This window comes from Nesterenkonia aerolata (assembly GCF_031470965.1).
GTDB classification, from domain to species: domain Bacteria; phylum Actinomycetota; class Actinomycetes; order Actinomycetales; family Micrococcaceae; genus Nesterenkonia; species Nesterenkonia aerolata.
The window spans coordinates 1-46527 of sequence record NZ_JAVKGR010000018.1 but is presented as its reverse complement, the minus strand read 5'-3'; the positions used below and the strand labels follow the sequence as shown (position 1 = coordinate 46527).

42 protein-coding genes, 1 tRNA gene, 1 other RNA gene and 1 pseudogene are annotated in these 46527 nt (G+C 65.6%); 27 read left to right on the top strand and 18 right to left on the bottom strand.

The window, feature by feature from the left end:
* Positions 1 to 544: 544 nt before the first annotated feature.
* A complete protein-coding gene (locus tag RIL96_RS11665; RefSeq protein ID WP_310549195.1) occupies positions 545 to 895 on the top strand; it encodes a hypothetical protein in 351 nt (116 codons plus the stop codon).
* 12 nt (positions 896 to 907) lie between these two features.
* Here RIL96_RS11665 and RIL96_RS11660 read toward each other — a convergent pair whose 3' ends face one another.
* Positions 908 to 1330 carry a hypothetical protein gene (locus tag RIL96_RS11660; RefSeq protein WP_310549194.1) on the bottom strand — a complete coding sequence of 141 codons (423 nt, stop codon included), beginning with the start codon at positions 1328 to 1330 and terminating at the stop codon, positions 908 to 910.
* 148 nt (positions 1331 to 1478) lie between these two features.
* Here RIL96_RS11660 and RIL96_RS11655 point away from each other — a divergent pair, with 148 nt between their 5' ends.
* From RIL96_RS11655 to ftsX, 12 genes and pseudogenes are all read left to right on the top strand, one after another.
* The gene (locus RIL96_RS11655) at positions 1479 to 2876 is read left to right on the top strand and encodes a hypothetical protein (RefSeq protein WP_310549193.1); all 1398 of its coding nucleotides are present in this window, start codon (positions 1479 to 1481) and stop codon (positions 2874 to 2876) included.
* The gene (locus RIL96_RS11650) at positions 2873 to 4723 is read left to right on the top strand and encodes a hypothetical protein (RefSeq protein ID WP_310549192.1); all 1851 of its coding nucleotides are present in this window, start codon (positions 2873 to 2875) and stop codon (positions 4721 to 4723) included. Before RIL96_RS11655 ends, RIL96_RS11650 begins: the two co-directional genes overlap by 4 nt.
* Before the next feature lie 230 nt (positions 4724 to 4953).
* A pseudogene (locus RIL96_RS11645) lies at positions 4954 to 5247 on the top strand (CpaF family protein); the annotation flags it as partial.
* The gene (locus RIL96_RS11640) at positions 5244 to 6098 is read left to right on the top strand and encodes a type II secretion system F family protein (RefSeq protein WP_310549191.1); all 855 of its coding nucleotides are present in this window, start codon (positions 5244 to 5246) and stop codon (positions 6096 to 6098) included. The pseudogene RIL96_RS11645 and the gene RIL96_RS11640, both read left to right, overlap by 4 nt.
* Positions 6095 to 7036, top strand: a complete 942-nt coding sequence (locus tag RIL96_RS11635) for a type II secretion system F family protein (RefSeq protein WP_310549190.1) — start codon at positions 6095 to 6097, stop codon at positions 7034 to 7036. Before RIL96_RS11640 ends, RIL96_RS11635 begins: the two co-directional genes overlap by 4 nt.
* 135 nt (positions 7037 to 7171) lie before the next feature.
* On the top strand, positions 7172 to 7381 hold the full coding sequence (locus RIL96_RS11630; RefSeq protein ID WP_310549197.1) for a hypothetical protein: 210 nt from the start codon (positions 7172 to 7174) through the stop codon (positions 7379 to 7381).
* Positions 7378 to 7854 carry a TadE family protein gene (locus RIL96_RS11625; protein WP_310549189.1) on the top strand — a complete coding sequence of 159 codons (477 nt, stop codon included), beginning with the start codon at positions 7378 to 7380 and terminating at the stop codon, positions 7852 to 7854. The genes RIL96_RS11630 and RIL96_RS11625 overlap by 4 nt, the downstream gene beginning before the upstream one ends.
* On the top strand, positions 7841 to 8299 hold the full coding sequence (locus tag RIL96_RS11620; RefSeq protein ID WP_310549188.1) for a hypothetical protein: 459 nt from the start codon (positions 7841 to 7843) through the stop codon (positions 8297 to 8299). Before RIL96_RS11625 ends, RIL96_RS11620 begins: the two co-directional genes overlap by 14 nt.
* Positions 8296 to 8757, top strand: a complete 462-nt coding sequence (locus RIL96_RS11615; protein WP_310549187.1) for a hypothetical protein — start codon at positions 8296 to 8298, stop codon at positions 8755 to 8757. Before RIL96_RS11620 ends, RIL96_RS11615 begins: the two co-directional genes overlap by 4 nt.
* 141 nt (positions 8758 to 8898) lie before the next feature.
* Positions 8899 to 10008, top strand: a complete 1110-nt coding sequence (gene prfB / locus RIL96_RS11610) for a peptide chain release factor 2 (RefSeq protein WP_310549186.1) — start codon at positions 8899 to 8901, stop codon at positions 10006 to 10008.
* Positions 10009 to 10028: 20 nt separating this feature from the next.
* On the top strand, positions 10029 to 11123 hold the full coding sequence (gene ftsE, locus RIL96_RS11605) for a cell division ATP-binding protein FtsE (RefSeq protein ID WP_310549185.1): 1095 nt from the start codon (positions 10029 to 10031) through the stop codon (positions 11121 to 11123).
* Positions 11123 to 12040: a permease-like cell division protein FtsX gene (ftsX, locus tag RIL96_RS11600; RefSeq protein ID WP_310549184.1), complete on the top strand. Its 918-nt coding sequence runs from the start codon at positions 11123 to 11125 to the stop codon at positions 12038 to 12040. The genes ftsE and ftsX overlap by 1 nt, the downstream gene beginning before the upstream one ends.
* Positions 12041 to 12152: 112 nt before the next feature.
* Here ftsX and RIL96_RS11595 read toward each other — a convergent pair whose 3' ends face one another.
* Positions 12153 to 13412, bottom strand: a complete 1260-nt coding sequence (locus RIL96_RS11595; RefSeq protein WP_310549183.1) for an integrase catalytic domain-containing protein — start codon at positions 13410 to 13412, stop codon at positions 12153 to 12155.
* A 194-nt stretch (positions 13413 to 13606) separates the two neighbouring features.
* Here RIL96_RS11595 and ssrA point away from each other — a divergent pair.
* Positions 13607 to 13986: a transfer-messenger RNA gene (gene ssrA, locus RIL96_RS11590) on the top strand.
* 197 nt (positions 13987 to 14183) lie between these two features.
* Positions 14184 to 14987, top strand: a complete 804-nt coding sequence (locus RIL96_RS11585) for a M15 family metallopeptidase (RefSeq protein WP_310549182.1) — start codon at positions 14184 to 14186, stop codon at positions 14985 to 14987.
* A gap of 30 nt (positions 14988 to 15017) precedes the next feature.
* On the opposite strand, the gene smpB is transcribed toward RIL96_RS11585, so the two are convergent.
* From smpB to RIL96_RS11550, 7 genes are all read right to left on the bottom strand, one after another.
* Positions 15018 to 15521, bottom strand: a complete 504-nt coding sequence (gene smpB, locus RIL96_RS11580) for an SsrA-binding protein SmpB (RefSeq protein ID WP_310549181.1) — start codon at positions 15519 to 15521, stop codon at positions 15018 to 15020.
* Positions 15522 to 15681: 160 nt separating this feature from the next.
* Complete coding sequence (locus tag RIL96_RS11575) at positions 15682 to 16083, bottom strand: fluoride efflux transporter FluC (protein ID WP_310549180.1); 402 nt, start codon at positions 16081 to 16083, stop codon at positions 15682 to 15684.
* The gene (locus tag RIL96_RS11570) at positions 16083 to 16616 is read right to left on the bottom strand and encodes a fluoride efflux transporter FluC (RefSeq protein WP_310549179.1); all 534 of its coding nucleotides are present in this window, start codon (positions 16614 to 16616) and stop codon (positions 16083 to 16085) included. The genes RIL96_RS11575 and RIL96_RS11570 overlap by 1 nt, the downstream gene beginning before the upstream one ends.
* 12 nt (positions 16617 to 16628) lie before the next feature.
* Positions 16629 to 17360 carry a metal-dependent transcriptional regulator gene (locus RIL96_RS11565; RefSeq protein ID WP_310549178.1) on the bottom strand — a complete coding sequence of 244 codons (732 nt, stop codon included), beginning with the start codon at positions 17358 to 17360 and terminating at the stop codon, positions 16629 to 16631.
* Complete coding sequence (locus RIL96_RS11560; RefSeq protein ID WP_310549177.1) at positions 17360 to 18265, bottom strand: metal ABC transporter permease; 906 nt, start codon at positions 18263 to 18265, stop codon at positions 17360 to 17362. Before RIL96_RS11560 ends, RIL96_RS11565 begins: the two co-directional genes overlap by 1 nt.
* A complete protein-coding gene (locus RIL96_RS11555) occupies positions 18265 to 19026 on the bottom strand; it encodes a metal ABC transporter ATP-binding protein (RefSeq protein ID WP_310549176.1) in 762 nt (253 codons plus the stop codon). The genes RIL96_RS11560 and RIL96_RS11555 overlap by 1 nt, the downstream gene beginning before the upstream one ends.
* Complete coding sequence (locus RIL96_RS11550) at positions 19023 to 20096, bottom strand: metal ABC transporter solute-binding protein, Zn/Mn family (protein WP_310549175.1); 1074 nt, start codon at positions 20094 to 20096, stop codon at positions 19023 to 19025. The genes RIL96_RS11555 and RIL96_RS11550 overlap by 4 nt, the downstream gene beginning before the upstream one ends.
* A 6-nt stretch (positions 20097 to 20102) precedes the next feature.
* Between RIL96_RS11550 and RIL96_RS11545 the strand changes: the two genes are divergently transcribed.
* Positions 20103 to 20477, top strand: a complete 375-nt coding sequence (locus tag RIL96_RS11545) for a CPBP family intramembrane glutamic endopeptidase (RefSeq protein ID WP_310549196.1) — start codon at positions 20103 to 20105, stop codon at positions 20475 to 20477.
* Between the two features lie 53 nt (positions 20478 to 20530).
* Here RIL96_RS11545 and hisN read toward each other — a convergent pair whose 3' ends face one another.
* From hisN to RIL96_RS11525, 4 genes are read right to left on the bottom strand one after another with little or no spacing between them, the layout of a single operon-like run.
* Positions 20531 to 21370 carry a histidinol-phosphatase gene (hisN, locus tag RIL96_RS11540; protein WP_310549174.1) on the bottom strand — a complete coding sequence of 280 codons (840 nt, stop codon included), beginning with the start codon at positions 21368 to 21370 and terminating at the stop codon, positions 20531 to 20533.
* The gene (gene rsgA / locus RIL96_RS11535; RefSeq protein WP_310549173.1) at positions 21367 to 22563 is read right to left on the bottom strand and encodes a ribosome small subunit-dependent GTPase A; all 1197 of its coding nucleotides are present in this window, start codon (positions 22561 to 22563) and stop codon (positions 21367 to 21369) included. Before rsgA ends, hisN begins: the two co-directional genes overlap by 4 nt.
* Positions 22563 to 23978 carry a 3-phosphoshikimate 1-carboxyvinyltransferase gene (gene aroA, locus RIL96_RS11530; RefSeq protein ID WP_310549172.1) on the bottom strand — a complete coding sequence of 472 codons (1416 nt, stop codon included), beginning with the start codon at positions 23976 to 23978 and terminating at the stop codon, positions 22563 to 22565. Before aroA ends, rsgA begins: the two co-directional genes overlap by 1 nt.
* A gap of 8 nt (positions 23979 to 23986) precedes the next feature.
* The gene (locus tag RIL96_RS11525) at positions 23987 to 24622 is read right to left on the bottom strand and encodes a DoxX family protein (RefSeq protein WP_310549171.1); all 636 of its coding nucleotides are present in this window, start codon (positions 24620 to 24622) and stop codon (positions 23987 to 23989) included.
* A 254-nt stretch (positions 24623 to 24876) separates the two neighbouring features.
* Between RIL96_RS11525 and RIL96_RS11520 the strand changes: the two genes are divergently transcribed.
* Both RIL96_RS11520 and rsrA read left to right on the top strand, forming a co-directional pair.
* A complete protein-coding gene (locus RIL96_RS11520; protein WP_310549170.1) occupies positions 24877 to 25527 on the top strand; it encodes a sigma-70 family RNA polymerase sigma factor in 651 nt (216 codons plus the stop codon).
* On the top strand, positions 25524 to 25835 hold the full coding sequence (gene rsrA, locus RIL96_RS11515) for a mycothiol system anti-sigma-R factor (RefSeq protein ID WP_310549169.1): 312 nt from the start codon (positions 25524 to 25526) through the stop codon (positions 25833 to 25835). The genes RIL96_RS11520 and rsrA overlap by 4 nt, the downstream gene beginning before the upstream one ends.
* Before the next feature lie 173 nt (positions 25836 to 26008).
* Here the strand turns inward: rsrA and RIL96_RS13380 are convergent, their stop codons facing one another.
* The 3 genes from RIL96_RS13380 to RIL96_RS11505 form a co-directional block, all read right to left on the bottom strand.
* Positions 26009 to 26083: a 50S ribosomal protein bL37 gene (locus RIL96_RS13380; protein WP_374761887.1), complete on the bottom strand. Its 75-nt coding sequence runs from the start codon at positions 26081 to 26083 to the stop codon at positions 26009 to 26011.
* A 102-nt stretch (positions 26084 to 26185) separates the two neighbouring features.
* Entirely contained in the window at positions 26186 to 26785 is a 600-nt protein-coding gene (locus RIL96_RS11510; protein WP_310549168.1) for a GDSL-type esterase/lipase family protein, read from the bottom strand.
* Positions 26786 to 26923: 138 nt separating this feature from the next.
* Entirely contained in the window at positions 26924 to 30868 is a 3945-nt protein-coding gene (locus RIL96_RS11505) for a multifunctional oxoglutarate decarboxylase/oxoglutarate dehydrogenase thiamine pyrophosphate-binding subunit/dihydrolipoyllysine-residue succinyltransferase subunit (RefSeq protein WP_310549167.1), read from the bottom strand.
* Positions 30869 to 31190: 322 nt separating this feature from the next.
* Between RIL96_RS11505 and guaB1 the strand changes: the two genes are divergently transcribed.
* The 6 genes from guaB1 (at position 31191) to RIL96_RS11475 (ending at position 38399) form a co-directional block, all read left to right on the top strand.
* Complete coding sequence (gene guaB1, locus RIL96_RS11500) at positions 31191 to 32684, top strand: GMP reductase (RefSeq protein WP_310549166.1); 1494 nt, start codon at positions 31191 to 31193, stop codon at positions 32682 to 32684.
* A 188-nt stretch (positions 32685 to 32872) separates the two neighbouring features.
* Positions 32873 to 34264: a hemolysin family protein gene (locus RIL96_RS11495; RefSeq protein WP_310549165.1), complete on the top strand. Its 1392-nt coding sequence runs from the start codon at positions 32873 to 32875 to the stop codon at positions 34262 to 34264.
* Complete coding sequence (locus tag RIL96_RS11490; protein ID WP_310549164.1) at positions 34264 to 35370, top strand: hemolysin family protein; 1107 nt, start codon at positions 34264 to 34266, stop codon at positions 35368 to 35370. Before RIL96_RS11495 ends, RIL96_RS11490 begins: the two co-directional genes overlap by 1 nt.
* Before the next feature lie 215 nt (positions 35371 to 35585).
* A complete protein-coding gene (locus RIL96_RS11485) occupies positions 35586 to 36611 on the top strand; it encodes a metal ABC transporter solute-binding protein, Zn/Mn family (protein WP_310549163.1) in 1026 nt (341 codons plus the stop codon).
* Entirely contained in the window at positions 36604 to 37506 is a 903-nt protein-coding gene (locus RIL96_RS11480; protein ID WP_310549162.1) for a metal ABC transporter ATP-binding protein, read from the top strand. The genes RIL96_RS11485 and RIL96_RS11480 overlap by 8 nt, the downstream gene beginning before the upstream one ends.
* Positions 37503 to 38399 (top strand): metal ABC transporter permease, encoded by an 897-nt coding sequence (locus RIL96_RS11475; protein WP_310549161.1) that lies wholly within the window; start codon positions 37503 to 37505, stop codon positions 38397 to 38399. The genes RIL96_RS11480 and RIL96_RS11475 overlap by 4 nt, the downstream gene beginning before the upstream one ends.
* Positions 38400 to 38416: 17 nt before the next feature.
* Here the strand turns inward: RIL96_RS11475 and RIL96_RS11470 are convergent, their stop codons facing one another.
* Positions 38417 to 38848 (bottom strand): Fur family transcriptional regulator, encoded by a 432-nt coding sequence (locus RIL96_RS11470; RefSeq protein ID WP_310549160.1) that lies wholly within the window; start codon positions 38846 to 38848, stop codon positions 38417 to 38419.
* Positions 38849 to 39006: 158 nt separating this feature from the next.
* Here RIL96_RS11470 and RIL96_RS11465 point away from each other — a divergent pair, with 158 nt between their 5' ends.
* Entirely contained in the window at positions 39007 to 39438 is a 432-nt protein-coding gene (locus RIL96_RS11465) for an HIT family protein (protein ID WP_310549159.1), read from the top strand.
* A gap of 64 nt (positions 39439 to 39502) precedes the next feature.
* On the opposite strand, the gene hrpA is transcribed toward RIL96_RS11465, so the two are convergent.
* The gene (gene hrpA, locus RIL96_RS11460; protein WP_310549158.1) at positions 39503 to 43597 is read right to left on the bottom strand and encodes an ATP-dependent RNA helicase HrpA; all 4095 of its coding nucleotides are present in this window, start codon (positions 43595 to 43597) and stop codon (positions 39503 to 39505) included.
* A gap of 165 nt (positions 43598 to 43762) precedes the next feature.
* Between hrpA and RIL96_RS11455 the strand changes: the two genes are divergently transcribed.
* Together RIL96_RS11455 and RIL96_RS11450 are read left to right on the top strand one after the other, a co-directional pair.
* Entirely contained in the window at positions 43763 to 44803 is a 1041-nt protein-coding gene (locus RIL96_RS11455; RefSeq protein WP_310549157.1) for an ABC transporter substrate-binding protein, read from the top strand.
* Positions 44804 to 44909: 106 nt separating this feature from the next.
* A tRNA-Leu gene (locus RIL96_RS11450) sits at positions 44910 to 44993 on the top strand.
* Positions 44994 to 46527: the final 1534 nt, after the last annotated feature.

The window sequence follows — 46527 nt, the reverse complement described above, 5'->3', positions numbered from 1 at the left end:
GTAGTCCTCTGCGCCATCATCGCCTGCCTACGCACATAGGAGACACGCCCTAGATCGTCTGCACGGGAGCCCCAAGCTCTGTGTAAGCCGCGATGTCTACAATGCACCCCCTCCTTAGCCCCTTGCCTGTCTAGGGACTGAGCAGTCCTCAGAAGAACCCACCGTCGCTGTGAAGCGAAGTCCTCGCTGTCTTGACACAGAACTGTCCATGATGCCCCGATACACACACTGGGGCTGATGTCCTGATACATCCGCAGGCCCCCCTTGTTTCCTTCTCCTTCGATGTTCCTGCACCTCTATTCCATAGGCCAGCCGGGAAGAGCACATCTAACCAGGGTTAGCAGTCGTGGCTTGGGCCGCGACCGTTGAACACCGCGCCTCAATCTGTAGGCGGGGCGGGAGAGAGTGCCGACCGTCCTGTAAATCCGGACGACGCTCATGGCACTGAAGAGTCGAACTGTGCGGTGAGACCCCAGACAACGAGTTGTTAGGCACCAGTTGACGGGCGTACCGCCGTGGCTGTCATCCCGGACACTCCCTGGGCATGGATAGCTACGACACCACGCTCAATGTCTCAGAATCGGCTTATCCCTGCGTTGCGGAGGGGTGTCAGGAGTGTTCTCCGTGCCGGCCTCCTGCCCCGAAGTATCGGGCGGTCGCTCCGCTGCGCGAGGTTGCTCAGCGGCTCAATGCCCTGCTGGAGGTTCATGATGATGAGTTCGAGAACCTGGACTTGATGGAACTCTACTGTGAGCTCGCGAAGGTCCGGCAGGTGCTCGATGCCGCGCAGGTCGACTTGACCAAAGAAGTGGTCGAGGAGGGGCGGATCCTCAAGACGTTCGCTGAGCAGTCAGGCATCGCCTATGGCACGGTGCAACGGTGGGCGCGGCAGTAACAAGCGGAAGGCTTATTGGCCCTGCGGGTTGCGCTGGTGGGGTTGGAGGATCGCCCCCGGCTCTCTGAAAAGGGCATCCTGTGCTCTGCGGTACCCGGCAAGGTCTTTGCCTCGGTATTCATAGATCCTGGCCAGGTCGGTGCCCAGCACGTAGGAAAGTCCAACCACGTCTGCGAGCTTGATCCAGGTCTGGCCGGTCAGCAGGCGGTAGAGCCTCTTGTAATCCATGCCGGCAGAGGCCGCCACTGCGTTGAGGTTCCGCCCGTCGATCTTCACCCGGGACTTCACCGTGTAAGCAATCACCGACTGAAGCTCCGCGGCCACAGCATCGTGCCGGTGAGCAGATCCTTCAGCCTTGAGGTCCTTCTTCACTGACGCATTGGGGTCAGCGAAGAGCTCAGGCTCGTCGAGATAATCGCGGGGCTGCATAGGCACCCCTCCAGCATATGTGCCATGGCGCCCACGCGGGCAGATGACACTGACTGCCATGCAAAACGGACGCATTTGTCCGTTCATCGCATTCGAAGGTATGTTCGACCCATGATTTGGGCCGGCCATTGCGCTCTCCGGATACTCCCCGGGCATGAATGCGCCAGAACTGAGTTCCTCGGAGACCGCCGAACTGCGATGCGGCCTGCCGGGTCCGTGGTCCGACCTGTTGCCGCTGATGCTGGGACCGGTCGCTCAGCGGTACGTCCATTGGCAGCATCGGCCGTTTCCTGCCGAGCTCGCCGAGGGTCCACCTGCCGGGTTCGCCCCTGCACGAGCACGTCGTGCCGACACCGGAGTCCGGAAGCGGGCCGATGCGGACCTTCTGCCTCAGGTCGAGACGTCCCGGCGCAGGGAGTACCGGTCTCATGCAACACCGCGAGGTCATGGGTCGTACGTCACCTACGGAGTGGCCGAGAGGGGGACGAATCTCTTGGCTGAGCCGCGTGAACTGACTGAGACCGAGATCGCCGATGTCCACGCCTACCGGCCCATCGCGGACGGGGTGGGGGAGAACTACGGGCCCATCCGCGACTATGTCATCCGAGTGGTGCTCAACGTCGGGCGATACAGCGCCGGTCACCCGAAGCCGACCCAATCGGTCGTAGCCCGATACGTGGACTGGGCGTACCGGATCATGGGCACAGATCTCGATGACGCGGAGATCTTCGACCGGGACCTGATTGCCTACTACGCCATCAACGTCGTCAAGGACCGCGCCCCGAAGTCCTATGGCGCAGTCCGCGGACGTCTGCTGGCGGTGGCGAATCGCCTGCTGCCTGCTGATAAACGGCTGGTAAAGCTCCAGTCTGTGCCTCACCAGGCATACCAGGCCCCGTACAGCGCTGAGGAGATCGAGTCTTTGAAGCTCTGGGCCTCCTCCTCGTCCACGCCCTATATGCGGCACTGCTGCTGGGTGCTGCTGACCTACTGTCTCGGTGCGGGCCTGACCCCAGCGGATCTGGGTACTCTGCGTGGCCGCAACATTGTGGAGACCCCCGAAGGCGTGATCATCCACGTCGGCGGAAAGAACCCCCGGCAGGTGGCCGTACTCGCGGAGTGGGAAGACTGCGCGATCGTCCTGGCCGAGGCCGTAGAGCCCGATGCCTATCTCTTCCGCCCCGAGAGTCACGGCGGCAAGCACGCGATCACTACCGACATCATCAACCGGACCCGCACCCAGGCACAACGATTCGGGACGCGGGTCAACACCAAGCGGATGCGGATCACCTGGTATGTGCGTCTGCTGAACTCCGGGGTCGGGCTGAACACCTTCATCGCTGCTGCCGGTCTGAAGACACCCAGTTCTCTGGATCGGGTCATCCCGTACCTGGATGAGGAGCCCTATGAGGCTGCTGTGGCAGCACTTCGCGCCTATGACGCAGAGAGGAAGGCCCAATACCGGGAGGCCAACCGTGAGACCTGCAATCAGATCCGTCGGGAGCGTAATGCCCTGAAGAAGCAGATGGGTATCGAAGGGGCGCAGGCATGAGTGCCCAGGCTTCTTTCGACGAGGACTATGTCCTGGACGAGACCCGTCAGTGGCGAGGGGTCTATTCCAAGCGCATCAACGCCAGTGACGAGGATGTGGTGCGCACGCTCGGGCACATCAAGCGCACCGGGATCAGCGCAGAGCTCTACCGATGGATGGAAGAGGACCGGATCGCTGCTGGTAAGCAGGCTGGCCCGAAGCCTGCCATGGATTTCGCCGCAGTGCTCGCGCTGTACCTGACGCTGGCCTGCGCCGGGCAGGCGATGACCACCCGCAATGCCGCCAACCTCGCCCGATACGGGCTAAGTGACCACACCCGGCGGCGGCTGGGTATCGAGCTCGACGAGAAGGCGACTGCCGATGCGGTCTATGACCGGATTGATCGGGCCTTCCACCGCCTGCTTGCCGTGGTAGACCCCGAGCCCGGGCCGCGACGGCAGAAGATGAGCCGCGAAGCCCGCCAGAACCACCTGGCGTCTCTGGACGAGGACGCCGTGCGAATGCGCCGTGAACGGTTGCACCAGATCTGCAACGCCCTGATCGTCCAGTCCTATAAGGACCTGCCCCGTGAGGTGCGGCGCCGCTGGAAGGGCAACGCCGTAGTCGATGGGACCGTGGTTCCCGTCCACTCCCGTGGCCACAGCAAGACCAGCCAGTGGATCAGCACTGAGTACGAAGCAGGCTGGTACCAGCGAAAGGGCGACCACTTCCTCGACGATGATGCTCCAACCCAGCAGCTCAAGAACAAGGGCATCTTCGGATACGACGCCGCGATCGTCTCCATGGCCACCAACGACCCCAGCCGGGTGACGACTTTCCCGCAACTCGCAGTCGGGATGAGCTTCGACAAGCCCGCGGTGGAGCCCGGACAGAACGCCATCATCGCTCTGGAACAGATGAACCGAGCAGGCCTGCCCGCCCGGCTCATCATCGGAGACCGTGCCTACGGCAACAGCCCCCTGGCCGAAAACTTCCAGATCCCCGCCCGCGAGCTGGGCTATCAGCTGCTCTTCGACATGAAGGTCGACGATCTGGGTAAGCCCTACGACGAGGGACACTTCATTGTCCTGGAAGGAAACCTCTACAGCCCCGCTCTGCGAGGCAAAGAGAACCTCATCAAAGCTACTGTCCACTACCGGGTCGATAAGAGCATCGACTACGACACCTGGCAGAAGCGCCTCGAACAGCGTGCCAAGTACATGCTCCAGCCCCATGAGGCTGCGACTCGTGAGGGCGGTGGTCAGCAGATGCGCTGCCCAGCCGCCGGACCGAACCCCACCGTGGCCTGCCCCCTACGGCCCAGGGACATCGAAGCCGAGACGGGCAAGCACCTGGCGCTGCTTCCGATCATGCCCAAGAACGTCCCGGCAGAGCACACCCGCGGCAAACTCTGCACCAACGCAGGCGGAACCTCCATCATTCGTGGCCCGGTCTATGACCGCCAGGCAATGGATCCCCGTATCCAGTTCGGCACACCTGAGTGGTACACCTGGTACTCCACCACCCGTAACACCATCGAGTCCGTCAATGCCTCAGCCAAGAACGGCGCCGGAGCAGCTCTGGCGATCGCTGACCGCCGCCGTATCCGCGGTTACGCAGCCAACTACATCTTCACCGCCCTGCTGCTAGTGGCCACCAACATGCACAAGACCGAGGTCTTCATGGCCAAGAACATCCAGGTCGATTCCCGCGGTCGTGGCCCAGAGAAGAAGAACACACCCCGGCTGCGTGATGTCACCTGGGGCAAGGAACTGCCCAAGCCCTGGAACGCCCCGCCGAAGAAACGACGGCAACGAGAACGCGGACCAGACTGGAGCCCTCCCACCAGAGGCGAATCCGCGATCTAAACAACAACAGCTCCGACCCAACCCCGTCATGCCCTGATTAGGGCCAGGCGGGGCTTTTTCATGCCCGAAAACAGCAGAAGAACCACCTGAAGCGTCTCCGTGGGCTCTGAGGCCTCTCGACAGCGGCGACGCAGCGAGAAATGGCCCCGGACACTGACCTCTCAATAGGTCTCGTAACATTCCAAGACCAGTTCCGAGAACAACTTTCGACAGCTTCCGAGAACAACCCGATCTGCACGTTGCCGCTCCTGGCGGGTGAGAACATCAGTCGCGGGTTCATTGTGCCGACGGTGGCATCCTGCGTGGACCTCGTCGTCCACTGTGCGCGTGATGCCGAGGGCCACCGGCATGTCGACGAGATCCTCGCCGTGGGTGGGCGTGTGGAAGGTGAAGCCATCGAGACCACGACCCTCTTCGAGCGCCGCGACGGGGAGCTTCAGCTGAACCCCTCGGCCGTGCTGGACAGCAAGAAGCTCAGCGCCGAGGCGAAGGCCCGGATCGGACGTGCAGGAGTGCTGCTGTGAGTGTGGCACTAGGGTTGATGCTCGGCGTCGGGCTGCTGCTGATCTGGTGGTCGTTCTGGCCGATGCCGCCGCGACGGCCCAAGGGGCCTCGGCGGGGGCGGCTCCAGCAGCTCTTGGCAGAGGCCGGTCATCGGCGCGTCGGTATCTCCGGAGTGATCACCGCGATGCTCGGATGTGCGCTGATCAGCGGTCTGGCCGTGCTGGTGATGACCACGGCGGTGCCCCTGGCACTGTGCTTCGCGGCATTCGGCTCCGCCGTGCCCATCGTGGTGCTGCGCTGGCAGACGAAGAAACGGCGTGCGGTGCTGCGTGAGATCTGGCCCGATGCCGTCGATCACCTGCGCTCAGCAGTGCGCGCGGGGATGTCACTGCCGGAGGCCTTGATGCAGTTGGGCACCTCCGGCCCCGAACCATTGCGTGAGCCATTCGAGGAGTTCGCCAAGGACTACCGTTCCGGTCAGAGCGTCGATACCGCCCTGGCCGGGTTGAAGCAGCGGTTGGCCGACCCGGTCGGTGATCGCATCGTCATCTCTCTGACCATTACCCGGGAGGTCGGCGGTTCTGACCTGGGCCGGCTGCTGGGCACGCTGGCAGAGTTCCTGCGTGATTCGGCGCGCACCCGCAGCGAGCTCGAGGCGCGCCAGTCGTGGACGGTGAACGCCGCGAAGCTCGCCGTGGCGGCCCCGTGGATCGTGGTGCTGCTGATCTCGACTCAGCCTGAAGCCGCCCAGGCCTATCAGAGCGTCACCGGTCTGATGGTGTTGGCCGTCGGACTGGGCGTCTCAGTGATCTGCTACCGGCTGATGCTGCGCATCGGTGCTCTGCCCACGGAAGCGAGGGTGCTGCTGTGACCACCTCGATCGCCTGGGCACTGGTGGCCGGACTGGGTCTCGGCCTCGGAACGCTCATCGTCATCTTCTCCCTGCCGGTGCTCAACGAACCTCGGCTGGTTGACCGGGTCACCCCGCACCTGCGGTCTTCGGCGACTGCCACAGATCTGTTCAGCACGTCCCGTCCCCGTGCGGTGCCCATCGGAGCCGCCGGGCGTCTCTTCCTCCCCGTGGTGGAGGCGCTGCGCGAACATGTGGAGCGGTTCGCCGTGGACTCCGAGCAGCTCCACGCACGATTGGAACAGGCCGATTCACCGCTCGGCGTCGCCGACTATCGCCTCCAGCAGCTGGTCATGGCGGTCTCGGCCGGTGCGCTTGCCATCGGTGCACAGGTCATGGCGTTCTTCGCTGATGCCTTCCACCCGCTGTTGGCCGTGGTCAGCGTGCTCGCCGCCGGTGTGCTCGGCTATGGGGCCAGAGACACGATGCTGACCGCACGCATCCGCCGGCGGCACACACGGATGCTCTCGGAATTCCCGACGGTGGCGGAGATGATCGCGCTGGCGGTCAGTGCCGGTGAGAGCGCTCCGGGGGCGTTCGAACGTGTCAGCCGTGTCTCCCGCGGGGAACTGCATGTGGAGTTCCTGCGAGTCCAGCGTCAGATGCAGGCTGGTGCCAGTTTCTCCGAAGCATTGAAGCGCATGTCTGCCAGGGTCCGCTCGGCGCCGATCACTCGGTTCCTCGAGGGCATCATCGTCGCGATGGAGCGAGGGACGCCCTTGGCGGAGGTGATGCGGGCCCAGGCTCAGGACGTCCGGGATCTGTCCAAACGCGAATTGATGGAGACGGCGGGGAAGAAGGAGATCTCCATGATGGTCCCGTTGGTCTTCGGGGTCCTGCCGCTGACTGTGGTCTTCGCGGTCTATCCCGGGGTGGAACTGCTCTCGATCGGCGTCTGATATAGGCGTCTGCTCGGGGCGTCCGAAGGAATACACCTGACTGATAACGACAAGAACCTATAACTGGATATCGCTGAAGAGAACGAAAAAGAACACCGAGATCACCAGATCACGACAAGACTGAGAGGACTACTGATGCACCGCACCACTGATGAGACCGTTCCTGCTTCTCACCTCGACCTCTTCCGCCGACTGATGGCCCGCCTTCAGGATGAGCAGGGCGATGTGCCCGGGTGGGTCATGATCACCTTGATGAGCGCCGTCTTGGTGGCAGGGCTGCTGGCCATCGCTCAGCCAGCGCTGGAGGGCCTGTTCAACGACGCGATCAGCAACGTCTCCCAGTGAGACGGCGCCCAGCGCGGTTCAGCCGCGATGGCGCCGGCGGCACCGGGCAGAGCGACGAGGTCGGTGAGACTGAGGGGACTGCTGAGACCGAGGTGACTGCTGAGACCGGGGAAACCGGTGCGGCGACGGCGGAGTTCACGATGGTCGCCGCCGTGCTGGTGCTGCTGACGGTGACGATCATTCAGCTGGCAGTGTTCGTCCACGTCCGCAACACTCTGATTGACGCCGCCTCCACCGGCGCCCGGTTCGGCGCACTGCAGGACCGTGGCCCCGAGGACGGAGTCCAGCGCACTAGGGATCTGATCAGTCAGAGCCTGGCCGATGAGCACGCTGAAGAAGTCAGCTATGAGTACCTGGGCGATGAGGGCGAACGGACGCTGCGGGTTACTGTGCGCTCGCAGGTGCCCGTCCTCGGCATCGGGCCGGGCGTCGGCAGCGTGGAGGTGACCGGCAGTGCCTATGAGTTCGAGTGAGCTGAGCGCGGCGCTGCGTCGTCGACCGGGACATGCCGGGGATGAGGAGGGCTCCTCGATCATCGAGTTCGTGGTGCTCACCGCTGTGCTGTTGGTGCCAGTGGTGTATCTCATCGTGGCTGTGTCGAGCCTCCAAGTCGCCTCGTATGCTTCAGTGGGTGCTGCCGATCAGGCTGCGAAGATGCATGCCACGGCCGAGAACCCGGAAGATTCTGCTTCTCGGGCTGAAGCCGCCGTGTCCGCAGCCTTGGCGGATTACGACATTGACGCCTCCCAGGCAGAGATCAGCATCGACTGTCCTGCCGGCAGCTGTGAGGATGACGGGGATCTCGTCTCGGTCACTGTGGATGTGACCGTGCCGGTTCCGCTGCTCTCGTCGCTGGGGTCATGGGATCCGACGTTGGCGACTGTCTCTTCGAACTCTGTGCAGGTGAGGGCACAGTGAATGGAACAACGAAGGGCACAATGCGCCGGAGAGTCGTCGCCCTTCGCGGGGAGGAGGGGCAGAGCACGGTGCTGTTCCTCGGCATGATGCTGCTGGTGCTCTCGGTGACCGCAGTGGTCATCGGGGCGACGGCAGTCAATCTTGAGGCTCGTCGTCTGTTGGCCGCCGCTGATGGGGCAGCTTCAGCGGCCTCACTCAGCGCGACGGCCTCTGGCGACGTCCGGCCGACGGTGTCTGAAGGTCAGGCGCTCGCCGCTGCGGAAGAGTATCTGCATACTTCCGGCGCCCAGGAGCGCTTCGACGGCGTGGAGATCACCGCAGTGCAGGTCACCGATGGAGGCCGCACTGCCCATATCGAGTTGTCGACGACTGCCGAGCTGCCTCTGATCTCCCAGATGCTGCCGGCCGAGGTGCCTGTGTCCGCGGAGTCCCACGCTCGGGTCATTCTGCGTCGCTGACTCTGCGCATCAGTTCCCAGCCGGTGGTGTGCTGTTTTCAAGCAAGCTGGTTGAGCTTCGCACGGCGATTCGCCTCCGGCCGCAGAGCCGCCGCCCAGCCTCCGCTTTGGCCGGAGCAGTAACCGGTAGTGTGGACTCGTTATGGCAGAGACTGATTTCCCCGCTGAGCTGCGCAGCCTGCGCGCCACTATGGACCGCATCGCCCAGGTCACCGACGTCGAGAAGCTGCGGGCCGAGGTGGATGAGCTCTCTGAGCAGGCCGCGGCCCCGGATCTCTGGGATGACCAGGACAATGCTCAGAAGGTCACCTCTAAGCTCTCGCACCGGCAGGGTGAGCTTCGTCGGATCACGGATCTCGCCCAACGTATCGATGATGTTGAGGTCATGGTTGAGATGGCTGAGGAGGAGGGTGATGAGGATACCCGCCGGGAGGCCGTCACTGAGGTGGCCGCGATCTCCAAGGCCCTGGAGTCCCTTGAGGTCGTGACTCTGCTCTCCGGTGAGTACGACGAGCGTGAGGCCGTGGTCACCATCCGTTCCGGTGCCGGGGGAGTCGACGCCGCAGACTTCGCCGAGATGTTGCTGCGCATGTACACCCGCTGGGCCGAGACTCGTGAGTGGAGCGTGCAGGTGCTCGATACCTCCTACGCCGAGGAGGCCGGGCTGAAGTCCGCCACCTTCGAGGTCAAAGCCCCCTATGCCTTCGGCACGCTCTCCGTGGAAGCCGGCACTCACCGTCTGGTGCGGATCAGCCCCTTTGACAACCAGGGCCGCCGCCAGACCAGCTTCGCCGCCGTCGAGGTCATCCCGCTCATCGAGGGAACCGACCACATCGAGATCGACGAGAACGACCTGAAGATCGACGTCTTCCGCTCCTCCGGGCCCGGCGGGCAGTCGGTCAACACCACTGACTCTGCAGTGCGCATCACCCACCTGCCCACCGGCACAGTGGTGTCCATGCAGAATGAGAAATCCCAGATCCAGAACCGTGCGGCCGCGATGCGCGTGCTCGAATCCCGCCTGCTGCTGCTCAAACAGGAGGAGGAGAGCGCGGAGAAGAAGGCCCTCGCCGGAGACATCAAAGCCTCTTGGGGAGATCAGATCCGGTCCTACGTGCTGCACCCCTACCAGATGGTCAAGGACCTGCGCACCGAACACGAGACCGGTCAGGCCCAGGCCGTGCTCGACGGTGACCTCGACGGCTTCATCGACGCCGGTATCCGGTGGCGGGCCCAGGGCGACGAGGCCTGATCCCCGGGAGGTCCTGACCGATGATCCGCTTCGAGCACGTCACCCGGCGCTATGAGCGCGACGGCCGACCCGCCCTCGACGACGTCAGCGTCGAATTCGACCGCGGTGACTTCGTCTTCCTCATCGGTGCCTCCGGCTCCGGCAAATCCACTCTGCTGCGGATGATCCTGCGCGAAGGACTCCCACAGCACGGGCGGCTCACCGTCGCCGGGCAGAACCTGGGGCTGATGTTGGAGCGCCGGGTGCCGGCGTATCGACGATCTATCGGCATGGTCTTCCAGGACTTCCGGCTGCTGCCCGATAAGACCGTCTACGACAACGTCGCCTTCGCCATGAATGTCATCGGTGCGCGCCGAGCTCAGACGCGAGCGCGTGTGACCGATGTGCTGGAGACGGTGGGGCTGGATCACCTCGGCCGCCGCTATCCGCACGAGATATCAGGTGGTGAGCAGCAGCGGGCCGCCATAGCTCGGGCCATCGTCAACGAGCCCGCCGTGCTGCTGGCCGACGAACCCACCGGGAACCTGGACCCGCACGCCTCCACTGAGGTGATGAAGATCCTGCGCTGGATCAATGCCTCTGGAACCACGGTCATCATGGCTACCCACGATCGGCCTATCGTCGATCAGATGCGCCGCCGGGTCGTCCAGCTCCATCACGGTGTGCTGGTCCGCGACGATCCCCAGGGCACCTATGACCCGCCCCGAGGTTCCCGGGCCTGGGAACTGCTCAACGAGCAGGAGGCCGCGGCCGGTCTTCGCGCCATCGACCCCAAGCCTGCCGGCTTCGGTGATTACACTGACCTGCCGGACCGGGACCGCCCGGAGAAGGCCGAGGACCCAGGGGAGTCTGAGGACTCTGCCGCCGATCTCGGCGCTGAAGCGGCCCAGGCCTACCGGATCACCTGGCCGGAGGACCGTCGTCCTGTAACGGCTCAGGAACCTGCAGAACAGGTACCGGCTGGCGTCGACGGCACTGAGCTGACCGGTGTGCAGCAGGAGGGCTTCACCGAGCGCGACGACGCGGCGGGCCAGGCCGGCGACGAAGAGTTCGAGGAGCTCGACGCCCTGGACCGCGATGAGGATGAGGTCCGCTTCGAGGAGGGGAGGCTCTGATGCATCGGTTACTGCACATGCTCGGTGAGACCTTCACCTCGTTGCGCCGCAACGTCGCCATGGTCTCGGCTTTGATCCTGGTGACCTTCATCTCCCTGACCTTCGTCGGTGCCGCGGCGCTGATGCAGACCCAGGTCGATGAGATGACCGATGACTTTCACGAACAGCTGGAGGTCTCGGTCTTCCTGTGTACGGAGGGCTCACCGGCCTCGGCCTGCCCGGCAGGGGCCGTCACCGACGACCAGCGTGAGGCGGTGGAGCAGTCGCTCGAGGAGGGGGCTGCCGCGCAGTACGTGGACTCCTACCGATACGAGTCCCAGGACCAAGCGCTGGAGAACTTTCTCGATCAACGCGGCCAGGACGCAGACTCTTCGTCGGTGGAGGCCGCCGATATGCCCGAGTCCTTCCGCATCCTGCTGGTCGACCCCGAGCAGTACGAGGTGGTCACTGAGCTCTTCGCCTCGGCCCTGGGAGTGGAGAGCGTGGCTGACCAGCAGGAGATCCTGGACCAGGTCTTCGGGATCCTCAACGGGATGACGATGGTCGCGCTGATCATCGCGGCCGTGATGATCGTCTGCGCGGTGCTGCTGGTCTCCACGACGATCCGGCTCTCCGCTTTTGCCCGACGCCGTGAGACCGGGATCAAACGTCTGGTGGGTGCCTCGAAGTCGATGATCCGGCTGCCCTTCATCTTCGAAGGGGCGCTTGCCGCACTGATCGGAGCGTTGCTGGCCTGCGCGGCTACGTGGGTGATCGCTGAGTTCGTGCTCGGCCAATGGCTCGCCCAGCAGGTGCCGGGGATCAGTTTCATCGACTCCTCCGCCTCCTGGCTGATCATGCCGATGCTGATCCTTATCGCCCTGGTGCTCGCCGTTCTCGCGTCCTGGCTGACGGTGCGCCGCTACCTGCGCGTCTAGAGCACCGACGGCGTGGACGGACGCCGTAGTGCCTCATGTCAAGATGCCCGCGAAAGTTTGGTGGTGCCTCAGATGTGATTGCCCGCGAATGGTCTGGCTCGTGTCGGGCGGGTTAGGAGGCTTGGGCGACGTGGATGCCCTTGCGGACGTCGGGCAGAGCGGAGGGGATCTGGGCGAGGTAGAGCTGCTCGGTCTTCTCGCGTGCCAGGGCGATCAGGCGAGTCTGGAGGTCGCTGATACGGCGTGCGGTGTCCAGCGGGTCCAGGCGGTCGCGGTAGGCGAGTAACTCGCGCTCCTGGGTGGGTGAGAGCACTCCGGCGCGTAGCAGCCGGTCCAGTGGGGTCGCCGGGTCGTCGTAGAGCCGTTTGCGGCGTCCAGCGCGGTCTGTGCCCCACCCGGAGGGCTTCTTGGTGGGCTTGAGGAAGTTGAACTGGTCATCGACCAGGCGCCAGAGGTCGTTGAGGACCTTCCGCTCGGCGGTGGTGTCGTAGCGGTAGTAGAACGCGTGCTTGCGCACCAGGTGCCCGTTCTTCGACTCGATCGTGGCCTGGTCGTTCTTGGTGTAGGGACGGCCGCGAGTGAAATAGATGCCCAGGTCACCGGCCCAGTTCACGATGCCGTGATTGAGGAACTCCGAACCGTTGTCGAAGTCCATCCCCGAGACTGCGAACGGGATCTGGGCGACCGCCTCGTCGAGCGCGGCCAGGATGTGCTTGTGGGCGTTGTTGCGGATGCTGCGGGTGAACGTCCACCCGGTATGCACACAGGTCAGATTCACGGTGCGGGCGAACTCGCCCTTGAGCACCGGGCCGCAGTGGGCGACGGTATCGACCTCGAAGAAGCCCGGCTCGGCCTCGACCTCGTCGCCGGCCTTGCGGATCTGGATCGAGGTGCGCAGCAGTGGGCCTGCTTTCGTGGTCGATATCCCCCGCAGGTGGTCTCTCGCCTTGGCGGGCTGGAGGTAGCGGTCGATCGTGGCGGCGCTCATCGCTTCCAACTCCGCCCGCACCGATTCGCTGTAGTGGTCCGAGCCCGCTTCGAGGTGCCCGGCCTTCTCCAGGAGGTCAAGCAGCAGCGGTATCGACACAACCAGGTACTTTCCGCACTGGTACCCCGAGGCCGCCCACACCCGCTGGAGGACCTTCAGTGCGTCGTAGGAGTATTTCGGGCGCCGCGGCTTCCGCGGCCGCGCCGCGAGGGTCCTGCCCCTGCCCGGGGGTGCCTTGGCTGCCGCTGTCAGACGCCGCCGGGCGTTGTCCCGTGACCAGCCCGTCACGGCCACCACCTGGTCCAACACCCGCCCCTTGTCCTTCTTCGATGCCCGGGCGTAGTCACGAGCGAACTTCGTCGTTACCTCAGCACGAGAGGCCATCGTCAACTCACTTCCCATGCCCTACCGACGACTCCCACAACGCGGGCATTCCTACGTGAGGCACGGGAGCCAGTTCGCGGGCACTTTTCATGAGTCTCGTCGGACGCTTCACAGGAAGCTGCACAGTGGCTTACACTGGAATGCCTGCCTGGAATATGGATCCGGGTGGGAGAAGTGGTTTGATAACCGCATACGGGGACGATCGGTTTCGACGATGTGAGTTGATCATGGGGAAGCGGGTCGAGGAAGCAAGAGGACCTCGTAAATACTCTCTGCAACCCAATAAGTGCCGATTCTAAGCGCACTGACTTCGCCCTGGCTGCCTGATAATCCAGCCAGCGCAAGTCTGTCAGCCTGAGGACGCTGTCGCCTCAGTGTCTGGCATCAGCTAGACAGCCACTGGTGGTGCTCCCTTTTCTGTGGGGGAGTATCACGACAATCACACGGATGGGCCCGGGACAGCCACTTGTCTGCATGATGGCTGGGGCCGAGTAACACCCTGCTGCAGACTGCACCCGGAGAAGCCCATGAGAATCCACATCGGACGCGGGTTCGATTCCCGCCGTCTCCACCAAATCCGCAGAAATTCGGGCGAAAACCCGGGGCATGTCGGCTTGAGGGCCACTCTACAGGAGCCCTCAATGTTCCGATATGTCCCGGGTTTTCTGTTGTGCAGGTGCACTCCTGCGGGCCCCACGCCGTTCGCGGTGCCGCCACCACAGTGAGAGCATCTAAGGTGAAGCAGCGAGATACGGAGTAGAAGGTCCGACGATGAACGCATCCCGCCGAACAACCTTCGGCCCCTGGCTGATTGCCGGGATGGCCGCTGTTCTCCTCTCGGCATGTGAAGCATCGGGCAATTCCTCCGCAGATGCAGGCGCGATGTCCGAACCTGCCGCCGAGCCAGAACGCTCCCTGCCGCCGGAACCAGTGGAAACTACCGAGTCTCATGGCTCCGGCCAAGATTCCGTCGTGCGAGAAGCCTCCACTGACCCGTCCTCGATCTACGTCTTGGTCAACCCGCTCAACCCGGTCCAACCGAAAGATCATCGGCCGGAGGATCTTGTTGACGCCAGTGTGGAGACACTGCCTTCACGTGTTCTGGTGCGTGGCGAAGTGGATGAGGCGATGCAGGAGATGTTTGGTGCCGCGGCAGAGGCCGGACTCGAATTGGAACTGGCGTCAGGCTACCGAGGATTCGACTCTCAGCAGAGTTTGTACGAACAGCGAGTAGAGGGCTACGGAGTCGAGGAAGCGGATGCCTACGTGGCGCGGCCTGGTCATTCTGAGCACCAGACCGGGCTCGCTATAGATATACAGGCTCGTGACTCTCCACACTGCGACTCCATCCGCTGTTTCGGCGAGACGCCTCACGGAGAGTGGACGGCTGAGAACGCTTCAGATTTCGGTTTTATCGTGAGATACCCGCATGGAGCGGAAGCCATCACCGGCTACTCGCCAGAGCCGTGGCATCTCCGATACATCGGGAGACCGACTGCTCAGGCCGTCTCGGACGCCGGTGTGACACTGGAAGAGTTCTGGGGTGAACCTCCAGCACCCGACTATGCGGACTGATCAGCCAGTTCCCTTGAGTGATACATGTGGTCAGGCTGCGCCGAGGTTGCGCTGGCGCATCGCCCGCTGAGCTTCACGGTCGTCCTGCTTCCGCCGCAGCGTCTCGCGCTTGTCGAACTCACGCTTACCCTTGGCGATGGCGAGCTCCACTTTGGCTTTGCCGTCCTTGAAATACAGCTGCAGGGGCACCACCGTGTAGCCCTTACCTTCGGTCTGCCGCTGAATCTTATCCAGCTCCCGGTGATGCAGCAGCAGTTTCCGCTTCCGGCGCGCCGCATGATTCGTCCACGTGCCGTTGAGGTACTCCGGAATATGGACCTGCTCCAACCACATCTCAGTCGGGTTGGAGAAGGAGGCGAACCCGTCGGTCAGCGCCGCCTGGCCTTCCCGCAGAGATTTCACCTCCGTGCCGGTGAGGACGAGGCCGGCCTCGTAACGGTCCAGAATCTCATAGTCATGACGTGCCCGCCGGTTGGTGGCGACCACGTGGTTGTTCGGATCCTTCGGACCCTTCTTCGACTTCTTCGCGGCCATTCTCGCCACCTCCTTCAGCGTGTTCGGCGTATGCCTCGGCCAGAGACCAGCTCCCCATCATACATCCCCCACTATCGAGTATCCCTGGCTTTGTGAGGAATCCCGTGGAACATACGGCGGGAGAACTCACAAAGCCAGGGATACTCGATAGTGGGGAGGGTCAGCCTAGGGCCGGCATCCCGGAGACGGCGACCCCCAGCACGCCACCGGTGATACCGCAGAGGACATGGCTGGTCCAGGTGAACACCGCCCGCGGACGCCGCCCATCCATCCACAGCTGCGCCACTCGCAGGGACACCGTGGAGAACGTCGAGAGCGCGCCGACGAGACCGACCGCCAGCACTGCCAGCACCGGCTCGCTGAGCCACCCGACGTCCACCGTGGCGTCGTCGGTCTGCAGCACGGAGAACTCCCCGAAGAGGAACCCCAGGACGAAGCATCCCAGCATATTGGCCAGCAGCACCCCACCGCGCAGATATCGGTCCAACAGCAGACGCAGAACAGCCCCCAGCGCACCTCCGAGAGCTACGCCAAGCACTGTGGCGACGGAGAGTGTGGCCATCATGACGGGCCCCCCGTTCCGCCGCGGCCCGCTGCCCGTCGTTCGGCGTCATGACCGAGGTAGCCGAAGATCCCCCGTGCGGTCACCAACCCCGCGGCGGCGGCCATCGTGCCGAAGATGATGCTGATCAGCAGATAGGCTCCGGCCTCCAGAATCCCGGGGGAGACATAGGTGACGGTACTCAGCGAATCCAGTGCGGCCCCGGGCACAGAGGGCAGCAGCACAAGGATCACCGTCGAGAACGTCGTATACGCACCGAGCAGACCCGTGCCCAGAGTCGGGACCACCCAGGACGGAGTCTTGGTCCGCACGGCCGCGATCCCCACCAGCAGTCCCAAGGCGGCAGAACCGGAGAGATTGACCAGCAGAGTCGTCCACGGGAACTTCATCCCCTGTTCCGGGATCAGCTCACCGAGCCCGAAGCGCAGCAGCGCACCGACGGCGCCACCGAGTGCGACGAGGGGCACCAGCGTCCGCAGGGGGATACGCCGGTGGTCCACCGTCGAAGGCTGAGCATTAGAAACATCGGGCACCATCCCAGGGTATTACCCATCCAGCACACAGACGCGCACCGCATGGGCGACGTCATGAGGCAGGCGCAGGTCCCCGTGCGGACCGACGACGATCACCTCCCGGCCTGCAGCATCACCGCCTGCAGGATCGCGGCCCCCGGCATCCCGGACCTCCACCGAGGAGCCCAGTGCAAGGCGTTGGGCCTGCAGCAGCTGCAGCGCCTGGGGGACGCCGTCGTCGACCTGTTCCAGCCGCACCCGGCCGCCGGAACCGACACGGCACAGCAGCACCGTCTCCGGGTAGTACGTGACCAGCTCGGGGGAGGGGATGGGATCCCCGTGCGGATCCACGCGAGGGTACCCGAGCCGGACATCCAGCCGCTCGATGAACAGGTCGGTGACTGCATGCTCCAGGCGTTCGGCCTCCTGGTGAACCTCATCCCAGCCGTACCCCAGCTCGCGGACCAGCCACGTCTCGATCAGCCGATGTCGACGGACCATCGCCAAAGCCAGCCGCCTGCCCTCCTCGGTCAGCTCCACCGGGGCATAGGGTTGGTGCTCGACGAGTCCGAGCTCAGCCATCTTGCGCACCATCGTGCTCACCGACGGGTTCGACACACCCAGTGCGCGGGCCAGATCCGAGGCGGTGACCGCAGCACCGTCCCACTCGCTGAGCCCGTAGATGGTCTTGGCGTAATCCTCCACCGACGTGGTGGCCGAGGAGGCGCGGGTGGAGCGGCCCTGGTCTGAGGTGCGGGGGCTCATCAGATCACCTCGGCTGTGGTGCTCTCGGTCGCTGCGGTCGGCTCGGTAGAACTGATTCTGCGCCGTCGGCGCCCCTCAGACAGCCGGGCGATCAGTCCTCGCCGCGGGGCGAAGAGATAGGCCAGAGTGAACTGCACGGCCTGGGTCAGCACGATCGTCGCCCCCGAGGCGACATCCAGCCAATAGCTGGCATAGAGACCGATCAGGGCGGAGAGCACAGCGCTGAGGCTGGAGAGCAGCAGCATCCTCGAGAAGGTGCGCGAGAGCAGCAGCGCCGTCGCCCCGGGGATCACCAGCATCGCGACCACCAGGATCACTCCGAGGGTCTGCAGCGCCGTCACCGTAGTCAGCGCCAACAGGCTCAGCAGCAGTGCGGCGAGCCCCCGTGTGGAGAGCCCCACCGTGTGCGCATAGGTGCGGTCAAAGGCGAAGAGCACCAGATCACGCCGCCGCACCATGAGGACCGTAATGGTCACCAGGCCCAGGAGACTGACGGTGAGCACATCGGCGCGTGAGGCGCCGAGGACATCGCCGAAGAGGATGTGCTGCAGATGCGTCTGCGTCGGCGTCACCGAGAGCAGCACCAGGCCGACGGCGAACAGCGAGGTGAACACCACGCCGATGGAGGTGTCACGCTTCAGCCCCGGCGCGGCGCCGACCGCACCGATGAGCAGCACCGCCACCAGCCCGAACAGAAAAGCGCCCACCGCAAGGGGAAGCCCGACCAATGAGGCCAGCACGACGCCCGGCAGGATCGAATGGGCCACCGCCTCACCCATCAGCGACCACCCCATCAGCACCAGCCAACAGGACAGCAGCCCGCAGACCGCCGCGGCGGTGACCGCGACGATGACAGCGTGCTGCATGAAGGGAAAGGACAGGGGCGCGATGAGCAGGTCCACCATCACCGGCTCCCTTCCGGGTTCGACGCCAGGACTGCGCCGAAGGCCTGAGCCAGCTGCTCCTCGGTCAGGACCTCTTCGGGGCGCCCGGAGGCCAGTACCCGGCGATGCAGCAGCACGACGTCATCGGCCAAAGACTCGACACCGTCGAGGTGGTGGGTCGAGACGAGCAGGGAAGTGCCGGCGTCGCGCAGCGTATGCAGCACCGAGACGATGAGCTCCTCAGAGGTGCGGTCCACCCCGGCGAAGGGCTCATCGAGAAGCATCAGCGGTGCCTGCTGGGCGATGGAACGGGCGAGCATAGCGCGCCGCCGCTGCCCCCCGGAGAGCTCGCCGACGGTCCGGTGCCCCAGATGCTGCAGATCCACCTGTTCCAGGGCGTCCTCGACGAGGCGGCGGTCCTGCGCGCGGACGCGGCGGGTGATGCCCTGATGCGGATGGCGGCCCATCATCACCAACTGCCCGACGGTCAGGGGGAAGGAATGGTCGACCGCATCGAGCTGCGGCAGATAGCTGACCAGATTATGCCGTCGCGCCTTGGAGGGGGGCTGACCGAAGATCGACACCGCCCCGGCGAACGGGCGGCGCAGGCCTAACAGCGCGGCGAAGAGAGTGGACTTCCCGGAACCGTTGGCGCCGAGCAGAGCACACAGGTGCCCGGGTTCGACACTCAGCTCGACATCCTCCAGGGCCAGGACTCCGGGGTAGCCGGCGCTGAGTCGAGTGACCTGCAGTGCAGGATGCTGGTGTGCTGGTGGGGTCATGATGTCTCCTGGGTTCCGGGGTTCCCGGCTTCAGCGCCGTCGAGGATGCGCTCGATGTCATAGCGCAGCAGCTCCAGGAACGTCGGAGCGTCGCCGTCGGGTCCGGTGAGGGAGTCGACGTACAGCGGCTCACCGAGCTCGGCGTCGGCGGTCTCAGCGACCTGCTGCTGGGCGGCGTCGTTGACCGTGGATTCACAGAAGATCATGGGCACCTCGTGGTCGATGACGTATTGGGTCTGCGCCTCGATCTGCTGCGGTGTCCCTTCGGTGCCGGCATTGACCGGCCACAGGTAGTGCTCCTGGAGGCCGAGATCTTCCGTCAGGTAGCTGAAGGCTCCCTCGCAGGTCACCAGATGGGCCCGAGAGTCCAGTTGCTCGACGCGTTCTCGGGCGTCATCGGCGATCTCCTGCAGCTCCGCGCGGTATTCGGCGGCATTCTTCGCGAAATACTCGGCATCCTCAGGAGAGAGCTCGCTGAGGGCCTCCTCCGCCGCGGTCACGTAGTCCTGCGCCACAGTGGGAGACATCCAGGCATGGGGGTTCTCGGGGAGGTCCTCACCGGCTTCGGGATGACCGGGCAGAGACGTCACCGGCAGGGGATCGATGTGCTGGGTCAGCGTGACGTTCTCCGCCTCTACCTGGTCGAGAAACCTGTCATACCAGGCCTCGAGCCCTAAGCCGTTGGAGAGGATCAGGTCTGCCTGCGCTGCGGTGCGCAGATCGGAGGGTGTGGGGTCGTACTCGTGGATTTCCGCGCCAGCGGGGGCGATGGTCTCCACGTCGACGCGGTCCCCGCCGACCTGCGCAGTGATGTCCTCCAGGATGGTGAAGGTGGTCAGGACCAGGGGGCGTTCATCTCCGCGATCATCAGTGCTGCGCTCCGGTGAAGACTCTGCGCATCCACTCAGCGTTAGGGCGGATGCTATGACAGCGGTGATCGCTGCTGCCTGTCCGTGGGAGAAGCGCCGGCGGTGGGGCCGCTGCGCCCAGGGGAGGAATGGGTGGAGCGGTGGAAGGCCACGGCTCGACGGTGAGACGGAAGGCATGGCGCCCAGCGTAGGTTTAGTCATGCCTAAATAGCAAACTGTGACGGACTGAGGGTCCCGTCGACACTCCGACCAGACAGTCGCGCTGGCCCTTGCCCTAGAGGGGGTCGTCTTCTTCGCGACGATTATCATGCGTCATGCACGGAGGAGGTGCTCTTCCGCGGGATCGCACTGCGGCTGCTGGACGACTGGTTGGGTACCTGGAGCGCGCTGCTCATCACCTCGGTGATCTTCGGCTTCCTCCACATCGCCAACCCGGGCAACCGCCTCTGGAGCTCCGTGGTGAGCACCGCAGTCTGCCTCGCCGTCGCCGCAGTGCTCTTGGGCATTGCGTGGAAGCGAGGACATATCCGCCCGGCGCCACATCGGGAAACTATCTCAGGCCGGGAAACTATCTCCGATTGAACAGCCTCGGTGGCCTCCCCGAGAAGACAGGGCACTGACCTCGGCGCTCTCATTCACTGCTCGGCGCCAGGCTCCTGCGCCCAAGGGGTCGGATCATCCGGTGCCAGGCGCGAGAGCACAGCCTCATGCAGCAGGCCGTTGGTGGCCACCGCATCAGCCCCCGAACAGCCCTCCTCGCCGTCGAGCGAGGTGAACCGGCCACCGGCCTCCGTGACGATGGGCACCAGTGCGGCCATATCGTAGAGCTCCAGCTCCGGCTCGGCCGCGACGTCGACGGCACCTTCGGCGACCATCATGTACGACCAGAAATCACCGTAGGCGCGGGTCCGCCAGACCGCGTCAGTGAACTCCAGGAAGTTCCGCGAACGGCCCCGCTCCCGCCAGCCGTCCAGACTCGAATACGAGAAGGAGGCATCGGAGAGCTCAGAGACCTTCGAGACCTCCAGCTGGGTGGCCTTCATCAGATTGCGCCCGGTGTAGGCGCCGCCGTCCTTGGCCGCCCACCACCGGCGGTTCAGCGCCGGAGCACTGACCACACCCATCACCGGCTGGCCCTCTTCCACCAAGGCGATGAGCGTGGCCCACACGGGCACGCCGCGCACAAAGTTCTTCGTCCCGTCGATCGGGTCGATCACCCACCGGCGCGGCCCCGACCCCGTGGAGCCGAACTCCTCACCGTAGATGGCGTCCCGCCCGCGGGCCCGGGTCAGATGCGCGCGGATCGTCTCCTCGGCGCCTCGGTCGGCCGCGGTGACCGGGGAGAGATCCGGCTTGGTCTCCACCTCGAAGTCCATGGCGGTGAAGGCCGCCATCGTCTGCGCATCGACGGCATCGGCGATCGTATGCGCCAGCCGGAGGTCCTCGGTGTAGGGGCTGGTCATGTGCTGGGTCATGTGCCCAACCCTAGCCGCTTCTCCCGCGCGCCCTCATCTGCACCGTTCAATGACCCCAGCAGCCCGCGCAGCGAGGCCAGTCGGGCCGGCCCGTGCGCCCCCGCCCGGCCAGCGGTGACCCAGGAATCGAGGGCGCAGCCGCCCTCGGGGGATTCATGCAGGCAGCCTGGCTCGCAGTCCACGGAGCCCTCCACCAGGTCTTCGAAAGCGGCGAGGACGTCATCGGGGCTGACATGGGCCAGGCCGAAGGAGCGGACACCGGGAGTGTCGATGACCCAGGACCGGCGTGCCGTCTCGACGTCGAGGTCAGCATCCGGCTCCAGATGCAGGGCCACCGCCGACGAGGAGGTGTGCCGGCCCCGGCCGGTCACCGCGTTCACGCCTCCGGTGGCCCGGTCCGCCCCGGTCAGCGTGTTGACCATCGTCGACTTCCCCACACCGGAGTGACCGATCATCGCCGTGACGGAGCCGGCGAGCAGCCCGCGAAGCTCCTTCACGGCGGCGGGGTTCAGCCCCGGGTCCGGCTCAGTGCCTGCTCCGGGGCCGGCGGCTCCGAGCGCGGCTGCCCCGGGGTCGGCTGCTCCGTCGCCGACGCGACCGGAGATCACCGTGCGCAGGCTCAGCTCCGCGTAATGGGTCACCAGCCCCGCCGGATCCTGCGGGTCCTCGGCGAGGTCGGCTTTGGTGATCAGCAGGATCGGCTCGATCTCCGCGTGGTAGGCGGCCACCAGGGCCCGGTCGATGAACCCTGTCCGCGGTGTCGGGTCGGCCGCAGCGACGACGATCAGCAGCCGGTCCGCATTGGCCACGACGACACGCTCGGCATCATCGGTGTCATCCGCCGAGCGGCGCAGCAGCGTGGAGCGTTCCTCGATCCGCACTAGGCGGGCCAAGGTGCCCTCCTCGCCGGAGGTGTCACCGACGAGCGCGACCACATCGCCCGGGACCACCGGAGTCCGGCGCAGCGCCTTGGCCCGCACAGCGCTGACCACATGGTCAGTCGCCTCGGCGGGGGACCCAGCGGGGGAGTCGAGCAGGACGGTGTACCGGCCCCGATCCACCGTGACCACGCGGCCGAGCTCCGCATCGGCATAGCTCGGGGACTCCTTGGTCCGGGGCCGTGAGCCGCGCTTATTGGGGCGGACGCGGACATCGGATTCGTCGAACTCCCGGCGGGAGGCTTGTGGGCCCATCAGTGCGTCTCCGCACTCTGCGCCACCAGCTCGCTCCAGAGCTGCGCGAACGTCGGCATCGTCTTGGCCGTACAGGCGATGTCCTCGATCTCCACACCGGACTGGCGCAGGCCGATCACCGCCGCGAAGGTGGCCATCCGGTGGTCCGCATAGGAGCGCACCGTCGCGCCCTGGGTGACGGGGGAGAGGATCCGCAGACCGTCCTGTGTCTCCTCCGCCTCAGCGCCCAGCCGTCGCAGCTCGGTCACCAGTGCCGCTATCCGGTCGGTCTCGTGCCCGCGCAGATGCGCCACCGAGGTGAACGTCGTCGGGTCCTGGGCCAGTGCTGCCAGTGCCGCGACCGTCGGGGTCAGCTCTGCGGTCCCGTCGACGGTGCCGGGGGAGAGCACGCGGGGGTGCCCCTGCTCGTCCCGAGCGCCGCGCACCGTCAGGGTCACCGTCTGGCTGGAGGAGCCGGCCGTCGTTTCCGGAGTCGTCATGACCTCGGCGCCGAACTGCGGCAGCAGCTGCTGCCAACGGCGGCCGATCTGTGTGGACTCCACCGGCCATCCGGGTACCGACACCTCTCCGCCGGTGGCTGCGGCCGCGGCCAGGAACGGCCCGGCATTCGAGAGGTCCGGTTCCACCCGCACCGTGAAGGCACGCGGGCGGCCCGGGGAGACGCGCCACCGCCCCGCCACGGAGTCATCGACGACGACGCCGACCTCGCGCAGCACCTGCACCGTCATCGCCACATGCTCCAAGGAAGGCACCTGGGCGCCGGTATGCCGCAGCGTCAGCCCCTCGGGCATCAGCGGTGCGGCCAACAGCAGCCCGGAGACGAACTGCGAAGACCCTGAAGCATCGACGGCGATCTCACCGCCGCGCACACCGCCCTGCGCATGCACGGTGAACGGCAGGGTGTCAGGGAAGCCTCCGTCAGGAGCAGCAGGATCCTCGATCCTGACTCCGAGGGCGCTGAGCCCGTCCAGCACCGCGGCCATGGGCCGTATTCGGGCTTCGGGGTCGCCGTCGAAGTCCACCATGCGCCCGGTCAGTGCGGCCACCGGGGGCAGGAAACGCATCACCGTGCCGGCCAGGCCGCAGTCGATGCTGACCGCGGGCAGCTCCCCGGGACCGTCCTCGGCCACCGGGAGCGGAGTGATGCGCACCGCCGGCTCTCCGGTGTCCTCCCAGTCTTCGATGTGCTCTACGCGGGCGCCGAGAGCCCTCAGCGCCTGCAGCATCAGGCGGCTGTCCCGAGAATCCAGGGGATTGACCACAGTGCTGGGCCCGTCGGCCAAGGCCGCGAGCAGCAGATGCCGGTTCGTCAGCGACTTCGAGGCCGGGACGAGGACACGTCCACGCACCGGTGCCCCCGCCCGCGGACTCGGCCACGGATTCGGGGGCACCGGTGCTGCAGACTCGCTGGTCACGGCGCGGCTCAGGAGTCCACCTGCTTCTCGGCCTCCTTGACTGCCTGCTTGATGGAGCGCTTGGCGTCACGCTCGGCCCGCTTGAAGGCCTTCGAAGCGTCCCGCTCGAAGGCCTTGGCGGACTTCACGGCGTCATCGCCGAGGTCCTCAGCCCATTTGATGGTCTTGTCACGGAAGGCCGTGCCGTTCTTCTTCATGTCCTTGGCCAGGTGCTCCGCGCGCCAAGACAGTGACGGCTTGCCGGCCAGATCCACTGAGGCGATCTTCAGCCCGCCCAGAATGGAGAGATTCTTCAGCAGCGTGGCCCGCTGCGTCTGCAGGTCGCCGACCTTGTCCAGCTGGGCACCGCGGTACTCCACGTAGGTGTTGACCAGCTGGACTCCGGAGAGCACGCAGGCGGAGAAGCGCGGGAACTTCCCGATGGCCAGTGCCGCACCGGCGGCGACCTCCACGCCGCCGAGCAGCTGCGCTGTGCGCTGCGGGCTCTTCGTCAGCTGCTCGGCCTGCGGCAGCACAGACTCGATCTCCTGCAGCGAGGACTCGAGCTTATCGCCGGCCTCCTCGGAATGACGCAGACGGTCGATGCCCTCTGCGATGAAGGCAGCACCGAGCAGCGGGCGAGCGATCTTGCGGGTCAGAGACATGTCATCCTCCTGTGGCGGTTCCGGTGCGACGGCCATGCCGCCCGGCGGACCTGCAGTGCGGTCTGCCGGTGGGCTGACGTGCGACGTCACCCGTGGGGCAGAGTGCATGTGAGCGGAGTCCGCTCGACAGGCGTCCGATGAACAATCTACCCAATCAGGCGGCTGACGGGAATCAGCGGGGCGGCGTTGTCGTTGTCCAGACCATGACGATCACGGCAGAGGCCGAGACCACAACGCGCGTAGACTCTTCTGTGATGGAAGATCGTGCAGTCACCGGACAAGATGACACCGGACAGGACACCGGCGAGCGGGTCGACGTGAAGGCGGAGACCGACGCTCAGCGTCGCCTGCGCTTCGAGCGTGACGCGATGCAGTACGTGGACCAGCTGTACTCGGCGGCGCTGCGGATGACCCGGAACCCGCAGGACGCCGAGGACCTCGTCCAGGAGGCCTACACGAAGGCCTACTCGGCGTTCCACCAGTACAAGCCCGGCACCAACCTCAAAGCCTGGCTGTACCGGATCCTGACCAACACCTACATCAATATCTACCGGAAGCGGCAGCGCCAGCCTCAGCAGGCCAACACCGAGCAGGTGGAGGACTGGCAGATGGCCCAGGCCGCCGAGCACACCTCCACGGGGCTGCGTTCGGCAGAGGCCGAGGCGCTGGATCACCTGCCGGATTCGGATATCAAGGACGCTCTGCAGCAGATCCCCGAGGAGTTCCGTCTGGCGGTGTACTTCTCCGATGTGGAGGGCTTCGCCTATAAGGAGATCGCCCAGATCCTCGATATCCCGATCGGCACAGTGATGTCCCGGCTGCACCGCGGCCGCAAGCTGCTGCGCGGGCTGCTCACCGACTACGCGCGTGATCGAGGCTTCACCAAGCAGGAGGCTGAGGCATGAGTGAACAGAACATCAGTGCGGCCCAAGCCGTCGAGGCGTGCTGCGGCGGCACCGACACTACGGAGAATGAGGTGCGTTTAGAGCGCATCTATCACTATCTCGACGGGGCGCTGAGCCGCCATGAGATCGACGAGGTCCAGACCCATCTCGATGAGTGTCCGGAGTGCTCCTCGGCCTATGACCTCGAGTGCATCATCCGCACAGTGGTGCGTCGGTCCTGCGTGGAGCGGGCGCCGGAGACGCTGAAGGTGACGATCATGGAGCGGATCAGCGCCATCCGGGTGGAAGCCGGGCACAGCCGGGACTGAATCCCGGACCTTCGCTCGCCCCTGGTCGGCCCGCTCCGCACTTCACCTCGACACACCGACACACTGAGGCCCCCGCTGAGATGTTCAGCGGGGGCCTCAGTGTCTTGTGCGCCGTGCAGGCGCCGTCGGAGGATTCGGCTGCGCCGGTGACCTGGATCAGCCGGTCACCTGGATCAGGTGTTGGGGCGCTTGCCGTGGTTGGCGTTCCTCTTCCGACGGTCCCGGCGCTTACGTCCGCGCTTACCCATGAGGGACTCCTTTCGTCGATCGGAGATCAGCATACCGATCCGCAGGGTGCTCCTGCGACTCAGCCGTCATACCCGGGGTAGGGGTATGACGGCAGGTGATGATCAGGTGGCCGGCTCGTGCATCTTCAGCCACTGGTACCAGCCGCGGTGGAGCACCAGCCAGGCGATCAGGCCGTAGCCGGCCTGGCCGGGTCGCCCATCGTTGGCCGCCAGGTCATGACGCCACTGGGCGTGATCGACCAGCGGCGTGTAGGTGTCCACATAGACGTGTGAGCGGCGCATCGCCACATCCTGGTAGGCGGCGTTGAGCTCAGAGATGCGCTGGTTCCGCTCCGCGTCGAGCGTGGGGATAGGCCCCACCACCAGGCACCGGATGCCCTCCTGGGAGGCGCGGTCCAGGATATTGGCCAGATGCAGCCGTGACCGCGCCGAGCTCGAGGGACCGTCAAGGTCGGCATCGTTGAGCGCGACGACCAGATGGTTCTCCGCCGAGTCCGAGAACCGGGGCCGGGCCTCAGCCTGCCAGCGGTGGGACAGAGCCTCGACGCCCTCCTGGGGCATCGCGAGCACGTAGTCCTCCAGATGCACGGTCTCACGCGGTGTCTTGGCGAGCACCCGGCCCCACCAGCCCAGGGCGCGCGGATCGCCCACACCGGTGAGCAGCTCATTGCCGACGGCGACGATTCTGATGCTGCGATCCACCTCGTCAGGTCCTCTCTTCGTGATACTGGGATGCGACGGCACCCGCGCTGCGGTGTGCCGTCGCATCCTTTGACAGTACTCTCGACGTTACCCCAGGCGTGAGCCGGCCGACGTGCGGCCCGCCTCAGGGCCTCGAGGTCACAGATCCAGGTGCGGGAAGGCCTGCTCCAAGAGGGTGTCGAGCTCCTTGGCGTGGCGCTTGGCCTGCCCCACCGACGTCGCCGCCGACTCCGCCCGCGAGATCAGGTCCAACTCCTGGGTGAGCAGCGGCAGGAAGTTCACGAACATGAACGGCCACGGCCCCTGGTTGAACGGCTCATCCTGGGCGTAGACGAACTCAGCGTCCTGAGGGTAGGAGTCCAGCTCAGCCTGCAGCTCCTCCACCGGCATGGGGTAGAGCTGCTCCAGCCGGACGATCGCCGTGGTCTCGTCATTGTGCTTGGCGCGGACCGCCTCGAGATCATAGTAGAGCCGTCCCGAGACGATCAGCACCCGCTTGACCTTGGACTTGTCCACAGTGGAGTCCCCGATGACCTTCTGGAAGGTGCCCTCGGTGAAGTCCTCCACCGTGTTGGCCGCGGCCTTCAGGCGCAGCAGCTGCTTCGGAGAGAACACGATCAGCGGACGCCGCGGGCGAGCCACCGCCTGGCGGCGCAGCAGATGGAAGTAGTTCGCCCCGGTGGAGGGGATCACCACAGTCATATTGTTCTCTGCGCAGAGCTGCAGGAACCGCTCGGGACGTCCCGAGGAGTGGTCCGGGCCCTGACCCTCATAGCCGTGGGGCAGCAGCATGACCACTGAGGAGCTCTGGCCCCACTTCTGCTCCGCGGTGGCCACGAACTCATCGATGATGGTCTGGGCACCATTGACGAAGTCACCGAACTGGGCCTCCCAGAGCACCAGGGAGTTCGGGTTCTCCACGGAGTAGCCGTACTCGAAGCCCAGCGCCGCGAACTCCGAGAGCAGCGAGTCATAGATGAACAGACGGCCCTGATCCTCGGTGAGGTTCTTCAGCGGGTACCACTCGTCGCCGTTCTCACGGTCATGGAAGACTGCGTGACGCTGCACGAAGGTCCCGCGCCGGGAGTCCTGACCGGACATGCGGACCTCGGTGCCCTCCATCAGCAGCGAACCGAAGGCCGCGATCTCGGCGAAGCCCCAGTCGATGCCGCCCTCGCGGGCCATCTTAGCCCGCTTCTCGAGCAGGGACTTCAGCTTCGGGTGAGGAGTGAAGGACTCCGGGATATTCGTGTGGACTTCACCGATATGGGCCAGCGTCTCCGCCGAGATCGCTGTGTCGTCCTCGGACCGGCTGGGACGCTCGGACTCGCCGTCACTGGCCGTCGGGGCCAGGGCCCCGGAACTCTCCCCGACAGTGGGCACCGGCTGGGTCTGTGCCGCGTTGGTCTCGGTGAAGACCCGCTCCAGGCGCTGACGGAAGTCCTGCAGCGCCTGATCCGCCTCTTCCTGGGTGATGTCACCACGTCCGACCAGGTTCTCGGTGTAGAGCTTGCGGGTCGAGCGCTTCGCCTCGATGAGGTTGTACATCTTCGGCTGGGTCATCGAGGGGTCGTCGCCCTCGTTGTGACCGCGGCGCCGGTAGCAGACCAGGTCGATGACGACGTCCTTGTTGAACCGCTGCCGGTAGCGGAAGGCCAGATCGGCCACGCGGGCGACAGATTCGGGGTCATCACCGTTGACGTGGAACACCGGTGCCTGGATGGCCAGGGCCATATCCGTGCAGTACGTCATCGAACGCGCCGACTGCGGAGCGGTGGTGAACCCGACCTGGTTATTGACCACCACGTGGATGGTGCCGCCGGTGCGGTACCCGCGCAGCTGGGACAGGTTCAGTGTCTCCATGACCACGCCCTGACCGGCGAAGGCGGCATCGCCGTGGACCAGCAGCGGCAGCACGGAGAAGGAGTTCAGACTGTCCGAGCCGCGGTCCAGGCGATCCTGCATCGCGCGGGTGACGCCCTCGAGCACCGGGTTGACCGCCTCCAGATGCGAGGGGTTGGCCGCCAAGTACACCGACGTCGAGTTGCCTCGGTCCGAGGTGAACTCACCCCGGGTGCCCAGGTGGTACTTCACGTCACCGGAGCCGGTGCCGAAGTCGCGGCCTTCGAACTCGCGGAAGATCTGGGCGTAGGTCTTACCGGCGATATTGGCCAGCACGTTGAGCCGTCCGCGGTGCGCCATGCCGATGGTCACCTCGTCGAGGCCCTCATCGGCAGCCTCGGAGAGGATGACGTCCAACAGTGGGATCAGCGACTCGCCGCCCTCCAAGGAGAAGCGCTTCTGCCCGACGAACTTCGTCTGCAGGAACGTCTCGAACGCCTCGGCGGCGTTGAGCCTGCCCAGGATCCGGAACTGCTCATCGCGGGAGGGCTTCTCGTAGGGGTGCTCGATCTCATCCTGGAACCAGCGCCGCTCCTCCGGCGACTGGATGTGCATGTACTCGATCCCGGTGTTGCGGCAGTAGGTGTCGCGCAGCACGCCCAGGATGTTGCGCAGCGGCAGGCTCTGCTTGCCGCCGAAGCCGCCGGTGGGCCAATCACGATCGAGATCCCAGAGTGTCAGCCCGTGGGACTCGATCTCCAGGTCCGGGTGGTCACGCATCCGGTATTCCAGCGGATCCGCCGAGGCCATCAGGTGGCCCCGTTCGCGGTAGGCGTGGATCAGCTGCTGGATCCGGGCGACCTTATTGATCTGCTCTTCCGGGTTGACCTGGATGTCGGCCGACCAGCGCACCGGCTGGTGGGGGATCCGCAGCGCCTGGAAGATCTCCTCGTAGAAGCCGTTCTTGCCCAGCAGCAGCTCGTGGATGGTCTTCAGGAACTCACCGGAGCCAGCCCCCTGGATCACCCGGTGGTCATAGGTCGAGGTCAGCGTGATGACCTTGGAGACGGCCAGCTTGTTCAGCGTCTGCTCCGAGGTGCCCTGGAACTCCGCCGGGTACTCCAGCGCGCCCACACCGACGATGCAGGCCTGTCCCTTGGACAGCCGCGGCACCGAGTGCACGGTGCCGATACCGCCGGGGTTGGTCAGTGAGACCGTCGTGCCGGCGTAGTCGTTGGGGGTGAGCTTATTGTCCCGGGCACGCTTGACGACGTCGTCGTAGCCGGCCCAGAAATCGGTGAAGCTCATCTCCTCGGCGGCCTTGATGTTCGGCACCACCAGGGCGCGGCTGCCGTCGGGGCGGGGCATATCGATGGCCAGCCCGAAGTTCACGTGGGCCGGCTGCACGGCCACGGGCTTCTCGTCCTGGACGTCATAGGTGACGTTCATCGACGGGTGGGCACGCAGCGCCTTGAGCATCGCGTAGCCGATGATGTGGGTGAAGGAGACCTTGCCACCACGGGTGCGGCGCAGGTGGTTGTTGATGACGACGCGGTTGTCGATCAGCAGCTTCGCCGGTACGGCACGGACCGTGGTGGCCGTGGGCACGCTCAGCGAGGCATCCATATTGGCGGCGATGGCCTTCGAGATGCCCTTGAGCTGGGTGACCTGGTCCTGCTTCTGTTCGCTGGGCTCGTCGGTCGATGCCGGAGCCGGCTCCGAGGGGATGGGCTTGGTGCCCGAGCCCTTGGACCGGCGAGTGGAGGGCTTCTTCGGGGCCACGGGCTTGGCCGCGGAGTCTTCACCGGCCTGGGTGGACTGCGGGGCCGACTTCTTCGACGGCTTCTCCGAGTCGGGGCGCTGGGCGGCATCGGGGTCCGCCGGGGTCGCGGTGTTCGGCGTGGTCTCCTTCGCCGAGTTTGATGAGCTGGCCGAACCGGCTGAGCCGCGGGAGGACTGCTGCTTCTGCCCGCTCTGCTTCTCGGCCTCCTGCGAGGACTTCTGCTCGGAGGCCTGCGTGGCTGCGGCCTCCTTCTTCGACGACTCCTGTGTGGCGGAGCTCGCCGCGGATCCAGCATCCGAGGAGGAAGCCGTCGACTCACCTTCGAGTTGACGGAAGATGTCTGCCCACTTGCGGTCCACGGATTCGGGATCGTCCTTGTACTTGTCGTACAGGTCTGCGACCAGCCATTCGTTTCCGGGGAATTCCTCCGCAAGCCGAGTGGACGTTAGATCTGGCACGTTGGATACGCCTCTTCCATTGTGTGTTCTCTCAGAATTCCCGCGGATCCGCTGTCCGGTGAGGCGGGCCGGAGGCCCGTCGTGCAGGGCAGCGGACCCATCGGGCGCATGAGGGCAACGAGAGGGCGACTCCGCCCCTCGGCCGCAGACCGCAGACGGTCCTGACGATCCCTTGCGCTCATCGCTCTAAGCATAGTGACTGAAGAGTCGTGACCGCCACCGCACGCGGTATCGTGTCTGGCGGTATCGTGTCCGATCGTCCGGGCCCGATCGAGAGGTGCCTGCGCACATACCCGCCGACGAAGAGGTGTACCGCACCGTCATGCAGTTTCTGAACGAGCCCACCACGGACCTCACATACTCCGATGTGTTCCTGGTCCCCTCACGCTCTGAGGCGATGTCCCGCACAGACGTGGACATCGCCCCCGATGACGGCACCGGGGCCCAGATCCCGCTGGTCTCAGCGAATATGACGGCGGTGACCGGCCGCCGCATGGTCGAGACCATGGCCCGCCGCGGCGGACTGGGGGTGTTGCCCCAGGATGTGCCCTCTGAGGTGGTCCGCCAGGTGATCTCCCGGGTCAAGTCCGCCCACCGAGTCTTTGAGACCGCGCTGCGGGTGGCCCCCGGGGACACCCTGCTCGACGTCCTGCACCTGTTGGACAAGCGCAGCCACCCGGCCGTCTGCGTGGTTGACGACGAACACCGTCTCGCCGGTGTGGTCTCTGCGGCGGACTGCCAGGGGCTCGACCGGTTCTCCACGGCCGGCTCAGTGATGCGGATGCCGCAGGTCCGCTTCACCGAGGAGGAGCTGGGCTTGGCCGACGGCGCCGGGCTCGACGCGGCCAGGCTGCACGAGGGCCTGGAGCGCGCCTTCACCCAGATGGACGCGCTGGGTGCCGACTTCGCACCGGTCACCGCCGCTGACGGGCGGCTGGCCGGGGTGCTCACCCCGCGCGGCGCGCTGCGTTCGACGATGTACCGCCCGGCACTCGACGACGACGGCGCCCTCCGGGTGGCCACCGCTGTGGGCATCAACGGCGACGTCGCCGGGCGTGCGGAGACACTCCTGGAGGCCGGTGCCGATGTGCTCGTCGTCGATACCGCCCACGGCCACCAGCGCAAGATGTTCGACGCCCTGCAGGCGGTCCGCCGCGTCGTCGAAGCCCACGGCCGTGCGGTGCCGATCGTCGCCGGCAATGTCGTGACCTCCTCCGGCGTGCGGGATCTGCTGGAGGCCGGTGCCGATATCGCCAAGGTCGGAGTGGGCCCCGGAGCGATGTGCACTACCCGGATGATGACCGCAGTGGGACGGCCGCAGTTCTCCGCGGTCTTGGAATGCGCCGCCACGGCGCGTGAGCTCGGCGGGCGTATCTGGGCCGACGGTGGAGTGCGGCATCCGCGCGATGTCGCCCTGGCCCTGGCCGCCGGTGCCTCACAGGTGATGATCGGTTCCTGGTTCGCCGGGACCTATGAATCACCCGGGGACCTGGTCGTCGAGCCGGACGGCCGCCGGTATAAGGAGAGCTTCGGGATGGCTTCTGCGCGTGCGGTGCAGCACCGGACCGCTCAGGAGGACGCTTTCGCCCGGGCGCGCAAGGGACTCTTCGAGGAGGGCATCTCCTCGTCGAAGATGTACTTGGACCCCGCGCGCCCCGGTGTGGAGGACCTGCTGGACACGGTCACCGCGGGGCTGCGCTCCTCGATGACCTACGCCGGAGCCGAGGATCTCGGCGCCTTCCGTGATCGTGCGGTGGTCGGCGTGCAGTCGGCGGCCGGATACGAGGAGGGCAAACCGGTGCCCACGACGTGGTGAGCCTTCTGTGGTGAGCTTTCTGCGCTGAGGCCTACGTGGTGATCTCTACGTGGTGAGCTGGTGCCGCTGCCCCGGCGCAGGTTAGGATCAGTGCTCTGATGGAGTATCGACAACCGGTCTCGGACCGTTTCGCAGCAGCCCCGTCCCTCATCGGCGCACCCTCGGACTCCAGGGGGTGCGGTTCCTAGGTGGAGTTCCTTCTTCTGGGAGTCGGTTTCCTGCTGATCCTCGGCACCGGTTTCTTCGTCGCCGTCGAATTCTCGCTGGTGGCCCTGGACCAGCCCACGGTGCAGCGGGCCATCGACGAGGGCGACACCGGCTCGGTGCCGCTGATGAAGTGCCTGAAGTCGTTGTCCACTCAGCTCTCTAGCTGCCAGCTGGGCATCACCCTGACCACTCTGTTGACCGGGTACGTCGCCGAGCCGGCGCTCGGCTCCCTGCTGGCCGGTCCCCTGGAGACCCTGGGGGTCCCGGATGCGGCGGCCGGGGCGGTCTCGCTGGTGGTGGCGATGGTGATCGCGACGATGGTCACGATGATCATCGGTGAACTGGTGCCGAAGAATATGGCCATCGCCATCGCCTTCCCGCTGGGCCGGGCACTGGCCCGGCCGCAGCTGCTCTTCACCGCGATCTTCCGCCCAGCCATCGTGCTGCTCAACGGCTTCTCCAATAAGGTCCTGCACCGGTTCGGCCTCGAGGTCAAAGAGGAGCTCTCCGGCGCGCGGACCCCGGAGGAGCTCTCCTCGATGGTGCGCCGTTCGGCCATGCTCGGCACCCTCGACGAGGGCACCGCGACCTTCCTGGACCGTACCCTGCGCTTCTCCGAGCAGACTGCCGCCGATGTGATGACGCCGCGGCCGCGGATGGCCAGCATTGAGGCCGACGCCCCGCTGACTGATCTGATCGACTTGGCCCGCCGTACTGGGTACTCGCGTTTTCCGGTGCTCGGGGACTCGGTGGACGATGTCCGCGGCGTCACCCACGTGAAGAAGGCCGTGGCCGTGCCGCGGCATAAGCGCAGCGGGCTGGTGGCCGCGACGGTGATGTCTGAGGTGGTCCGTGTGCCCGAGACCATCCACATCGACGGACTGCTCTCGGATCTGCGTGCGGCTCCGCTGCAGATGGCCGTCGTGGTCGATGAATACGGCGGCACCGCCGGGGTGCTGACCCTGGAGGATGTGGTCGAGGAGATCGTCGGTGAGGTCGCTGACGAGCATGACCGCATCGCCCCGGGGGTGCTCCAGTCCCGAGCCGGTGATTGGTACTTCCCCGGGCTGATCCGCCCTGATGAGGTCAACGCGCAGATCCTGGTGCTGCAGATCCCCGATGACTCCGCCTATGAGACGGTCGCCGGGTATGTCCTGGACCAGCTCGGCCGCATCGCTGCCGTCGGTGATGTCGTCGAGGTGCCGGGGGGCACTCTGGAGGTCGTGGCCGTCGACGGACGGCGCATCGATCGGGTACGTTTCGTCCCCGACCAGGAGGCACAGCGTGCCGCGGTGCAGGCGGCCCAGGAGCGTGCGCGCCGTGCCGCCGAGGAGCGGGCCGAGCATGCGGCCAAGCAGGCAGGTGAGGCCTGATGGGTGAAGACCTGATGGGCATCGTCTGGCTGGTGGTGCTGCTGTTCGGCAACGCCTTCTTCGTCGGCGCGGAGTTCGCGGTGATGAGTGCCCGGCGCAGCCAGATCGAGCCGAAGGCCGAGGCTGGTTCCTCACAGGCGAAGACGGCGCTCTACGCGATGGAGCATGTCTCGCAGATGCTGGCGATCGCCCAACTGGGCATCACCGTGTGTTCGCTGCTGATCCTGCAGGTCTCAGAGCCGGCGATCCATCACCTGCTCACGGACCCGCTGACCGCGATCGGACTGTCTCAGGCCGTGGCCTCGGTGACCGCCTTCACCATCGCCCTGCTGGTGGTCTCCTTCCTGCACGTGACGCTGGGGGAGATGGTGCCGAAGAACTTCGCCGTGTCCGTGGCGGACCGCGCGGTGCTGCTGCTGGCGCCGCCGCTGGTGTTGCTCTACCGCATCCTGCTGCCGATCATCTGGGTGCTCAACGTCACCGCGAACCTGGTGCTGCGGCTGTTCCGGATCACCCCGCGTGATGAGGTGGTCTCCACGTTCACGCTGGAGGAGATGCAGTCGATCGTGGCTGAGTCCACGCGCGGGGGGACCGTCGTCGACGAGTCCGGGGTCATCGCCGGGGCGCTGGAGTTCTCCGACTACACCGCCGAATCGGTGATGGTGCCGATCCAGGATGTGGTCTCACTGCCCAATGACGTCACGCCGAAGCAGGTGGAGAAAGCGGTCGGGCGCACCGGGTTCTCCCGGTTCCTAGCCGTCGACGGTGATGGTGATTTCGACGGTTATGTCCACCTCAAAGACGTGATGACGCTGCCGCAGTCCCATTATGAGGACCCGTTGCCGTACACTGCGGTGCGCTCATTGGTGAATATGGCGCCGGAGGATGAGATCGAGGACTGCCTGGCGCGGATGCAGCGTACCGGCTCCCATCTGGCCCGGGTGCTCCACGCTGATGGGCGTACCCTGGGCATCCTCTTCCTGGAGGACATCTTGGAGGTGCTGATCGGTGAGATCCACGACGTCACCCAGTCCCGGGACTCCCGCCGTCGCCACCGGGTGGAGGAACAGGTCGAGGAGCCGGTGGAGGGACACCTCGAGGAGTAGTTCGGGCCGGTGCCCCCTTGAGAAAATGTTGAGATTTGTTCTCAACAAGCAGTGGGCGTAGCCTGAGTCCCATGCCATCGCTGCCCATCCCGCAGGCAACTGCCTCCACCCGTCCGTCCCGCCTGTCCCACGGCCGCTGCGCCGGGCGATTCTTGGCCGGTCGATTCCTGGCTGGTCGATTCCGGGCTGGTCGACCCCTGGTTGGTCGACCTCCGGTGGGTTCGTCCGTTCGGCCCACGGGCCGAACTGCCGTCCGGGGCCTCGGCGCCCTGTCGGCCGCGGTGCTGGCGCTCACCCTCACCGCCTGTGACGACGGCGACGCCGCAGCGACTTCGGAGGGTGACGGGGAGATCACAGTGGTCGCCTCCACCGATGTCTACGCCGACCTCGCCGCCTCGGTGGTCGGGGACCGGGCTGAGGTCGAGGCGATCGTCGATGACGCCGCCGTCGACCCTCACTCCTATGAGGCGACCCCGCAGGACCGCCTGCGCGTGGAGCAGGCCGATGTCCTGATCGCCAACGGCGGCGGCTATGATCCGTTCCTCACCGACCTGGCCAGCTCCGCCGGCCGTGACGAGGCTGTGCTTCGGCTCATCGAGGGCGAGGGCAGTCATGCCCACGATGATGAATCCGCCGATGAGGACGAGCACCGTGATGAAGACGACCATGATCACGAGCACGACGGCGATGAGACCGAAGACGGGGAAGTCTACGAGGACGAGCACGTCTGGTATGACCTGGACCAGATGCATGATTTCGTCCTGGACTTCGCCGAGCATATGGCGCAGCTCGATGAGGACCACGCCGAGGACTACCGTGCCGATGCCCAGCAGGTGGCCGAGGAGATCGCCGCGCTGAGTGAGCGCGCCGAAGAGGTCCAGGCCGATGGGCTCAGCTATCTGGCCACTGAGCCGGTCTCCCAGCATCTGCTGCAGCATATGGGTTTCGACGATGCCACCGACCCCCAGTTCCTCGCTGCCGTCGAACACGGCGATGACGTCTCCCCGCGACTGCACCAGCAGGCCTTGAGCACTGCGTCTTCCGGGCAGATCGACCTGCTCGCCTACAGCATCCAGACCGAGACCTCGCAGTCCCGGGCCGTGCGGGCCGAGGCCGAGGACGCCGAGGTCCCCGTCCTGGAGTTCAGCGAGACGATCCCCGAGGACTACGGCAGCTACACCGAATGGATGAGCGCGAACATCGAGGCTGTCGAGGCCGTGGTGGAGGAGACTGATGAGTGAGCCCGTCCTGTCCCTGAGCACAGCCGGGATCGGGTTCCACGGGCGCACCCTCTGGCGCGAGTTAGACCTGGACGTCGCACCCGGTGAGTTCCTCGCCGTGCTGGGCCCCAACGGGGCCGGGAAATCCACGCTGCTGAAAGTGCTGCTGGGATTGCAGCGCCTGGATACCGGCACGGCCACCATCGAGGGCCGGCCCGCCCGCCGCGGTTCCCCCCGCGTGGGCTACATTCCCCAACAGGCCACCATGGCCGCGGAGACTCCGCTGCGTGCCCGGGACATGGTGGCCCTCGGCCTCGACGGCCACCGGTACGGCATCCGATGGCACCGGCGAACCATGCGCCGGCGAGTCGATGCGCTGCTGGAGAAGGTCGGAGCCACCGACTACGCCGATGTCCCCGTCGGCCTGCTCTCCGGTGGGGAGCAGCAGCGGCTGCGCGCAGCCCAGGCCCTGGCCTCCGAACCGGCGGTGCTGCTGTGCGACGAGCCTCTGCATTCGCTGGACCTGCACCATCAGCAGGCGATCACCGCGCTCATCCAGGAGCAGACGCAGGCGGGTACGGCGGTGGTCTTCGTGACCCACGAGATCAACCCGGTCATCGACTCGGTGGACCGGGTGCTCTACATGACCCCGGAGGGACACCGGATCGGCACCACCGCTGAGGTCATGCGCTCCGAGGTGCTCAGCGCCCTCTACGGTGCCCCCATCGACGTCTTGGAGCACCGTGGTCGCCTGGTGGTGATGTCCCAGCACTTCGAGGGCCACCACTGCGCCCCCGGCCACCCGGAGCCCTCGGTCCAGGCTCCGGAGGACCCCCGAGTGGGCGTGGGCCCCCATGTCCACGACGACGACCACCGCACACACCGGGAGAACCACCGCGACGGGGAGGTCCGATGATCGAGCAGATCCGCAGCTCCTTCACCCTCGAGGGCTATTGGGAGCTCTTCGACCTGGTCTCCAACTCGGTGATCACCGCCGGTGTGCTCGGTCTGATGGGCGGGGTGATCGGTGTGTTCATCATGCTGCGTCGCACGGCGCTGGTGGTCCACGGCATCGCCGAGATCTCCTTCGCCGGTGCTGCACTGGCCCTGCTGATCGGCCTCGACGTCGTCGCCGGTTCTGCTGTGGGTGCGGTGATCGCGGCCGCGCTGATCGGGGTGCTCAGCCTGCGGGATAAGGACGTCAGTGCCGTCACCGGGGTGCTGATGCCCTTCGGCCTCGGGCTGGGAATCCTGTTCCTCTCCCTGTATCAGGGACGTTCGGCCAATAAGTTCGGGCTGCTGACCGGCCAGATCATCGGCGTCGACGATATTCAGACCCGCACCCTGGTCACCGGGGCGGTGCTGATCACCGCTGTGCTGGTGGTCATCTGGCGTCCGCTGATGTTCGCCTCAGCGGACCCTCAGCTGGCTCGGGCTCGGGGGATCAGCGTCAATGCGCTGTCCATCGGCTTCATGGTGCTGCTGGGTGCGGCGGTGGCCATGTCTGTGCAGATCATCGGTGCCCTACTGGTGCTGGCCCTGCTGGTGGTCCCGGCGGCGGCGGCGCTGCGGGTGACCTCGCATCCGAGCTCCGCAGTGCTGCTGTCCATGGCGTTCTCGGTGCTGGCCTCCGTCGGCGGGATCATGCTCGCGATCACCGGCACTATCCCGATCAGTCCCTATATCACCACGATCTCCTTCGTGATCTACGTGATCTGCCTGCTCATCGGCCGCGGCAGGGGACGACGGCAGCGGCCGCAGGTCCAGAGGCGGCGGCCGACGGCTGAGCCTGAGCAGTCACCGGTGTAGGTGCAGCGGCTGGGGTTTCAGGCGGAGCAGTCCGCGCAGAGCCCGAAGACCTCCAGGGTGTGGTGCTGTTCGGTGAAGCCGTGTTCGGCGGCGAACTGTGCCGCCCAGGCCTCGATGTCCGGGGCGGCGAACTCGACGGTCAGCCCACAGCTGCGGCACACCAGGTGATGGTGGTGCTCCTGGCGCTCGCAGAGTCGGTACACCGCCTCGCCGTCGTCAGGGCGCAGCACATCCACACTGCCTTCCTCCTGGTGGGCTTGGAGGATGCGGTAGACCGTGGCCAAGGAGACCTGTTCTCCGCGCTCGCTGAGCAGCCGGTGCAGGTCCTGAGCGCTGATGAAGTCCTCCAACGCGCTCAGTGCCGCCCAGACAGCACGTTTCTGCCGCGTACTCCGGCCGCGCGGTGCGGGCTGAGTCGACGAGCGTTCGGCGTCAGACTCCTGGTTCATCCTGGTGCTACTCCCCGGTCAGAGGTGCTGGATCGGCTGGTGTGTGTGCCCCGGGCGGGCCGATTCAGACTATCAGCGTCACCTGTGCCAGGTACGATCGCAGCAGGGACGATGTCCCCGCACCAGGCAGCGGCCGCAGGCCCGGAAGGAACACATCTATGAGCACTGTCTTCACCAAGATCATCGACGGAGAGCTGCCCGGGCGGTTCGTCTGGCAGGACGACACCTGCGTGGCTTTCCTGTCGATCGCCCCGCTGGCCTACGGCCACGCCCTGGTGGTGCCGCGCCAGGAAGTGGATCGGTGGACCGATGCTGACCCGGAGCTGGTCGCCCACCTGATGCGGGTGGCCCACCGGATCGGCAAGGCCGAGGTCGAGGCATTCGGCTCACAGCGTGCCGGGTTGGTCATCGCCGGCTATGAGATCGACCATCTCCACGTCCATGTGTGGCCCTCGAACTCCATGGCGGACTTCGACTTCGGCCAGGTCATCGAGGATCCGGACCCGGCCCGCATGGATGAGGCGGCGGAGAAGCTGCGGGTCGCGCTGCGGCTGATGGGCGAAGCCGAGCACGTGCCGGCTGAGGGCTGAAGGCCAACAGAGGGTCAGAGAGCCAGGGGTCAGAGAGCCGCAGGGGTCAGCGGGAGACCAGTGATCAGCGGGAACCTTGACGGATCGCGCGACGGATACGTTTCGGTGAGACCGTCTGCGCGGTCCCCAGCTGCTGGGCGAAGAGATTGACCCGGTACTCTTCCAGCATCCACTGCACCGCCGCCAAGGCCCCAGGTACGGGGCGTTGGTCGGGCACCGCCTCCACCGCGGAGTCATATTCATCCTCCAGCTGCTGGACCGAGGCCATGTCAGTGGTGTCTTTGGTGACTCCCTGGCCGGATTCCAGCCGGTCCAGCCGGATGTTCATGGCCTGGAGGTACCGGGGCAGGTGGCGCAGCTGATCGAGCCCGGTCTCGGTGACGAATCCGGCGCGCACCAGTTGGCCGAGCTGGGCCTGCATATCAGAGACTGCGGCGGCCAAGGCCTGGGAGGTCACGGACTGCAGCCGGGAGGTGAGCTCCGCGGCGGCCGAGAGCACCTGTGCCACGGTGTGGGTCAGCTGCAGCACGGTCTCGATGAGCTCGGCGCGGGCATGCCGGGAGACCTCCTCGAAGGCCGCGGCGGTGTGCGGCAGTTCCTGCGGCACCAGGTGCTCCAGGGCCGCGGTGGTGCAGTCGGCGACCAAGGACTCCACCGTCCCGTGCGGTGAGTGACTGAAGGCCAGGCGCTCGCGGGGGGAGAGGTGCTCGATCACATAGCGTTGGGGTGAGGGCAGAACCTCGCGCAGCAGGGTGACGATCCCGCTGCGGTGGCGCCGTCGCTGGTCCTCCGTCGAGTCCAGGATCAGGCACCGGACCCCGGTGTCGCCGTCGGGCACCAGGGCCGGGTATCCGGTGACGTGGCGCCCGGAGACCTCAGTAGTCAGCTCGGTCGGGAGATCGCCGAAGGTCCAGGAGGTCTGGTGCCGCTGATCCGGCACCGCCGTCGGAGGAGGCCCCGGCTGGGGTCCAGTGGAGGGCTGGCTCAGTGAACGTCCGATGGCCTGCCGGTTCGTCTCGGCGTGACGCAGCTGCAGTTCGGTGAGATCTCGGGAGGTGTCGAGCACCCGGCCCTTGTCGGAGACCACGGCGAAGGTGAACCCCAGGTGCGTCGGCACGGCGGCGTCGGTGAGGATCTGCGGATCGACGACGACGCCGCGCAACCGCTGCAGCACTGCTGCCAGGGATTCGCTGAACGAGTCCCGGTAGGGCTCAGCCTCGTGCTCCAAGGCGGCGCGGGCCTCGGCTGCGACGTCGGGGGCCGGGACGAAGTTGCGGCGCAGCTGTTTGGGCATGGCACGGATCAGCGCGGTGATCAGTTCGGTGCGCAGCCCGGGGATCAGCCAGGCGAACTGTTCGGGGTGCACCTGATTGAGGAACACCACCGGGATACGTACGGTCACCCCATCACCGGTGCTGCGAGAGGTCGGGTCGAATGCGTAGCGCAGATCCAACTGCAGTCCGTCGAGCTCGAGCTGCTCCGGAAAGTCCCCGACGTCGAGAGTCTCGGCCTGCTGGGTATACAGATGCTCATCGGTGAGGTCCAGCAGCTCCGGTGTCTGGTGCCGGGCCTTCTTCCACCAGGCGTCGAAATGCCGCTGGGAGACGATCGTCTCGGGGATCCGGGCATCGAAGAAAGCGAGAAGCTCCTCATCGGAGGCTTGGAGGTCCCGGCGGCGAGTCCGGCTCTCCAGTTCTTCGAGGTCCTGGAATCTCCGGCGGTTCCGGGCGTCGAAGTGGTGACGGGTCTTCCACTCGCCATCGATGAGGGCCCGCCGGATAAACTCTTCCCGTGCGCCGGCGCGGTTGATCTTTCCGTAGAGGACGGTCCTGTCAGCGATGACGGGCACACCGTAGAGGGTGACCTTCTCGGTCACGACGGCAGCGCCCTTTGAGGCTGACCAGCGGGGTTCGGAGTGCTGGGTCTTCACCAGGTGGGGTGCCAGCTGCTCGATCCATGCCGGGTCGATCCGGGCCACGGTGCGGGCCCAGAGCCGGGAGGTCTCCACCAGTTCCGCGGCCATGACCCAGTCGTGCTGGCGTTTGAAGAGCCCGGAACCGGGGAAGACGGCGAAGCGGGTGCCGCGTGCGCCCTGGTAGTCCTTCGTCTTCGGTACGAAGAGCCCGATATGGCTCAGCAGTCCGGCCAGCAGCGACTGATGGACTGCCGTGTGCCGGCCGGCGGGGTCCACCGGCATGCGCCGAGAGGAACTGCGCTGAGATGAGTTGCGCGGGGGTGAGCTGTGCAGGGATGAGCTGTGTGGTGAGGAACTGCGGCCTGATCTGCGCGAAGAGCCGCGGCGACGCTCAGTCAGCTCGGCGTCGCGGGCGAGGTCGGTGAGCTGGACGACGAGGTCCTGCCATTCACGGACCCGGAGGTAGTTCAGGAACTCGCGGCGGCACAGCCGTCGGAACTGATTGCCCGAGAGCTCCTGTTGCTTCTCCACCAGGTAGCGCCAGAGGTTCAGCAGTGCGGAGAAGTCTGATTCGGTGTCCCGGAAGCGGCCGTGGAGCTCATCGGCCTGCTGGCGCTGTTGGGTGGGACGTTCACGGACGTCCTGGATGGACAATGCGGCCACCAGGACGGTGATCTCCTCCAGACATCCGCGGTGGGCCGCCTCGACCATCATCCGGCCCAGACGGGGGTCGACGGGCAACTGGGCCAGTTGCCGGCCGATCCGCGTGATGGTGCCCTTCGGTGCCTTGCCGCTGCCGGAGTGCAGTGCGCCGAGTTCGGTGAGCAGCCGGACGGCGTCGTTGACTGCCTTGGCATCAGGGGGCTGGACGAAGGGGAAGTCCAGCAGCTCTTCAGGTGTGCGGGTGATGCCCATCGAGGACATCTGCAGCAGCACGGAGGCCAGAGAGGTGCGCAGGATCTCCGGGTCGGTGAACTCCGGGCGGGATTCGAAGTCTTCTTGGGAGTACAGGCGGATGGCGATGCCGGCAGAGGTGCGGCCTGATCGGCCGGAGCGCTGGTTGGCGCTGGCCTGGGAGATCGGCTCGATGGGCAGGCGTTGGACTTTGGTGCGGGTGGAGTAGCGGGAGATGCGTGCGGTGCCGGTGTCGATGACGTAGCGGATGCCCGGCACGGTCAGGGAGGTCTCTGCCACATTGGTGGCCAGGACGATGCGGCGGTTCTTGCCGGGGGAGAAGACCCGGGTCTGCTCGGCCATGGAAAGCCGGCCGAAGAGGGGGAGGATCTCGGTGCCGCGGAGCCGCCGGTGGTTTCTGACCGTCTCGGTGAGGGCGTCGGCGGCGTCGCGGATCTCACGTTCACCGGGGAAGAAAATGAGGATGTCGCCGTCGGGTTCTGCGGCCAGTTCGTCGACGGCATCGCAGACGGCGTCGATCATGTCCCGTTCCTGGGCGGGGGCACCGGGATCACCAGACGCACGGGAACTGTCGGATTCCCGCGGTTGTGCGCCGGGGGTGTCGGCGTCGTCGAAGTCGTGGGATTCGTCGTGGATCCCTGAGTCTTCCGGGTTCAGCGGTCGGTAGCGGATCTCCACCGGGTAGGTGCGTCCGGAGACTTCGATGATGGGGACGTCGTCGTGGTCGGCTTCAGTGCCCTGAGCTGGGTCCTGTTGGGCGCTGAAGTGGGTGGCGAAGCGTTCCGGGTCGATCGTGGCGGAGGTGACGATGACCTTCAGATCGGGGCGTTTCGGCAGGATCGATTTCAGATAGCCGAGGATGACGTCGATGGTGAGGCTGCGTTCGTGGGCCTCGTCGATGATGATCGCCGAATAGCGCCTCAGCAGCGGGTCCCGGCGGATCTCAGCGAGCAGGATCCCGTCAGTCATGAGCTTGACGTCAGTGGAGGCTGATACTTCCGAAGTGAAGCGGACCTGGTAGCCGATCCTCTCGCCCAATGAGGTGTCCAGCTCTTCGGCGAGACGCTCGGCGACTGTGCGGGCGGCGAGCCGTCGCGGCTGGGTGTGGCCGATAGTGCCTCGGGTGTGGATGCCCAGTTCCAGCAGCATCTTCGGCAGCTGGGTGGTCTTGCCTGAGCCGGTCTCCCCGGCGACCACGACGACCTGGTGATTGCTGATGGCCTCCAGCAGTGTCTGCCGTTCGGCGACCACCGGGAGATCCTGCGGGTAGTTCAGCTCCGTGACGGTGTACGTCGGGCGGTCAGCGGGCGCGGGCGAAGTCTCAGGCATGACGTGGACGAGTCTAGCGGTGTGGGTGACCGCGGAGCGTGACACGGAGCCCAGCCGGTGGGTGGAGCGCGATGGCGGGTGTGCCGGGCGTGGAAGAATAGTCGGCACTTCGGGTGAGCGGTGCCACCCGGGGTTGCTCGCACTTGTTGATGAAGGGAATCTGCTGTGTCTGACCGTCGTGTGTCTCCTGTTCTGCGATTTGGGCTCCCCGCCGCTGCGGCGGCGCTCGTGCTGACCTCCTGCGGTGACAGTGGGGGAGAGGATCAGGGGACGGAGGAGGATCCCTACTCGATCGGCATTGCCCAGCCGGTGGAGCATCCGTCGTTGGATGCCACACGCGAAGGGTTCAAAGCCGCGTTCGAGGAGGCCGACGTGGCGGTGGAGTGGACCGAACGCAACGCACAGGGCGATGCAGCGACGGAGTCCACAGTGGCGGGCCAGTTGGCGGAGGGGGACCATGACCTGCTGGCGACGATCGCGACGTCGCAGTCCCAGCAGATCGTGACCGCGACGCAGGGCGAGGACACCCCCGTGCTGTTCATGGCGGTGACCGAGCCCGAAGAGGCCGGGCTGGTGGACTCCTGGGAGGAGCCGGGGGCGAATGTCACCGGTCTTTCGGATCTGAACCCCGTGGAGGAGCAGCTCGGGCTGATTACTGAGGCTGACCCTGATGTGGAGACGATCGGCATCCTCTACGCCTCCGGGGAGGTCAACTCTGAGGTGCAGGTGGAGCTGGCGCAGGAAGCCTCGGAGGAGCTCGGTGTGGACATCGAGACCTCCACGATAACCAACTCCTCCGAAGTGCAGCAAGGGGTGGAGTCGCTCTCCGGTGTGGACGCGATCTGGATTCCCACTGACAACGTGGTGGTCTCCGGTCTGGAGTCGGTGATCAGCTTCGGCCGCGACCAGCAGATTCCGGTGTTCTCCGCCGACGGCGACTCCGTGGCCCGGGGGACGATCGGCTCCTACGCGGTGGACTACGAGGCACTGGGTCAGCAGGCCGGTGAGATGGCGCTGCGCATCCTGGAAGAGGATGAGGAACCGGGGCAGATGCCGGTGGAGACGCTTGATGACGTCCAGCTGTACCTGAATCCCGAGGCCGCTGAGCAGATGGGGCTGGAAGTGCCGCAAGAGCTGATGGACTCGGCTGATGTAGTGGTCGGCGAGGACATCGACCCTGAGGATCCGGAGGATGCTGAGGAATGATCTGAGGAGCGTGTCCGGGGTCACTGTGAGTCGATTATGCGTGCCCAGAGATCTGTGGCTAAGATGGACTCCGTTGTTCTCCGGTCTGACCGGAACGGACACGCCCGCGCGAGTGGCGGAATAGGTAGACGCGCTGGCTTCAGGTGCCAGTGCCTTCACGGGCGTGGGGGTTCAAGTCCCCCCTCGCGCACAGCAGGGAAACAGGCCCTGACCTGGGAGTTTAGGCTCCTGGGTCAGGGCTTTTCCTGTGTCATGGGGCGAGATATGGGGCAAGGACCTCTTAGCTCTCTCTTGCTCTCTGGACGGACTTAGGGCGCGGCATCCATTTGCCCGCGCGAGGGCCGCTGTATTCTAGATAAACTGTCGCAAGCTCTCACCAGACGCCGCACGCGTCCCACAAAGGAGGAGACTAAACCGATGGCCACCTTAATCGGTTCTCCTGGAAAGGCCTCCAGTTTCCGGTACGAAGCGGATCTAGTGGCGTCTCTTAGAGACGCTTTGCCTCGACTTGCTTTTCGACACGAAGCTCGGTCCCCTGTACAGGTATTTACAGAGGTACCTGCAGTCCAAGGAGTCCCGGATCTAGCTGGTGTGAGGTTTATCGAGCAGAATATAGCCTTGCGCCATCAAGCAGACGTGCGGCCGCTATCCAGCGACGTAGAAGTTCGCACAGTAATGGCACTCGGCCATGACGTACTCGATGTTGCCGAGCTGGCTTATCGCACTCAAACCTCCCGCACGTACATGAGGCGTGCCATCCTCCCATTGCTTCGTGACCTTGGGTGGGTCGTCTTAGAGGCTGACAATCTCATCTATCGGCGCCCCGAAGCTGTGTGGGTCGGACGTAGAGTTGTAACGGTAGAAGCAAAACTAAAAAATTGGCAAGCAGCCTTATCGCAAGCACGCCGACAGAAGCATTCCGCGGATGCGGCTTTTATTGCACTAGACGCGACGAAAGCGGGCCCAGTGGGCCAATATCTTGATGAGATAGCACGATCTGGAATCGGCGTTATTTCGGTCGATCGCAAGTCATGTCTGTCTAGCGTTTTGGTTCGCCCAGAACGTCAGCACTCAAGCCATCTCGAAGTGGGAAAGAATCTGCTGGCGGAGCGGTGCTTGGACATGCTCCAGCGGGGCACCAAGGAAGGGAAGATCTATCCGGTATTTGGAGAAATTCCTCCCTCTAGCTCAGGAGACCCTGCCACAACCCTAGGTGACTAGGGCGGTTGATGCCGTTCAACTGCTCTGCAGGAGACAGTTCATTCAGGAATGCCCGTGCCTGACGTACGAGGCGGTCCGCCGCCACATGAGGTTTACGGTGCGTGAGTTGCGCGCTGAGCGCGCCCGTGCTCGCTACATAGTGCAGGCCCGCTAACTCATGCGAGTGACCGCGGTTCTCCATCTCTTCAAGGAAGGGTGTACGCAACTCGTCATGTCTTAGATCCGACCGGATTCGTAGATATTCACTGTGCTCCATTGTGTGCAGGAGCATGGTGTCGAAAATACGAGGAATCCGTGGTGGAGCAGGGGTACCTGGGCGCCTTGCGATGGCACGCTCTCTTGCAAAAGCTTGCTCTGGCCATGACATGCCAGTTGAGAAGCCTGCAGCCCCTATGGCTGAAGCAATCCACCCCGTCAGACCTGAGTTCGGGAGGTAAAGTCTCTTCTCTTCTGAACCGTCCTGGGTTTAGTTCCGAGATTTTGGTGCGGACTCGGTCCGCTGT

What these genes read in the sequence shown, in the direction of transcription:
- RIL96_RS11665 (WP_310549195.1), top strand. Translation starts at nt 545, where the DNA reads ATGGATAGCTACGACACCACGCTCAATGTCTCAGAATCGGCTTATCCC.
- RIL96_RS11655 (WP_310549193.1), top strand. Translation starts at nt 1,479, where the DNA reads ATGAATGCGCCAGAACTGAGTTCCTCGGAGACCGCCGAACTGCGATGC.
- RIL96_RS11650 (WP_310549192.1), top strand. Translation starts at nt 2,873, where the DNA reads ATGAGTGCCCAGGCTTCTTTCGACGAGGACTATGTCCTGGACGAGACC.
- RIL96_RS11630 (WP_310549197.1), top strand. Translation starts at nt 7,172, where the DNA reads ATGCACCGCACCACTGATGAGACCGTTCCTGCTTCTCACCTCGACCTC.
- RIL96_RS11620 (WP_310549188.1), top strand. Translation starts at nt 7,841, where the DNA reads ATGAGTTCGAGTGAGCTGAGCGCGGCGCTGCGTCGTCGACCGGGACAT.
- prfB (WP_310549186.1), top strand. Translation starts at nt 8,899, where the DNA reads ATGGCAGAGACTGATTTCCCCGCTGAGCTGCGCAGCCTGCGCGCCACT.
- ftsE (WP_310549185.1), top strand. Translation starts at nt 10,029, where the DNA reads ATGATCCGCTTCGAGCACGTCACCCGGCGCTATGAGCGCGACGGCCGA.
- ftsX (WP_310549184.1), top strand. Translation starts at nt 11,123, where the DNA reads ATGCATCGGTTACTGCACATGCTCGGTGAGACCTTCACCTCGTTGCGC.
- RIL96_RS11595 (WP_310549183.1), bottom strand. Translation starts at nt 13,412, where the DNA reads ATGGCCTCTCGTGCTGAGGTAACGACGAAGTTCGCTCGTGACTACGCC.
- RIL96_RS11585 (WP_310549182.1), top strand. Translation starts at nt 14,184, where the DNA reads ATGAACGCATCCCGCCGAACAACCTTCGGCCCCTGGCTGATTGCCGGG.
- smpB (WP_310549181.1), bottom strand. Translation starts at nt 15,521, where the DNA reads ATGGCCGCGAAGAAGTCGAAGAAGGGTCCGAAGGATCCGAACAACCAC.
- RIL96_RS11575 (WP_310549180.1), bottom strand. Translation starts at nt 16,083, where the DNA reads ATGGCCACACTCTCCGTCGCCACAGTGCTTGGCGTAGCTCTCGGAGGT.
- RIL96_RS11565 (WP_310549178.1), bottom strand. Translation starts at nt 17,360, where the DNA reads ATGAGCCCCCGCACCTCAGACCAGGGCCGCTCCACCCGCGCCTCCTCG.
- RIL96_RS11560 (WP_310549177.1), bottom strand. Translation starts at nt 18,265, where the DNA reads ATGGTGGACCTGCTCATCGCGCCCCTGTCCTTTCCCTTCATGCAGCAC.
- RIL96_RS11555 (WP_310549176.1), bottom strand. Translation starts at nt 19,026, where the DNA reads ATGACCCCACCAGCACACCAGCATCCTGCACTGCAGGTCACTCGACTC.
- RIL96_RS11550 (WP_310549175.1), bottom strand. Translation starts at nt 20,096, where the DNA reads ATGACTAAACCTACGCTGGGCGCCATGCCTTCCGTCTCACCGTCGAGC.
- hisN (WP_310549174.1), bottom strand. Translation starts at nt 21,370, where the DNA reads ATGACCCAGCACATGACCAGCCCCTACACCGAGGACCTCCGGCTGGCG.
- rsgA (WP_310549173.1), bottom strand. Translation starts at nt 22,563, where the DNA reads ATGGGCCCACAAGCCTCCCGCCGGGAGTTCGACGAATCCGATGTCCGC.
- RIL96_RS11525 (WP_310549171.1), bottom strand. Translation starts at nt 24,622, where the DNA reads ATGTCTCTGACCCGCAAGATCGCTCGCCCGCTGCTCGGTGCTGCCTTC.
- RIL96_RS11520 (WP_310549170.1), top strand. Translation starts at nt 24,877, where the DNA reads ATGGAAGATCGTGCAGTCACCGGACAAGATGACACCGGACAGGACACC.
- rsrA (WP_310549169.1), top strand. Translation starts at nt 25,524, where the DNA reads ATGAGTGAACAGAACATCAGTGCGGCCCAAGCCGTCGAGGCGTGCTGC.
- guaB1 (WP_310549166.1), top strand. Translation starts at nt 31,191, where the DNA reads ATGCAGTTTCTGAACGAGCCCACCACGGACCTCACATACTCCGATGTG.
- RIL96_RS11490 (WP_310549164.1), top strand. Translation starts at nt 34,264, where the DNA reads ATGGGTGAAGACCTGATGGGCATCGTCTGGCTGGTGGTGCTGCTGTTC.
- RIL96_RS11480 (WP_310549162.1), top strand. Translation starts at nt 36,604, where the DNA reads ATGAGTGAGCCCGTCCTGTCCCTGAGCACAGCCGGGATCGGGTTCCAC.
- RIL96_RS11475 (WP_310549161.1), top strand. Translation starts at nt 37,503, where the DNA reads ATGATCGAGCAGATCCGCAGCTCCTTCACCCTCGAGGGCTATTGGGAG.
- RIL96_RS11470 (WP_310549160.1), bottom strand. Translation starts at nt 38,848, where the DNA reads ATGAACCAGGAGTCTGACGCCGAACGCTCGTCGACTCAGCCCGCACCG.
- RIL96_RS11465 (WP_310549159.1), top strand. Translation starts at nt 39,007, where the DNA reads ATGAGCACTGTCTTCACCAAGATCATCGACGGAGAGCTGCCCGGGCGG.
- hrpA (WP_310549158.1), bottom strand. Translation starts at nt 43,597, where the DNA reads ATGCCTGAGACTTCGCCCGCGCCCGCTGACCGCCCGACGTACACCGTC.